This is a genomic window from Streptomyces sp. NPDC088261 (assembly GCF_044740805.1).
In the GTDB taxonomy this organism is placed as follows: Bacteria; Actinomycetota; Actinomycetes; order Streptomycetales; family Streptomycetaceae; genus Streptomyces.
On the sequence record NZ_JBIURL010000024.1, the window covers coordinates 1 to 57,671 of the forward strand.

Annotated in this window: 44 protein-coding genes (1 of these 44 running past the window's edge); 22 read left to right on the forward strand and 22 right to left on the reverse strand. The window is 73.0% G+C overall.

Annotated features, from left to right (window positions below; all coding sequences use genetic code 11):
* Window positions 1–588: 588 nt before the first annotated feature.
* Window positions 589–939 carry a helix-turn-helix domain-containing protein gene (locus tag ACIODU_RS31075; RefSeq protein ID WP_356431997.1) on the reverse strand — a complete coding sequence of 117 codons (351 nt, stop codon included), beginning with the start codon at window positions 937–939 and terminating at the stop codon, window positions 589–591.
* Between the two features lie 125 nt (window positions 940–1,064).
* Between ACIODU_RS31075 and ACIODU_RS31080 the strand changes: the two genes are divergently transcribed.
* Window positions 1,065–2,144 (forward strand): NADH:flavin oxidoreductase/NADH oxidase, encoded by a 1,080-nt coding sequence (locus ACIODU_RS31080; protein ID WP_401771951.1) that lies wholly within the window; start codon window positions 1,065–1,067, stop codon window positions 2,142–2,144.
* 25 nt (window positions 2,145–2,169) lie between these two features.
* Here the strand turns inward: ACIODU_RS31080 and ACIODU_RS31085 are convergent, their stop codons facing one another.
* Window positions 2,170–2,847, reverse strand: coding sequence for a uracil-DNA glycosylase (locus ACIODU_RS31085; RefSeq protein WP_356431993.1), 678 nt, complete (start codon window positions 2,845–2,847; stop codon window positions 2,170–2,172).
* A 260-nt stretch (window positions 2,848–3,107) separates the two neighbouring features.
* On the opposite strand from ACIODU_RS31085, the gene ACIODU_RS31090 reads away from it, so the two are divergent.
* Both ACIODU_RS31090 and ACIODU_RS31095 read left to right on the forward strand, forming a co-directional pair.
* Window positions 3,108–4,079, forward strand: a complete 972-nt coding sequence (locus ACIODU_RS31090) for an N-acetylglucosamine kinase (RefSeq protein ID WP_401771953.1) — start codon at window positions 3,108–3,110, stop codon at window positions 4,077–4,079.
* A gap of 95 nt (window positions 4,080–4,174) precedes the next feature.
* Window positions 4,175–5,110, forward strand: a complete 936-nt coding sequence (locus ACIODU_RS31095; RefSeq protein WP_356431989.1) for a hypothetical protein — start codon at window positions 4,175–4,177, stop codon at window positions 5,108–5,110.
* 213 nt (window positions 5,111–5,323) lie between these two features.
* On the opposite strand, the gene ACIODU_RS31100 is transcribed toward ACIODU_RS31095, so the two are convergent.
* Entirely contained in the window at window positions 5,324–6,370 is a 1,047-nt protein-coding gene (locus tag ACIODU_RS31100) for a lactonase family protein (protein WP_401771956.1), read from the reverse strand.
* Window positions 6,371–6,523: 153 nt separating this feature from the next.
* On the opposite strand from ACIODU_RS31100, the gene ACIODU_RS31105 reads away from it, so the two are divergent.
* On the forward strand, window positions 6,524–7,228 hold the full coding sequence (locus ACIODU_RS31105; protein WP_401771959.1) for an HAD family hydrolase: 705 nt from the start codon (window positions 6,524–6,526) through the stop codon (window positions 7,226–7,228).
* 127 nt (window positions 7,229–7,355) lie between these two features.
* Here ACIODU_RS31105 and ACIODU_RS31110 read toward each other — a convergent pair whose 3' ends face one another.
* Window positions 7,356–9,056, reverse strand: a complete 1,701-nt coding sequence (locus ACIODU_RS31110; RefSeq protein WP_401771961.1) for a SpoIIE family protein phosphatase — start codon at window positions 9,054–9,056, stop codon at window positions 7,356–7,358.
* Window positions 9,057–9,349: 293 nt separating this feature from the next.
* Between ACIODU_RS31110 and ACIODU_RS31115 the strand changes: the two genes are divergently transcribed.
* Window positions 9,350–11,569 (forward strand): NADP-dependent isocitrate dehydrogenase, encoded by a 2,220-nt coding sequence (locus tag ACIODU_RS31115; protein ID WP_356431981.1) that lies wholly within the window; start codon window positions 9,350–9,352, stop codon window positions 11,567–11,569.
* Window positions 11,570–11,653: 84 nt separating this feature from the next.
* Here ACIODU_RS31115 and ACIODU_RS31120 read toward each other — a convergent pair whose 3' ends face one another.
* Window positions 11,654–12,715: a chitinase gene (locus tag ACIODU_RS31120; RefSeq protein ID WP_401771963.1), complete on the reverse strand. Its 1,062-nt coding sequence runs from the start codon at window positions 12,713–12,715 to the stop codon at window positions 11,654–11,656.
* 362 nt (window positions 12,716–13,077) lie between these two features.
* The gene (locus tag ACIODU_RS31125; protein WP_401771965.1) at window positions 13,078–13,677 is read right to left on the reverse strand and encodes a hypothetical protein; all 600 of its coding nucleotides are present in this window, start codon (window positions 13,675–13,677) and stop codon (window positions 13,078–13,080) included.
* A 181-nt stretch (window positions 13,678–13,858) separates the two neighbouring features.
* Between ACIODU_RS31125 and ACIODU_RS31130 the strand changes: the two genes are divergently transcribed.
* Window positions 13,859–15,295, forward strand: coding sequence for a helix-turn-helix domain-containing protein (locus ACIODU_RS31130; RefSeq protein ID WP_401771968.1), 1,437 nt, complete (start codon window positions 13,859–13,861; stop codon window positions 15,293–15,295).
* Window positions 15,296–15,326: 31 nt separating this feature from the next.
* Here the strand turns inward: ACIODU_RS31130 and ACIODU_RS31135 are convergent, their stop codons facing one another.
* Window positions 15,327–18,425 (reverse strand): discoidin domain-containing protein, encoded by a 3,099-nt coding sequence (locus ACIODU_RS31135; RefSeq protein ID WP_401771971.1) that lies wholly within the window; start codon window positions 18,423–18,425, stop codon window positions 15,327–15,329.
* A gap of 212 nt (window positions 18,426–18,637) precedes the next feature.
* A complete protein-coding gene (locus tag ACIODU_RS31140; RefSeq protein ID WP_401771973.1) occupies window positions 18,638–19,111 on the reverse strand; it encodes a VOC family protein in 474 nt (157 codons plus the stop codon).
* A gap of 141 nt (window positions 19,112–19,252) precedes the next feature.
* Between ACIODU_RS31140 and ACIODU_RS31145 the strand changes: the two genes are divergently transcribed.
* The gene (locus ACIODU_RS31145; RefSeq protein WP_401771975.1) at window positions 19,253–20,875 is read left to right on the forward strand and encodes a Na+/H+ antiporter; all 1,623 of its coding nucleotides are present in this window, start codon (window positions 19,253–19,255) and stop codon (window positions 20,873–20,875) included.
* On the opposite strand, the gene ACIODU_RS31150 is transcribed toward ACIODU_RS31145, so the two are convergent.
* A complete protein-coding gene (locus tag ACIODU_RS31150) occupies window positions 20,872–23,025 on the reverse strand; it encodes a SpoIIE family protein phosphatase (RefSeq protein WP_401771978.1) in 2,154 nt (717 codons plus the stop codon). The two genes, ACIODU_RS31145 and ACIODU_RS31150, sit on opposite strands and share 4 nt — an antisense overlap.
* A gap of 289 nt (window positions 23,026–23,314) precedes the next feature.
* On the opposite strand from ACIODU_RS31150, the gene ACIODU_RS31155 reads away from it, so the two are divergent.
* Entirely contained in the window at window positions 23,315–23,479 is a 165-nt protein-coding gene (locus ACIODU_RS31155; RefSeq protein ID WP_401771980.1) for a hypothetical protein, read from the forward strand.
* 313 nt (window positions 23,480–23,792) lie between these two features.
* A complete protein-coding gene (locus ACIODU_RS31160) occupies window positions 23,793–27,635 on the forward strand; it encodes an Ig-like domain-containing protein (RefSeq protein WP_401771982.1) in 3,843 nt (1,280 codons plus the stop codon).
* Between the two features lie 93 nt (window positions 27,636–27,728).
* Here ACIODU_RS31160 and kdpC read toward each other — a convergent pair whose 3' ends face one another.
* From kdpC to ACIODU_RS31180, 4 genes are all read right to left on the reverse strand, one after another.
* Window positions 27,729–28,358, reverse strand: coding sequence for a potassium-transporting ATPase subunit KdpC (gene kdpC / locus ACIODU_RS31165; RefSeq protein WP_401771985.1), 630 nt, complete (start codon window positions 28,356–28,358; stop codon window positions 27,729–27,731).
* 20 nt (window positions 28,359–28,378) lie between these two features.
* The gene (gene kdpB, locus ACIODU_RS31170; protein WP_401771987.1) at window positions 28,379–30,511 is read right to left on the reverse strand and encodes a potassium-transporting ATPase subunit KdpB; all 2,133 of its coding nucleotides are present in this window, start codon (window positions 30,509–30,511) and stop codon (window positions 28,379–28,381) included.
* Window positions 30,511–32,175, reverse strand: coding sequence for a potassium-transporting ATPase subunit KdpA (gene kdpA, locus ACIODU_RS31175; protein WP_401771989.1), 1,665 nt, complete (start codon window positions 32,173–32,175; stop codon window positions 30,511–30,513). Before kdpA ends, kdpB begins: the two co-directional genes overlap by 1 nt.
* A 61-nt stretch (window positions 32,176–32,236) precedes the next feature.
* Window positions 32,237–32,326 (reverse strand): potassium-transporting ATPase subunit F, encoded by a 90-nt coding sequence (locus ACIODU_RS31180; RefSeq protein ID WP_356433188.1) that lies wholly within the window; start codon window positions 32,324–32,326, stop codon window positions 32,237–32,239.
* Window positions 32,327–32,719: 393 nt separating this feature from the next.
* Between ACIODU_RS31180 and ACIODU_RS31185 the strand changes: the two genes are divergently transcribed.
* Window positions 32,720–34,099 carry a hypothetical protein gene (locus ACIODU_RS31185; protein ID WP_401772073.1) on the forward strand — a complete coding sequence of 460 codons (1,380 nt, stop codon included), beginning with the start codon at window positions 32,720–32,722 and terminating at the stop codon, window positions 34,097–34,099.
* 251 nt (window positions 34,100–34,350) lie between these two features.
* Window positions 34,351–35,178 carry an alpha/beta fold hydrolase gene (locus ACIODU_RS31190; protein WP_401771992.1) on the forward strand — a complete coding sequence of 276 codons (828 nt, stop codon included), beginning with the start codon at window positions 34,351–34,353 and terminating at the stop codon, window positions 35,176–35,178.
* On the opposite strand, the gene ACIODU_RS31195 is transcribed toward ACIODU_RS31190, so the two are convergent.
* Entirely contained in the window at window positions 35,168–36,679 is a 1,512-nt protein-coding gene (locus tag ACIODU_RS31195; protein WP_401771995.1) for a dihydrolipoyl dehydrogenase family protein, read from the reverse strand. The two genes, ACIODU_RS31190 and ACIODU_RS31195, sit on opposite strands and share 11 nt — an antisense overlap.
* Window positions 36,680–36,849: 170 nt before the next feature.
* Between ACIODU_RS31195 and ACIODU_RS31200 the strand changes: the two genes are divergently transcribed.
* The 6 genes from ACIODU_RS31200 (at window position 36,850) to ACIODU_RS31225 (ending at window position 40,535) form a co-directional block, all read left to right on the forward strand.
* Window positions 36,850–37,164, forward strand: a complete 315-nt coding sequence (locus tag ACIODU_RS31200) for a GNAT family N-acetyltransferase (protein WP_401771997.1) — start codon at window positions 36,850–36,852, stop codon at window positions 37,162–37,164.
* Window positions 37,165–37,298: 134 nt separating this feature from the next.
* Window positions 37,299–38,333, forward strand: coding sequence for an MDR family NADP-dependent oxidoreductase (locus ACIODU_RS31205; RefSeq protein WP_401771999.1), 1,035 nt, complete (start codon window positions 37,299–37,301; stop codon window positions 38,331–38,333).
* Window positions 38,334–38,375: 42 nt separating this feature from the next.
* Complete coding sequence (locus ACIODU_RS31210) at window positions 38,376–38,753, forward strand: MerR family transcriptional regulator (protein WP_401772001.1); 378 nt, start codon at window positions 38,376–38,378, stop codon at window positions 38,751–38,753.
* Between the two features lie 42 nt (window positions 38,754–38,795).
* Entirely contained in the window at window positions 38,796–39,299 is a 504-nt protein-coding gene (locus tag ACIODU_RS31215; RefSeq protein ID WP_356432805.1) for an FBP domain-containing protein, read from the forward strand.
* Between the two features lie 36 nt (window positions 39,300–39,335).
* Complete coding sequence (locus tag ACIODU_RS31220) at window positions 39,336–39,770, forward strand: MarR family winged helix-turn-helix transcriptional regulator (protein WP_401772003.1); 435 nt, start codon at window positions 39,336–39,338, stop codon at window positions 39,768–39,770.
* A gap of 123 nt (window positions 39,771–39,893) precedes the next feature.
* Window positions 39,894–40,535, forward strand: a complete 642-nt coding sequence (locus ACIODU_RS31225; protein WP_401772006.1) for an MBL fold metallo-hydrolase — start codon at window positions 39,894–39,896, stop codon at window positions 40,533–40,535.
* A 21-nt stretch (window positions 40,536–40,556) separates the two neighbouring features.
* Here ACIODU_RS31225 and ACIODU_RS31230 read toward each other — a convergent pair whose 3' ends face one another.
* From ACIODU_RS31230 to ACIODU_RS31250, 5 genes are all read right to left on the reverse strand, one after another.
* On the reverse strand, window positions 40,557–41,057 hold the full coding sequence (locus ACIODU_RS31230; protein WP_401772009.1) for a hypothetical protein: 501 nt from the start codon (window positions 41,055–41,057) through the stop codon (window positions 40,557–40,559).
* A gap of 78 nt (window positions 41,058–41,135) precedes the next feature.
* Window positions 41,136–42,158, reverse strand: coding sequence for a TolB family protein (locus tag ACIODU_RS31235; protein WP_401772012.1), 1,023 nt, complete (start codon window positions 42,156–42,158; stop codon window positions 41,136–41,138).
* Window positions 42,155–43,456 (reverse strand): MFS transporter, encoded by a 1,302-nt coding sequence (locus ACIODU_RS31240; RefSeq protein ID WP_401772014.1) that lies wholly within the window; start codon window positions 43,454–43,456, stop codon window positions 42,155–42,157. Before ACIODU_RS31240 ends, ACIODU_RS31235 begins: the two co-directional genes overlap by 4 nt.
* A 5-nt stretch (window positions 43,457–43,461) precedes the next feature.
* Complete coding sequence (locus tag ACIODU_RS31245; RefSeq protein WP_356432815.1) at window positions 43,462–44,352, reverse strand: alkaline phosphatase family protein; 891 nt, start codon at window positions 44,350–44,352, stop codon at window positions 43,462–43,464.
* A 147-nt stretch (window positions 44,353–44,499) separates the two neighbouring features.
* On the reverse strand, window positions 44,500–45,390 hold the full coding sequence (locus ACIODU_RS31250; protein ID WP_356432817.1) for a universal stress protein: 891 nt from the start codon (window positions 45,388–45,390) through the stop codon (window positions 44,500–44,502).
* A 277-nt stretch (window positions 45,391–45,667) separates the two neighbouring features.
* Between ACIODU_RS31250 and ACIODU_RS31255 the strand changes: the two genes are divergently transcribed.
* Together ACIODU_RS31255 and ACIODU_RS31260 are read left to right on the forward strand one after the other, a co-directional pair.
* Window positions 45,668–46,855 carry an aromatic ring-hydroxylating dioxygenase subunit alpha gene (locus tag ACIODU_RS31255; protein WP_356432818.1) on the forward strand — a complete coding sequence of 396 codons (1,188 nt, stop codon included), beginning with the start codon at window positions 45,668–45,670 and terminating at the stop codon, window positions 46,853–46,855.
* A 217-nt stretch (window positions 46,856–47,072) separates the two neighbouring features.
* The gene (locus ACIODU_RS31260) at window positions 47,073–48,410 is read left to right on the forward strand and encodes an MFS transporter (protein WP_401772019.1); all 1,338 of its coding nucleotides are present in this window, start codon (window positions 47,073–47,075) and stop codon (window positions 48,408–48,410) included.
* Window positions 48,411–48,431: 21 nt separating this feature from the next.
* Here the strand turns inward: ACIODU_RS31260 and ACIODU_RS31265 are convergent, their stop codons facing one another.
* A complete protein-coding gene (locus ACIODU_RS31265) occupies window positions 48,432–49,094 on the reverse strand; it encodes a TetR/AcrR family transcriptional regulator (protein ID WP_356432822.1) in 663 nt (220 codons plus the stop codon).
* Between the two features lie 378 nt (window positions 49,095–49,472).
* Window positions 49,473–49,820 carry a metalloregulator ArsR/SmtB family transcription factor gene (locus ACIODU_RS31270; RefSeq protein ID WP_356432824.1) on the reverse strand — a complete coding sequence of 116 codons (348 nt, stop codon included), beginning with the start codon at window positions 49,818–49,820 and terminating at the stop codon, window positions 49,473–49,475.
* 77 nt (window positions 49,821–49,897) lie between these two features.
* On the opposite strand from ACIODU_RS31270, the gene ACIODU_RS31275 reads away from it, so the two are divergent.
* Complete coding sequence (locus tag ACIODU_RS31275) at window positions 49,898–50,953, forward strand: cation diffusion facilitator family transporter (RefSeq protein ID WP_401772022.1); 1,056 nt, start codon at window positions 49,898–49,900, stop codon at window positions 50,951–50,953.
* A gap of 30 nt (window positions 50,954–50,983) precedes the next feature.
* On the opposite strand, the gene ACIODU_RS31280 is transcribed toward ACIODU_RS31275, so the two are convergent.
* A complete protein-coding gene (locus tag ACIODU_RS31280; RefSeq protein WP_401772024.1) occupies window positions 50,984–52,210 on the reverse strand; it encodes a helix-turn-helix domain-containing protein in 1,227 nt (408 codons plus the stop codon).
* Window positions 52,211–52,528: 318 nt separating this feature from the next.
* Between ACIODU_RS31280 and ACIODU_RS31285 the strand changes: the two genes are divergently transcribed.
* Window positions 52,529–55,909: an FtsX-like permease family protein gene (locus tag ACIODU_RS31285; RefSeq protein ID WP_401772027.1), complete on the forward strand. Its 3,381-nt coding sequence runs from the start codon at window positions 52,529–52,531 to the stop codon at window positions 55,907–55,909.
* Window position 55,910: 1 nt separating this feature from the next.
* Window positions 55,911–57,671, forward strand: partial view of an FtsX-like permease family protein gene (locus ACIODU_RS31290; RefSeq protein WP_401772030.1) — the 5' portion only. It continues 1,089 nt past the right edge of the window; only the first 1,761 of its 2,850 coding nucleotides appear in the window; its start codon is at window positions 55,911–55,913; its stop codon lies off the right edge, out of view.

A 57,671-nucleotide genomic window follows, 5' to 3' on the forward strand; every position in this document is an offset into this window, starting at 1 on the left:
TTCCGGACACGACCCCTGCCCGTCCCCCTTCCAGGCCCGCGTCACTACCCGACCCGCTCCGGGGCGGGGCGGCAGGCAGCCCGGACCCGCACCGGAGCACTTCAAGCCCGTCCGGCGCTTGAGGACATCGGTAACCCGCACCCGGCACCGGCGCGGAGGCCACAATCCACCCCGTCCCGACGCACCCCTCAGCCCACCCGGACGACCCCCCAGCCCGTCCGGCGATTGAGGACATCAGTGAGCCGCGCTCGCGGGGCGGGCGGTAGGGACTCCGGGGCGGGCGGGGTCGTTCACCTTTCCCGGCGGCGTGAGGGGGGTGGGGTCGGAGGAGGTGCGTGTGTCCGGACGTAAAGCGTGTTTTGTGTCGCATGGCGATCGTTAATCAATGCGACCGGTCGCACGCGACGTAAAACATGCAGTCCGGACATACGTGCCTCCGGAGGCCCCGCCCCCCGTCACCACGACAAACCCAGCCCGTCCGGCGTTTGAGGACAAGCAGTAAGCCGCGCCCACCACCGCGCCGCAGAAGCCCGTCCGGCGATTGAGGACAACAAGAAGCGCCACGGACACCCCGGGGGCGCGACCCCGTCACGGCTCGCCGAGTCGCAGCGCCTCCGCAGACGCCGCCGCCAGGACACAGTCCAGCAGGCCAGGAAACAGCGCGTCCAAATCCGACCGCCGCAACCCGTTCATCTTCGCCGTCCCCCGGTAGACCTGCCGGATCACCCCGCTCTCCCGCAACACCCGGAAGTGATACGTCGTCGTCGACCTGGTGATCGGCAGCGGGATCTGCGAACAGGTCAACTCCCCCTCCGCGCACGCCAGGTCCCGGACGATGCTCAGACGCAGCGGGTCCGACAGCGCGTGCAGAACGCCCTCCAGACGGATCTCCGCGCGCAGGGGATGAACGAGTTCGCGCGTACTGCTCGCGGCACTCATCGGTGGGCTCCACTTCGTCGGGAATCCCATTGTACGAGGATTCTCGTAGTTTGACATTCGCCTTACTACGACGCGTATCGTAGTAGCGGCCCCCCGCCCCCCGTCACGTCCCCCTGGAGCCCCCTGTGAGCGCACTGTTCGAGCCGTACACCCTGCGGTCGCTGACCATCCCCAACCGCGTATGGATGGCACCCATGTGCCAGTACTCCGCCGAGGAGACGGGCCCGGAAGCGGGCGTGCCCCGCGACTGGCACTTCGCGCACCTCGCCTCCCGGGCCGTCGGCGGTACGGGGCTGATCCTCGTCGAGGCCACGGCCGTCAGCCCGGAGGGGCGGATCAGCGTCGCCGACGTCGGCATCTGGAACGACACGCAGGTCGAGGCGTTCCGCCGGATCACCCGTTTCCTCGCCTCGCAGGGGACGATTTCGGGCATCCAGCTCGCACACGCCGGGCGCAAGGCCTCCACCGACCGGCCCTGGAAGGGCGGCGGCCCGGTGGGACCCGACGCCCACGGGTGGGAGGTGCTGGCGCCGAGCCCCGTACCGTTCGCGGACGGGCATCCGGTGCCGGCCGAGCTGACGGTGGAGCAGATCCGGGAGATCGTCGGGCAGTTCGGCGCGGCGGCCCGGCGGGCCCGCGAGGCAGGGTTCCAGGTGGTGGAGGTGCACGGCGCGCACGGCTACCTGATCGGCCAGTTCCTCTCCCCGCACAGCAACAGGCGCACGGATTCCTACGGGGGTTCGTACGAGAACCGCACGCGCTTCGCCCTGGAGGTCGTGGACGCGATCCGGGCCGAGTGGCCCGGGGATCTGCCGGTGTTCTTCCGCGTCTCCGCCACCGACTGGCTCGACGAGGGCGGCTGGACCGTGGACGAGACGGTACGGCTGGCGGACGACCTGCTGGCGCACGGCGTGGACCTGCTCGACGTGTCCAGCGGCGGCAACGTGGCGCACGCCCGGATCCCGGTCGGGCCCGGCTACCAGGTGCCGTTCGCGGCGCGGGTCAGGGCGGAGACCCGGATGCCCGTGGCGGCCGTCGGCCTGATCACCGAGCCGGAGCAGGCGGAGAAGATCGTCGCCAACGGCGAGGCGGACGCGGTGCTGCTCGGCAGGGAGCTGCTGCGCGACCCGTACTGGGCCCGCCGCGCGGCCCGCGAGCTGGGCGGCACGGTGCACACGCCGCCGCAGTACGCCCGCGCCCACTGACGGGCCCGGAGAAATCGGGCGGCCGTCAGGGAAGCCGCCACTCCACCGGCTGCGCGCCCTGACGGACCAGCAGGTCGTTGGCCCGGCTGAACGGACGCGAGCCAAAGAAGCCCCGGTCCGCCGACATCGGCGAGGGGTGGGCCGACTCGATCGCCGGGTAGTCACCGAGGAGGGGGCGCGCGTTGCGCGCGTCGCGCCCCCAGAGGATGGACACCAGCGGCTTGCCCCGGGCGGCCAGGGCCCGCATCGCCTGCTCGGTGATCTCCTCCCAGCCCTTGCCGCGGTGCGCGGCGGGCTTGCGGGGCGCGGTGGTCAGCGCGCGGTTGAGCAGCAAAACCCCCTGGCGCGTCCACGGGGTCAGGTCACCGTTGGACGGGAGGGGCAGGCCGAGATCCGACTGGAGCTCGCGGAATATGTTCTGGAGGCTGCCGGGGAGCGGGCGGACGTCGGGCGCCACGGCGAAGCTGAGGCCGATGGCATGTCCCGGCGTCGGGTACGGATCCTGGCCGACGACGAGAACCCGTACCTCGTCGAAGGGCTGCTGGAACGCGCGCAGCACGTTCGCCCCCGCCGGCAGATAGGTCCGGCCCGCGGCGATCTCCGCGCGCAGGAAGTCGCCCATCGCGGTGATGCGCCCGGCGACGGGCGCCAGGGCGTCCGCCCAGCCGGGCTCGACAATTTCGTTCAGAGGTCGTGCTGCCACGAGATCACTCTACTGGTCCCCGGAGCGTGCCCCGGACCCGTCAACCGGCCGCCCGGACGCCTCACTTGCGGGCCGCCGCACCGGCCGGACCGGCCGCGACGCGCGACGGGCGCCCCCTTCCCGGGGCGCCCGGTGTCCCCTCCTTAAGGTGAAGGCCGCGTACGCCCGGCGCTGAGGAGCGTGAGGGCGGCGTGAGCCCGGCGCGGACCCGCGCCGGGCGCGCGACGAGCCGGGGGTGCCGGGATGAGCCGGGTGCGGGCATGAGCTGGGTGCTGGGCGTCGACTCGGGCGGCTCCGGGCTGCGGATCGCGCTGCGTGCCACGGACGACCCCGCCCGCGTCCTGCTCGCTGATCCGGGCGAGCCGCTCCTCACCGGACCCTCGGGCATCGACGCCGGCCAGCTGCTCCGTCAACTCCTCCCCGCCGCGAAGGAGTTGCTGGCGCGGGCCGGGGCGCGGGGACCGGTGGCCGCGGCCGTCGGCGCGGCCGGGATGGCCACGCTCGGCGACGGGCTGCGCGCGGAGCTGCCCGCCGCGCTGGAGCGGTCCCTGGGGGTACGGCGGCTCGCGCTCGCCGCCGACGCCGTCACCGCGTACGCCGGCGCCCTGGGCCAGCGGCCCGGCGTGGTCGTCGCGGCCGGCACGGGCATGATCGCGCTGGGGACGGACCTGGCCGCCTGGCACCGTGCCGACGGCTGGGGGCACTTGCTGGGCGACTGCGGCGGCGGGGCCTGGATCGGCCGCGCGGGGCTGGAGGCGGCCCTGCGGGAGTACGACGGCCGGCGCGGCGGCTCGCCCGCGCTGTTGACCGCCGCAGAGGATTTTTTCGGACCCGCCCCCGAGCTGCCGGGACGTCTCTATCCGCGCGCCGACCGGCCCGCCGTACTCGCCTCGTTCGCCCCCGAAGTGGCCCGCCTCGCGCCGGTCGATCCGGTCGCGCGGTCGATCCTCTCGGCGGCGGCGGAGCGGATCGCGGAGTCGGCCGAGGCGGTCTGCCCGAGGACCGGGGTGTGTGAAGTCGCCCTTACGGGTGGCCTGTTCAAACTGGGCGAGCCGCTGCTCGCGCCGCTGCGGGCCGAACTGGCGGACCGGCTGCCCCGCGCCCGTACGGTCCCCGCGGCCGGCGATCCGCTGGCCGGCGCGCTGAACCTGGCGGCCGCGCTCGCCACGGACACGCTGCGACTGCCGCCCGACGAGCGGCTGTTGTACATCACGACACAACAGGATAGATGAGCAGAAAAATACCTAACGGATAAATAGGGACAGATGCCTCGGTGTTGGCCCCTCCCCGAACAGCCGCACCCACAAAACCAGTAGCATTCGACGCCATGAGCACCCCCACTGGGCCTGCACCCGGCCTGCCTGTACGAATGCCGCGACCCCGTCAGTCGGGGCGCCACCGCCGCCCCGAGCCCGTGGCGGCGCCCGAAGGTGCGCCCGCGCTGGTCCTCGCCGTCCCCGGCGCTCCCTCGGACGCGGCGCGCGGCCTGGCCGAGGAAGTCATCAGCATCGCCCGGTCCGAGCTGCCGGGACTGGACGCCGCGATCGGCTTCCTCGACGGCTCCGACGACGCGGACGAGACGACCGAGCAGCCCACGCTGGAGGCCGTCCTGACCCGCCTCGCCGCCCGGCGCATCGAGCGCTACGAGCTGGCGAAGGCCGCGGGCCGCGAGGTCACCGAGCCCGAGGGTCCCGCCGCGGTGGTCGTCCCCCTGCTGACGGGTCCCGAGAGCGACCTGCTCGACCGGATACGCCGGGCTGTCGCGGACAGCGGCACGGAGGCGCGGACGACGGACGTCCTCGGTCCGCACCCGCTGCTCGCCGAAGGTCTGCACGTACGGCTGTCGGAGGCCGGGCTCGCCCGCGCCGACCGCGCCCGGCTGTTCACGGTGGCGACCGCCGCCGACGGGATCATCCTGGTCACGGTGGGCGGCGAGGAGGCGGTACGGACCGCCGGGATCACGGGCATGCTGCTGGCCGCCCGCCTCGCCGTACCGGTCATGGCCGCCGCGCTCGACGTGGAGGGTTCGGTCGCCGCCGTCGCGGAGGAGCTGCGCGGCTCCGGCGCGACGCAGCTGGCGCTCGCGCCGTACCTGGTCGGTCCCGAGCTGGCCGGCGGGCTGCTCGACACGGCTCTCAAGGAGGCCGACAGCGCCGCGGCCGAGCCGCTCGGGGCGTACCCGGCGATCGGCAAGCTGGTGCTCTCGAAGTACGCGGCGGAGCTGGGCATCGCGGAGCAGCCGCAGGGGGCACCCACCCACTGACGCCGGGCCGCGCAGCGCGGCGGAACACCACCCCGTGACGCGGAAGGGCCGCGCCGGTCAGCCTTCGGCGCAGGCCCTTCCTCGGGTGCTCTCACGGGCGCGGTGGCTCTCACGGGGAGGGTCGCGGGTGCTCGCGCGGGCCGTCCCGTACGGCCCGCGCTCAGGGGTCGTACGGTCGGCGGCACGCTCCCCCTCCCCCGGCCGGCCCGGGGGTCAGCCGAAGATCACACAGGAGGCCGCGGGGGCCGCGAAGGACCCCGCCGGGGCGGGGATCCCCGTCTCCTGGTCGATGTCGAACCAGCTCACGTCGCCGGAGTGCTCATTCGCGGCGTAGAGGCGGCGGCCCGCCGGGTCCAGCGCGAGATCGCGCGGCCAGCGGCCGCCGCACGGCACGGTGGTGACCAGCTCGGCCTTCTCGCGCGACGCGTCGAGCGCGAGGACGCTGATGCTGTCGTGCCCCCGGTTGGCCGTCCAGACGAACCGGCCGTCAAGCGCCACCACCACCTCGGAGGCGAAGCTCTCCGTCTCCACGCCGTCCGGCAGGACGGCCGTCTCGCCGACCGCCTCCAGGACCCCCGCCGCCGCGTCCCAGCGGCAGACGGTCAGGGTCGGTTCGAGTTCGTGCAGGACGTACGCGTGGCTGCCTTCCGGGTGGAAGGCGAGGTGACGCGGCCCCGAGCCCGGCCGCAGCGCTGTCTCCCCGTGCGGGACCAGCTCCCCCGAGGCGGCGTCCACGGACGAGATCTGTACGGAGTCGGTGCCGAGGTCGACGGCGAGGAGCCACCGGCCGCTCGGATCGGCCACCACCTGGTGCGCGTGCGGTCCGCGCTGCCGGTCCGGGTGCGGTCCCGCGCCCTCGTGCTGGAGCACCCCGCTGGCCGGCCGCGGCGCGCCGCCGTCGGCGAGCGGCAGCACGGTGACGCTGCCGGAGCCGTAGTTCGCGGTCACCAGGTGACCGGCGGCGAGCGTGAGGTGGGTGGGTCCCGCGCCGCACACGGGCACGGGCTCCCCGAGCGGCCGGGGCGCCCCGGTGCCGGTCACCGCGAAGGCGGCCGCCGCGCCCTCCTCGGTCTCCGAGACCGCGTAGAGCACGGACCCGCCGGGGGCCAGCGCGAGGAAGGAGGGGTCCGCCACGGCGTCGGTGGCCCCGAGTTCGGTGAGGGCGCCCGTCTCCGGGTCCACCGTCACGGCGATGACGCCGCGGCCGCCCGCCGAGGTGAACGACCCGATGTAGGCCCGCCCGTCGGTGCTGCCGCTCACGTGTGTGTCCCCTCTTCGACTGAAACTCGCCGGGGCGACGGTAGCAGGCGGTCTGGACCAATTTCCGCCGCGCCCGCGCCCGTTCCCGCCGTGTGCGTGGCGGGGCGTGCGTCCCGGCCGTATACCCGGCGTACGGCTTGGCATGCTGGGGGCATGAGCACTTCGCGCCACCCGGCGGTCATCTTCGATCTCGACGGAACCCTGATCGACAGCGAGCCCAACTACTACCAGGCCGGGCGGCTGCTGCTGGCCCGGTACGGCGTCGACGACTTCACCTGGGAGCACCACAGCCGTTTCATCGGGATCAGCACCTGGGAGACGCTGGTGGCGCTGCGCGAGGAGTACGGCATCGACGCGCCCGTCGAACGGCTGCTGGCGGAGAAGAACCGGCTCTACCTGGACCTGGTGCGGGCCTCGACAGAGGTGTTCCCGGAGATGCGGACGTTCGTGGAGCTGCTGCACGCCGAGGGGGTACGGATGGCGGTGGCGTCCGGGTCGTCCGGCGAGGCGATCGCCGTGGCGCTGGGCGTCACGGGTCTGGACGCGTACTTCACCACGACGGTCTCCGCCGAGGAGGTCCCGCACGGCAAGCCGGCCCCGGACGTCTTCCTGGAGGCGGCCCGGCGGCTGGGCGCCGAGCCCGCCGGGTGTGTGGTCGTGGAGGACGCGATCCCGGGGGTGGCCGCCGCGCACGCGGCGGGCATGCGCTGCGTCGCCGTTCCGTACGTCGCGGCCCTGGCCGCCGATCCGGTGTACGCCACCGCCGGGCTGCTGTTCCCCGGCGGGCAGAGCGCCTTCACGGCGGAGGCGGCCCGCGCGTTCGTGCTCGGGCGCGGCCCGCAGGACGAGCGTCCTTAGGAGGGTCCGTACGTCAGGAGGGCCTGCGCGTCAGCAGGGCCCGTACGTCAGGAGGGCCTGCACGTCAGGGGTCCGTACGTCGGCCTCGTACGACAGCTCTTCCTAGGACGCGTACACACCGCCCCTACTACGCCGCGGCGTCCCGCTCCTCCGGAGCCAGCGTGGCCAGCAGCAGCGCCACGTCGTCCTCCTGCCCCTGCCGGGTCTCGATCGTGTCGACGATGTACTCGGCCAGTTCGTCGAGGTCCGCGGGGCCGTCGTACAGCGCGCTCCGGATCCGGCGCTCACCCACGTCGATGTCCTCGCCCCGGAATTCGAGCAGCCCGTCGGTGCACAGCAGGAGGGTGTCGTCGGGTCCGAGGACCAGCTCGGTCGTGGGGTAGGGCGCGTCGCTGTACTGGAGCAGCCCGAACGGCAGCCCGCCCGCCACCGCGGGGCTGCTGCTGCTCCCGTCGGCGTGGCGGACCACGGGTCCGGGGTGCCCGGCCCGTACCAGCAGCGCGCGCCCGGTCGCCGGGTCGAGATCAGCGTAGACGCAGGTGGCGAGGCGGTCGGTGTCCAGGTCCTGGAGGAACTTCGACGCCCGGGCCATGACGGCCGCCGGCGGATGCCCCTCGGCGGCGTACGCGCGCAGGGCCGTGCGCAGCTGGCCCATGACGGCGGACGCCTGGATGTCGTGTCCCTGGACGTCCCCCACCACCAGGCCGACCCGCCCGCCCCGGAGGGGGACGACGTCGTACCAGTCGCCGCCGATCTGGTGCCCGGTGCGCGCGGGCTGGTAGCGGACGGCGACCCGCAGGCCCGGCATGCTCGGGATGGCCGCGGGCAGCATCGACTGCTGGAGGCCGACCGCCATGGCGTGCTCCTCGTCGTACAGCGCGGCCCGCTGCACGGACTGGGCGATGGTGGCGGCGAGGGCGATCAGGAGGGTGCGTTCCTCGGGGGTGAAGGAGGTCTTGCCCTCGTACATGATCGACAGCACGCCGCTCGCCCTGGCCTGCGCGATCAGGGGGAGGACGGCGCCCGCGGTGAGCGGGGTGTCCTTGACGTGCGGCCACAGCTGCGGGTACTCGGCCTCGACGCTCTGCCGGGTGATGAACACGGGCCGGTGGGTGCGGAACGCCTCCGCGACCGGCAGGTCGGCGTCGATCCGGGCGAACTCCATCTCCTCCCGCATGGTCATGGGCAGGCTGGCGACGGCGATACGGCGCAGTCGGTCCTGGTCGAGGACGGTGAGGGAGATCGCCTGGGCGCCCACCGGGTCGAGCACCTCGCGGCTGGTGAGCGCCGCCAGGACGTCCTCCACGGTCAGGGCCCGGGACAGGGCGGCGGTGGTCGCCTGGACCACGTCGCTCTGATGGCGGCGCTGGGGCTCCAGGACGGCCTGCTGGGCGACGTGCTGGAGTTCGGCGCTCGCGTCCCGGACGACGCCGATGGCCCGCACCGGGGTGCCCGAGGCGTCCCGTTCGATGACGCCCTGGGTGTGTGCCCAGCGCAGGGTGCCGTCGGAGCAGCGGATGCGGAAGTACGTGCCGTAGGCGCCGGGCTCGTACCGTACCCGCGACACCATCGCGCGCAGGGCGGCCGCGTCCTCGGGCACCATGAGCGCGAACAGCGTCTCCGGCCGGCCGTCGAACCCGTCGGGCGGGAGGTCGAAGACCGCGAGGGCGCCCGCGTCCAGGAAGATCATGTCGGACCTCAGGTCCCGCAGGAATCCGCCCATCCGGTTCGCCGCCAGGGTCCTCGGGAGCGCTGCCCGGAGGTCCGCGCCCAGCGCCCGGAGCGCGGCGTCACGGTCCTGCGTGGATCGGGCGCTGCGGCGCTCCATATGACCTGCCCTTCCTCAGCGGCGGTGGCGGGACAGCACTCATGACTCATGCGAGGCGCCGGCGGACGGGTATCGGCAAGGCGGCTCGTACGACTACGCGTACGGCTGTTCGTCGGACTGGACGACCATTTGTCCTGGAACCAACTATATGCATGGTTCGGTGTGCCCTTGGGTCGGCCCGGGGAGGCCGGTGCCCTTCCGGTGCACGGAGGGGGCAGGGCCCTGGCCAGAGGTGGGCGTCCACGGGATATCTTGATATCAAGCAATGTCGCAGACGTGGAGCGGAGCACCGGGTGACTGACTCGACCATCATCTATACACACACCGACGAGGCGCCGGCCCAGGCGACGTATTCCTTCCTGCCCGTGGTCGAGGCCTATGCCGCGACGGCCGGGGTCACCGTGGAGAGCCGCGACATCTCCCTCTCCGGGCGCATCATCGCCGGTTTCCCGGAGCGCCTGGAGGAGGGCCAGCGCGTCGAGGACGCGCTCGCGGAGCTCGGCAGGCTCGCGAAGACGCCCGAGGCGAACATCATCAAGCTGCCGAACATCTCGGCGTCCATCCCGCAGCTCAAGGCGGCGATCGCGGAGCTCCAGGGGCAGGGTTACGCGCTGCCGGACTACCCCGACGACCCGAAGACCGACGAGGACCGGGACGTCCGCGCGCGGTACGACAAGGTCAAGGGCAGTGCCGTCAACCCGGTCCTGCGCGAGGGCAACTCCGACCGCCGCGCGCCGGCGTCGGTGAAGAACTACGCGAAGGCCCACCCGCACTCGATGGGCGCCTGGGACCCTCAGTCCAAGACGAACGTCGCCACGATGGACGCCGACGACTTCCGTTCCGGCGAGAAGTCCGCGGTGATCGCCGAGGCGGGCTCGCTGCGGATCGAGCTGGTCGGCGACGACGGTACGACGACGGTCCTGCGGGAGTCGGTGCCCGTGCTGGCCGGGGAGATCGTGGACGCCTCGGTGATGCGCGTGGCGGCGCTGCGTGAGTTCTTCACCGCGCAGGTGGCGCGGGCCAAGGCCGAGGGCGTGCTGTTCTCGGTGCACCTCAAGGCCACGATGATGAAGGTCTCCGACCCGATCATCTTCGGCCATGTCGTACGGGCGTTCTTCCCGAAGACGTTCGCGGAGTACGGCGAGACGCTCGCGGCGGCCGGCCTGAGCCCGAACGACGGGCTCGGCGGCATCCTGGGCGGTCTGGACGCGCTGCCCGACGGCGCGGCGATCAAGGCGTCCTTCGACGCCGAGCTGGCCGACGGCCCCGCGCTGGCGATGGTCGACTCGGACCGCGGCATCACCAACCTGCACGTGCCGAGCGATGTCATCGTGGACGCCTCCATGCCGGCCATGATCCGCACCTCGGGGCACATGTGGGGCCCCGACGGCCAGGAGGCGGACACCCTCGCGGTGATCCCGGACAGCAGCTACTCGGGGATCTACCAGGTCGTCCTGGACGACTGCCGCGCGCACGGCGCCTTCGACCCGGCGACGATGGGCTCCGTGTCCAACGTCGGCCTGATGGCGCAGGCGGCGGAGGAGTACGGCAGCCACGACAAGACGTTCGAGATCCCCGCCACCGGCACGGTACGGGTGGTCGACACGGCGGGCGAGGTCGTCCTCCAGCACGCGGTGAGCGCGGGCGACGTGTGGCGCATGTGCCAGACCAAGGACGTGCCGGTCCGGGACTGGGTCAAGCTCGCCGTCTCGCGCGCCCGCGCGACGGGCGTCCCTGCCGTGTTCTGGCTGGACGAGACCCGCGCGCACGACGCGAACCTCATCGCGAAGGTCGAGGCGTACCTGCCCGAGCACGACACCGAGGGCCTGCGCATCGAGATCATGTCGCCGGTCGACGCGATCGCGTTCTCCCTGGAGCGGATCCGCCGGGGCGAGGACACCATCTCGGTCACCGGCAACGTGCTGCGTGACTACCTGACCGACCTGTTCCCGATCCTGGAGCTGGGCACGAGCGCGAAGATGCTCTCCGTCGTGCCGCTGATCAACGGGGGCGGGCTGTTCGAGACGGGTGCGGGCGGTTCCGCGCCCAAGCACGTCCAGCAGCTCATCAAGGAGAACTACCTGCGGTGGGACAGCCTGGGTGAGTTCCTCGCCCTCGCGGTCAGCTTCGAGCACCTCGCGCAGACCACGGGCAACGCGCGGGCCCAGGTACTCGCGGACACCCTCGACCGGGCGACGGGCACGTTCCTGGACCGGGACAAGTCGCCCAGCCGCCGGGTGGGTGGCATCGACAACCGCGGGAGTCACTTCTACCTGGCGCTGTACTGGGCCCAGGAGCTGGCCCGGCAGACGGACGACGTCCAGCTGGCGGAGGCGTTCGCGGCTCTCGCCAAGACGCTGTCGGAGCAGGAGACGACGATCGTCGAGGAACTGATCGCCGTCCAGGGCAAGCCCGCCGACATCGGCGGCTACTACCGCCCGGACCCGGTCAAGGCGGCGGCGGTCATGCGCCCGTCGGCGACCTTCAACCAGGCACTGGCGACGCTCGGCTGACGGTCCGTCGGCGCTGATCGCAAGAGGGCCGGGAGCCCGCACGACATGTGCGGCCTCCCGGCCCTCCGTTCGTGTCCGGTCGGCTCAACGGCCTTGCAGGGCCTTGACGTTGTCGCCGAAGGTCCAGTTCTTTGAACCGTCCCAGTTGAGGGACCAGGTCATCAGGCCCTTGAGCCCGTTGCCGTACTTGTTCCAGGCCTGCGAGACCAGGTTCGGCGCCATGTAGCCGCCGCCCGCGCCCGTTTGGGCGGGGAGTCCGGGGACCTGCTTGTCGTACGGGACCTTGATCGTGGTGCCCTGCACGACCAGTCCCTTGTTGAGGCAGTCGGTCTGGGCGGTGAAGCCCGCGACGGTGCCCGCGGCGTACGAGTCGCCCGCGCAGCCGTACATGCTGCCGTTGTAGTACTGCATGTTCAGCCACCAGAGGCGGCCGTTGTCCGCGTACTTCTTGATGATGGGCAGGTACGCGCCCCAGATCGAGCCGTACGTGATGGAGCCGCCGGTGACGTACGCCGTCTCGGGGGCCATCGTCAGGCCGAAGTTGGCGGGCATCTGGGCCAGGACGCCGTCGATGATGCGGATCAGGTTGGCCTGCGAGGTGGACGGCTTGGTGATGGTGCCGCTGCCGACCAGTCCGGTCTCGATGTCGATGTCGATGCCGTCGAAGTTGTACTTCTTGAGGATCGGCACGAGCGTCGCGACGAAGCGGTCCGCCACGGCGGTGGAGTTGAGGTCGATGCCGGCGGCGGCCCCGCCGATCGACATCAGGAGCGTCAGGCCGTTCTGCTTGGCCTGGCACATCTCGGACGGGGTCGCGACCTTGACCGTCGCGTCCATGCCGTCCTCCCACAGGACGGTGCCGTCCGAACGGATCACGGGGAAGGCCGCGTTGACGACGTTGTAGCCGTGGGCGGCGATGCGGCTGTCGGTGATCGGGATCCAGCCGAGCGGGGGGTGGACGCCGTTCGCGGCGCCGTCCCAGTTCTCCCAGTACCCCTGGAGAACCTTGCCCGCGGGCTTCGACTTGACCGCGCAGGTCTCGGCCTGCGGGGCGCTCGGCGCGGCGGTGGCGGGCGGCTGGGCGAGGAAGCCGAGCGAGGCGAGCGCCAGTCCGGCGCCGAGGGTGCGTATGGTCCGACCGATCATGCGGTAGTCCCTTCTTGCCCTCACCGGCGGGCGCCTGAGCGGGCCGGCCGGTCACGGCGGTCTGTGGGGGGGGACCCGGCCAACTCCCGGCCTGTGGGGGCCTGGAGACGTCCGTGGGGGTTCCGGTGTTCCGCCGAACGGTAATTTGGTCCAGACCTTCGGTCAATAGGTCTGGACCACACGCCCGCTGGGCCGCCGGGGCGGCCGGTCAGCACGCGGCGCCACGGGCGCGGGGCGCGACGACGGGTAAGCGGACTCCGGGCCGGAGTGGTTCCGGTCCGGAGCCCGCTCGCTCCCCCGATGTGCCCGTCAGGAGTTGTTGGATCCTGACGGACAGTCTGTGACGCGGGTGGTGGGTGGGCTCAGTAGAGCTTGGCCACCGCCACGCGGGTCGTCGTGCGGAAGCCGTTCAGGGGTGCTCCTTCGAGGTCGCCCAGCCGGCTCCAGCCGATCACCGTGACCGCCCTGCCGTCGCGGCCGACCGCGTAGAGCGCGATGTCGGTCGAGCCCACCTCGGGGTCGGCGGTGTCGACGCTGTAGACGTCGGCGCCTTCCTCCACGGCGATGCGGCCGTGGTACAGGGCCTCGCCCTCCAGCCCCGGGTACTCCGCCTGGAGGCGGTCGAGGCAGCCCTCGATCGCGGTGCGCAACTTCGCCGCCAGGGCCTTCGCCTTCTTCTCGTCGGCGGCGACCGTGATCGTCTGCCGGGCGCCGGTGTCCAGCTCGGTCCTGAACTCGCGGTGCTTGGTGTTCGCGTCCGGTGCGACGCCTTCGACACAGAAGTCGTCGGCCGCCCCGGCCCGCACCGGTCCCGCCGTCCACGGCGTGCTCGCGGCCGGCAGCTGGGAGGCCGCGAGGAAGGCGGGTGGGACGGGAGCGGCGGTGGCCGCGGTGAGCGTGGCGATGGTCATCCCCGCGGCCGCCGTGGTCAGGGCGGCGGCGCGGAACATGTTGGTGATCATGGAAGTACTTCCCCCGTGTTCGTCGTCTGCTGAACGATCACCAGCTTTGACGGCTCGTGAGGGGGGCCGCAAGCATCTGAGCCGTCCGTGGAACGCTGGAACCGTTCCACCCCCTTTGACGTGGGTCTCTTCAGTAGGGGTGGAACGCCGTCCTGTGACGGCCGGGGGGAGTGGGCACGCTGTGAGCACGCCGAAGGACGCGGAGACCGACGCGTTCGCGCGACGACTGCGCGAGATCCGGGACGGATCGGGCCGTAGTTACGGTGCGCTGGCGCGCCGGGTGGGGGTGAGCGGCTCGACGCTGCACCGGTACTGCTCGGGGAGCACGGTGCCGGTGGAGTTCGCGCCGGTCGAACGGCTGGCGCGGTTGTGCGGCTGCGAGGCCGACGACCTGATCGCCCTTCACCGCCTGTGGGTACGGGCCGACATCGAGCGCCGGAAGCGTCAGGAGGCCGGGGCGGCGGGAGTCGCCGCCGGGGCCGAAACGGGCGCCGGGGCGGCGGACGGAGCGGCCGACGCCACCGAGCCCCTCACCGTCGGTCCTCCCCCGCCCGACGCGCCCCCGCCCGCCCGGCGCCGGCTCCTGCTCCGCCGTACCGGCTACTCGGCCGCCGTCGCCGCGGCGGTCCTCGCGCTGGTCCTCCTCGTGGCCTTCGACCGCTCGCCCCTGTCCCCGGCCGACCGGCGGCGCGCCTCCGACGTACCGGCCGGCGGCCCCACCACCGGCGCCCCGCCGTCGCCGGGCGACGGCGGCACGTCCGGCGCCTCCCCTTCACCTGGCGCCCGCACCTCGGGTACGGCCACGGCTCCCACCCGAGCCCCCCGTCCGGGCGATCCGAAGCAGACGAAGAACCCCCGCCCGGGGACCACGGCCGGCAAGAAACCGTCCGGTCCGTCGTCGGGCGCCAAGGGGGGCGGCAAGGGTGCAGGCGTCACCGGCGGCATCCCTTTCACCTGGAGCACCAACCGCTATGTCTGGGAAGGCGGTTGCGGCCACGCATTCCTCGTCGACCGCGCCCCCTCCGCCGTGCCCCCGCCCCCCACCGAGGCCGACGCCGAGCCCTGGGCGCGGTCCGTCGGGGCGGTGGACGCCGGGGAGAGCAGCGTGCGGATCACCGTGCAGGGCAAGAGCGACACGGCGGTGGTCCTCCAGGCCCTGCACGTCCGGATCGTCGCGAAGCGGACACCGCTGCCGTACCACACGTACCACATGAGCCCCGGTTGCGGCGGCTCCCTCACCCCCCGCCTCTTCGACATCGACCTCGACGCCTCCCGCCCCCTCGCCCGCTCCCAGGCGGGCAACGACGCGGGCGAGCCGATCCCCGCCGTCTCCTTCCCCTACCGGGTGTCGGCCACGGATCCCGAGATCCTGCTGGCCACCGGCCGTACGGTCGCCTGTGACTGCGAGTGGTACCTGGAGCTGGAGTGGAGCAGCGGGGCGCGCTCCGGGACCGTCCGCGTCGACGACCACGGGGAGCCGTTCCGTACGAGCGGCCTCCGGGGCCGCCCCGCCTACGACTACGACACGGGATCGCGCCGCTGGGTCCCGGCCGAGTCGGACCTGACAGCCGACCCGGCCGGAATCACGGACACACCCCAGGACAGCCCTGACAGCTGAGAACTGAGACCTGTCCGCGAGGAGCGGCGCGCTAGTTCCAGCCCGTCAGCCCCGCCCCGTACTGGTAGAGCGGATTCCCGTACGTGGGCGGCACCGGCTGGCCCGCGTCGATCTTCGCGCGGATGTCCGCCCGTTCGGCGTCGGTCGCGCCGAGGTCGTACGGCAGGTCCCACTTCTCGTTGGCGTCCGCCTGGACGTCACCGCCGCCGGGCTTGAGGACCTGGTCGAGGCTCCTCGGCATCTGCCACGGCAGCTTCCCGCGCGGGGTGTAGTCGCCGAAGAGCAGGGAGGCCGTGGCCGGTCCCACTTCCTCGCCGCCCCGGTAGGTGACCACGATGGCGTCGGCCAGACCGTTCCACTCGCTGATCACGATCGGCCGCGGCAGGGTGAGCACCACGACCACCGGGATGCCCTGGTTCTTGAAGTTCCGGATCAGGGCGAGTTGGTCGGCCGGCAGATAGGGCTGGGTGTTCGGCCACGAGGTGGCGTGAGTGTACGACGGCTCGCCCACGGCCACGACCGCCAGTTTCGGCGCGGGACCGCTGTCCTGGTAGACGTTGACCCCGGCGGTCGCGGCTCTCGCCCTGATCGCCTCCAGCGTCGTCTGCGAACCGTAGTTGGGGTGGAAGTAGCTGGACCAGATGCAGCACGCGGAGCCGTCCGTGGCCCGGGCGCCCGCGACGACGATGTTGTCGCCCCGGTTGAGCCGGACCGGCAGGACACCGTTGTTCTTGAGCAGGGTGTTGGACTCGCGCGCCGCCTTGTTGGCGAGAGCGACGTAGCTCGGCTGGTGGAAGCGGTACGGGCCGTTGACCGGGTCGCCGTACGGCCGGTCGAAGACGCCCAGCTGGAACTTGAGCCGCAGGATCCGGGTCACCGCATCGTTGATCCGCGCGATCGGGACCTGCTGCTGGAAGCCCGCCATGGTGAATCCGGCCGCGCCCGGGTCGGCGCCGCCCATCACGTCGGAGCCGGCGTTGGCCGCGTTCACCCAGGCGCCGGACGGCAGCCAGTCGGTGGTGATGAGGCCCGTGTAGCCGAGGTTCTGGCGCAGGTACGCGAGGATCTTGGCGCTGTCGCCCGCGCCGGGACCGCCCGGGTCGAGGAACGAACTGCCCGCGTAGCCGGGCATGATGTTGACGGCCCCGGCCTCCATCGCCGCCCGGAACGGGATCATGTGGTACTTGATGGTGACCCCGTCGTAGACGATGCCCGCCTCGCCGCCGGCCCCTTCACCGGGCCAGTGCTTGACGGTCGCGAGGACGGAGGCGGGGTTCAGCTCGGGCCCGCCCTGGAGTCCCGCCACCAGCGCGCGCAGCTGCGCGCCGACGGCGTCGGCGTTCTCGCCGCCGCCCTCCTGGATGCGGGGGTAGAGCACCTTGGTGCCGACCTCCGCGAGCGGGGAGAGGGTGCCGCGCGCGCCGACCTCCAGCTGCTCCCTGCGCTGCATGTCGCCGAGTTGGTAGTCGAGCGGGTAGTCCTTGCTCGCGCCCAGCGTGCTCTGGAGCGGGTACGTGGTCTGGTAGCCGGCGGTGGTGTCGCCCGCCGAGACCGGGGGGATGCCGAGCCGCGTCGCGGCCGTCGAGAGCAGGATGTCGTGCAGGTCGCCCGGTTGCGCGGGGCCGAAGTGCCAGCCGGAGCGCGGGAACGACTGGACGTTGTAGAACATCTGGTACGCCTTCTCCTCCGGCGTCATCCTGCCGAGGAGATCGCTGACCCGGGTCTCGACCGGCTGGCGCCAGTCCTCGTACGGTTCCAGGGTCCCGTTCTTGTTGAGGTCCCGCGCGCCGTTGACCAGGCCGACCCCGTCACTGACGGTCTCGACGTCGGGCTTGTAGACGCTGAACGTACGGATGTTGGACGTGGTCTTCGCCCCGGAGCCGCTCACCGCGACGACGTACCACTTGTAGGTCCAGCGGTCGGTGATGTCCCAGGAGGGCGCGTACGTGGTGCCGGTGGGCTCGGCGACCTTGGTGTACAGGTCGAGGAGGTTGCCCGACGCGGTGAAGTCGTAGTCGGTACGGCTGACGTTGAGCCACACCTCGTAGCGGGCGGCGCCGGGGACTGCCGCCCATGAGAACGCGGGCCTGCGGGTGCTCGTGACCATGGCCCGGTCGGCCGGCGCGGAGAGCGCGAACTGGTTGAGGGTGCCGGGGGCCTTGGTGGGCGGGGACAGCAGCGGCGCGGTGGCGGCGGAGCTGTCGACGGACCCGAAGACCTGGAACTCCCAGAGCGAGACGCCGTAGCCGGTGGCGCGCGTCGTGGCGAACAGCCGTACGTAGCGCGCCTTGCCGGTGACGGCCGGCCGCTCGACGCCGCCCTTCCCCGTGGTGGTGGAGTGGACCGTCCTCCAGTTCGTGCCGTCGTCGGACAGCTCGACGCGATAGCTGGAGGCGTACGCGGACTCCCAGTTCAGCTCGACACCGGTGATGGTGGCCGATCCGCCGAGGTCCACCTGCAACCACTGGTTGTCGGCGAACTGGCTCGACCACCGGGTGTCGGTCCGCCCGTCGAGCGCCGCCGCGGGCGCGTTGGCGCCCTCCCAGGTCGACGCGGACACCTGCTTGTAGGCGGAGATGGGCGTGCCGGTGGGGGTGGGGCCACCGCCACCGCCGCCCGCGGTGCCGTACACCTGGAACTCCCAGAGGGAGTAGCCGTAGCCGGTGGCGCGGGCGGTGCCGTACACCCGCACGTACCGCCCGGACCCGTTGACGGCGATCGTCTGGTTGCCGCCTGGGCCGGTGGTCGTGGAGTGGATGTCGGTCCAGTTCTGGTCGTCGCCCGAGACCTGGATCTTGAACGACGTGGCGTACGCCGTCTCCCAGTTGAGGACGACGGAGCTGATGGTGGCGGTGGCGCCGAGGTCGACCCGGAGCCACTGCGGGTCCGCGGCGGCGCTGGACCAGCGGGTCCCCGCGTCCCCGTCGACCGCCGCGGAGGCGGGGGTTCCGGCGTTCTCGGTCGAGGAGGTGGTGACGGCCTTGCCCTGCGACAGCAGGGTGTCGGCCGCCTGGGCGGTACCGGCCGAGGTGGCGGCGGCACCGCCCATCGCGAGGCTCATCGCGACGGCCACCGCGATCAGCGGTCTCCGGCGCCGGACGGTTCGCAGTAACGAGGACAGGAGGCGCATGCGGGTCTCCACGGGTTGTGATGCCTCTCCACCACAACGCCGGGGCACGCTCGGCGACGGCGCGTGCGGGGCGGCTGTCGGTGACTCAGGACTCATCGCTCCGTGGTCGGAAACGACCAAGGAGAGCGCTCTCCCGCGAGAGTGGCTTCATGACTGACCACTGTCAACCCTTGGAACCGTTCCCGGTACGCGATCTCCCGCCGCGCGCCCCCTCAGGCCTCGTCGGCAGCCGCGTACAGGGCGGCGATGTCGAGCTTCTTCATGCCGAACATCGCCTTCATGGCCCGCTGCGCGCGTGCCTGGTCCGGGCCGCTCATCAGCTCCGCCATCGCCGCGGGGACCACCTGCCACGACAGGCCGTACCGGTCCTTGAGCCAGCCGCAGGGGCCTTCCTCGCCGCCGTTCGAGAGCTTGTCCCAGTAGTAGTCGATCTCCGCCTGGTCGGCGCAGTCGATCGCGAAGGAGACCGCCTCGTCGAAGGTGAACTGGGGGCCGCCGTTGATCGCGAGGTACTCCTGGCCGTCGAGCACGAACTCGACGGTCAGGACCGTGCCCGCCTCCCCCGGACCGGCCTCGCCGTAGTAGGAGACGTTCTTGATCTTCGAGTTCGGGAAGACCGAGACGTAGAACCCGGCAGCTTCCTCGGCCTGGGTGTCGAACCAGAGATTGGGAGTGATACGGGGCATGACCGCCTCCTGGTGGCGTCGATGGCGCGCGACTGGTGTCCGCTGTCAGTAGTGACCGTCGCGGCGGCCGGAACTCATCGCGATACGGTATCGGGACAAATCGACTCATGGCGGCTGCGGCGCAGAACGGGAGACCGCTCGATGGCGGGACTGGAGATCGCCCTCGTCCTGGTGACGGCCGTTCTGCTGCTGACGTGGGTGTCCCGCCGTCTGCACGTCAGCGAACCGGTGGCCCTGCTCCTGGGCGGCGTCCTGGTCGGGCTCATCCCCGAGTTCCGTCACGTGCACCTGTCGTCCGACCTCATCCTGCTGATCTTCCTGCCGCCACTGCTGTACGCGGAGTCCCTGAAGATCTCGCTCCACCAGATCCTCGCCAACCTCCGGGTCATCGTCCTGCTCGCGGTGGGACTGGTCCTGATCACCGCGGTGACCGTGGCGGCCACCGCGCACGGCTTCGGCATGGCCTGGCCGCTGGCGTTCGTCCTGGGCGCCGTGCTGGCGCCGACCGACGCGACGGCGGTCGCGAGCGTGGCCCGGGGCATGCCGCGCAGGACGCTCACCACCATGCGGGCCGAGAGCCTGGTCAACGACGGTACGGCGCTGGCCGTCTTCGCGGTCGCCGTGGAGATCGCCACCGGCGAGCACTCCTTCCAGTGGGGCGGGGCCGTCCTGCGGTTCGTCCTGTCGTACGCGGGCGGGGCGGCGATCGGCGCGGCGATCGCGGTGCTCGTGCTGGCCGCGCGGCGCAGAACCCACGACAGCACGATCGAGAGCGGGATCAGTGTCCTCACCCCGTTCGCCGTCTACGTCCCGGCGGAACTGGCCGACGTGTCGGGCGTGCTGGCCGTGGTGGTGTGCGGGCTGATCGTCAGCCGGGCGAGTCCGCTGCTGATGCCGGCCAGCACCCGCGTCCAGAGCTTCGCGTTCTGGCAGGTCACCACCTTCCTCCTCAACGGGTCGCTGTTCGTCCTGATCGGCATGCAACTGCCCGACGTGATCGGGTCGCTCCCCACGCTCGGCCAGGGTGACGTGGTCGCGCTGGCGGCGTCCGTCACGGGAGCGGTGATCCTCACCCGGCTGGTGTACCTGTACACCACGCCGTACCTGATCCGGGCGGTGGACCGGCGCCCGCAGCAGCGGGCCCGCCGCATCGGCGCCCGGCAGCGCATGCCGGTCGCGTGGGGCGGGGTACGGGGCGGGGTCTCCCTGGCGGCCGCGCTCGCCGTACCGACCCTGGCCGCCGACGGTACGAGGCTGGCGGACCGGAACGTGATCGTCTTCGTGACGGCCGTGGTCATCGTGGCGACCCTGCTGCTCCAGGGGCAGACCCTGCCCGCGGTGATCCGGTGGTCGCGGCTGTCCCCGGACCCCACCGAGGCCGGCGAGGAACTGCTGGCGCGCCAAGAGATGACCGCCGGCGCGCTGGCGGCGCTGCGGGAGCGGGCGGAGCGGTGCGGGGCGCCGCCGGAGGTCGAACGGCACCTCGCCGAGGAGCTGGAGTCGTACGCGGAGAGCCTGCGCGGGACCGGACCACCGGCGCACCACACCGAACTGCGCCTGCGTCAGGAGCTGATCGGGGTGAAACGCGCCCGGCTGGTCACGCTGCGGGACGCGGGCCGCATCGACGACACCGTGCTGCGGCGGGTGCAGGAGACGCTGGACAGCGAGGAGACCCGGCTCAACCTGCGGATCGCGGAGGGGCGCGCGACGGCGGGCGGGCTGCGTGCCCAGGGGGAGGGACGGGACGAGGGCGGCACTCCCTAGATCCCCTGGGCCCGCTCCGAATCGGCCACCGAGCGCAGGAGCAGCAGGGCGATGTCGTCGTTGCGGACCGGGCCGCACGGCCCCGGGAGCAGCAGGTCGTCCGCGAGGGCGTCCAGGGACCGGCCCTCGCTGCGGGCCAGGCGCCGGGCGACCTCGTCCACCACCTCGTCCATGTCGACTCCCGGGCACTCGACGAGACCGTCGGTGTACAGCATCAGCAGGCTGCCCGGCGGCAGCGCGACGTCCACGGTCTCGTACCTGGCACCGGACTCCACGCCCAGCAGGACCCCGGCCGGCAGGGGGATCGTCTCGGCGCGCCCGCCGGGCGCGTACAGCAGCGGCGGCGGGTGGCCCGCCGTGACCAGCCGGGCCCGGTGGGCCGCGAGGTCCACCTGGACGTAGAGGCAGCTGGTGGACAGGTCGGGGGCGAGGTCGGTGAGCAGGCGGTTGGTCCTGGCGAGGACCTCACCGGGGGCCGCGCCGGCGGTGGCGTAGGCGTGGACGGCGGTACGGACCTGTCCCATCAGCGCCGCCGCCGTGACGTTGTGGCCCTCGACGTCGCCGATCACCGCCGCGACCGTGGTGTCGTCCAGCCGGATGAGGTCGTAGAAGTCGCCCCCGATGTCCATGCCGTACGTGGCGGGCAGATAGCGCCCCGTCACGTCCAGGCCGGTGACGCCGGGGAGCCTCTGCGGGAGCAGCCCCTCCTGGAGTCCCTGGGCGAGCTCGTGCTTGGCGTCGTACAGCCGGCCCCGGTCGAGCGCCTGGGCGATGAGTCCCGCCAGTGAGGTGAGGGCCGCGCGCTCCTCGTGGGGGAAGGGGTGCGGTTTGTCGTACGCGAGCAGGCAGACGCCCACGGTACGGCCCGACGCGATGAGGGGCAGGAACGCCCAGGCGCCCTTCGTCGTCCGCGAGATCACTTCGGGGAACGCCTCGGCCAGCTCGTCGCGGGTGGCGAAGAAGCCAGCGGTCCCGGTGCGGGCGACGAGCGACGCCGGGCTGACGCCGGAGACGTGCAGCGCGTCGAAGCGCTCCAGGAGGTCGGGGCCGAAGCCGTGCGAGCCGATGATCCGCAGCCGGCCTTCCTGGAGCGTCGCCAGCGCCACCGCCTCGGCGTCGAAGGCGCTCACGATCTGGTCGGCGATCAGCTCGACGACGTCGTCCACCCCGACGGCCTCGGTGAGGGAGGCGGCCAGGTGCATCAGGTGGTAGAGGGTGCCGGGTCTGACCGGCGCGGGGGTCTCGGTGTGCGGCGGCTGCCGGGCGCCCTCGGGTTCGCCGGAGGGGGCCGGGGTGATCACGACGCTGATGCCGGAGGGGTCGGGGTGGAGGCGGAAGGTCAGCCAGGTGTCGGGAGGGCGCAGGGCGGTGAAGGTCATGGGCTGCTGGCTGAGCACCGCCGACCGGTAACGGTCCTCGAACACGGGGTCGTTGAGCCACGGCAGTTTCTCGGCGGGAAGGAAGCCGACCAGGTCCGCCGGGTCCCGGCCGACGAGTTCGCCGGCCCGCGGGCTGATGAAGACGATCCGTCCGTCCAGGTCCAGGGAGCAGGCCCCCTCGGGAAGGCGCGCGGCGAAGTCGACGGCGGCCAGGGCCTGCGCGGGTCCCGGCGGCTCGGAGGGGCGCGGGGACAGGACGCGCGGCTCGGGGCCGATCAGGGTGGAGCGGCCCCGGGCCGCGGCGCGGCGGCACACTGCCGCCAGGTCCGCGCAGGCCGTCTCGGCGGCGGTCCGTTCGGCCTCGCTGAGCTCGGCGGGGTGGGTGCCGGGCCAGAGCAGGACCAGCGCGCCCCAGACCGTACCGCCGCTCGCGATCGGGGCCGCGATCATAGCGAACGAGTACGGCAGGATCAGCCCGGTCCGCGGGTAGTGGCGGGACAGCGCCCCGTCGGGGCTGAGCCACACCAGCCGGCGCTCACGGGTGGCGTCGGCGACCGGCACGGAGGCGGCCACGGAGACCCGCTCCCACGGCCGGGTCACGGTCTGGGGCACCCCGGTGGTGACCACGAGCCGCAGGATCTTCCGGTCGCTCGGGGAGAGGAGCCACACCCCGCCCGCGTACGCGCCCGTGTCCCGGACGGCCCGCTCCAGTACGGAGTCCAGCGCGAGGCCGGGGCCCGTACGGGAGAGGAAGGACATCGGACCGGCCATGCACGCTCACCTCCGCCCCTGGTGGGCGGCCCACCGGCGCCGCCGGAGACCACGCGCGTGCCCGAACGGACACTGTGGGCCTTACAAGAACAATAAGCGATGAGCCGTATATACGAAGAATGTCCGCCCCCAGCGCGAACGGTTCTAAAATGGTGCGTACAGGGCCCCAGGCCGCCGTGGGCGGGCGTGCGTTTCCGCCACTCTTCGCACTCACCCGCCTACCGGATGTATGCGATGTGACACGCGGCCCCGCGGGCGAGGCCGGGCAGTGGCAGGAAAGGGGCTCGCGATGAGCGATCCCATCGACGACTGGACCTCCCGCCTCCAGGACATGGCGGGCGAGAAGGAATCCGGCACCGAGGACGCACGGCGCTTCGTCAAGGATCTCTACACGGCGGCGCAGGTCGAGCAGGACAGGACACGCGCGCAGGCGGAGTTCGAACGGGAGGAGTGACACGGCGCGACATGCGCCACCGGCACATGCCAACCGCCGTACCGGGGGCCGCGCCCCGTTTTGGGTTCATGTAACACGTTTCACGAAACAGCAGGTCAGAGGCGCGGCCTGACATATGCCCAGACCTCACCTTTCCGCCCGCTTTACATGACGTCACCGTCAAAAGCAGGGAACATCTGGGTTTCCTCACCCCACAGAGGTAGTTGAGATGTGAACGTTCGTCCGGCTGCGATCACTCGCGGCAGCCGAGACGTCGGACTCATCCGCGCGGACGCCAGTCGCCCGCGCACACCGAAGTGAGGTCAGGCAACAGGTGGACATATCAAGACCCACGCGGACGTGGCTGCGTCCGCTCGCCGGAGGAACAGCGGGCCTGCTGGTCCTGGGCGTTCTCTCGATGACCGGGGCTCTACCGGCCGCCGCGTCGGACGGCCCCTCGACGGGCCCCGGCGCGTCGGTGGTTCGCTCGGGTGACGGATGGACCGTGACCCGGGCCGCCGGCGGCTATGTCGTGTCGCTGAAGCTGGACACGGAACTCCCCGTCAGGAGCGACCTGCCCGAACTGGTCGCCGACGGTACGGATCTCGGCCCCGCCAAGGAGTCCCGCGACGGGCGCACCCTGACGGTGACGACCTCCGATCCGTCGGTCGCCACGGCCGGGAAGGTCGACTGGCGGTGGTCCACCGGTGGCGACAGCACCGCCACCGGGCCGACCGGCCTCCTCTCCGCGGGCGCCCAGGCCAAGGCCAGGAAGCTGACCGAGTCGACGGCGAAGGCCGACGCCGAGGACAGCCCGGGGACCGGCGTGGTCGCCCAGGGCGTCGGCGGATCGGGGACGACCGCCGACGATCCCACGACCATCGGCCAGGGCTCCTACACGGTCGCCGACTACAACTTCGGTACGCAGTCGATCCCGCTCACCAACATCGGCGGGATCCGGGGCGAGTTCGAGGGCCGGATCTACCTGCCGACCGACGGCAAGGCGCACCCGGTCGCGGTCTTCCTGCACGGCCGGCACAGCTCCTGCTACAACACCACCACCCTGCGGGGCGCCAGCGGCTGGCCCTGTCCGGTGGGTACGGCCCCGATCCTCAGCTACGCCGGGTACGACGCGGCCGCCGAGGCACTGGCGGCGGACGGCGTCACCGTCGTCTCGATCTCGGCCAACGCCATCAACGCCAACGACAACCAGCTCGCCCCCGACAACGGGGCCAACAGCCGGGGCCAGTTGGTCCTCGACACCCTGGCCATGCTGAAGAAGGCCAACGCGGGTGAGCCGGTCGCGTACCACGACGCGGCGACCGACCAGGACGTCACCCTGGCCCAGGCCCTCGACGCGGGCGACGCCACCCACCCCGGCGGCACGGTGACGCCGCAACAGCTCGTCGGCACCATGGACTTCGGCTCGATCGGCCTGATGGGCCACTCGCGGGGCGGCGAGGGCGTCGTGTCCGCCGCCGCGCTCAACGCGGGCCTGCCGCAGCCGTGGCACCTCACGTCCGTACTCCCGCTGGCCCCGGTCGACTTCACCCGGACGACGCTGCCGGACGTGGTCACCACCACGATGCTGCCGTACTGCGACGGTGACGTCTCCGACCAGCAGGGCCAGCACTTCTACGCGGACTCCCGGGACGCGTTCCCGGACGACGACGTCCTGCGGTCCAACGTCTGGGTCATGGGCGCCGACCACAACTTCTTCAACTCCCAGTGGACCCCGCCCACTCCGGGCGGCTCCGACGACTGGTCGAGCACCGCGGACGCCGTCTGCGGGACGAGCGCCGCGGCGCTGGCCTCGGGCAAGAACATCCGGCTCACGGCGGCTCAGCAGTACCAGGTGGGCGCCGCCTACCTCGCCGGGTTCTTCGAGGCGACCCTCGGCGGCCGGACCCAGTTCCGGGGCCTGTTCGACGGTTCCGAGCTGGTGCCGCCGTCGGTGGCCGCCTTCGCCGACGTCCGTACGATCGCGCAGCAACCGGCCTCGGCACGGCGGGACCTCGCCTCGTTCAAGACGACCAGCCCGCTCATCGGCACCACGTCGACGGCCACGGCCACGGTCTGCGCCAACAAGTCGGGGCGTACCGTTCCGCAGCCGTACCCGCTCTGCACCAACCCGGGGAGCACGCTCACCAACCAGCAGCTCCCGCACTGGACCCCGGCGTCGTTCGCCCCGAACGTGCCGCTGAACGTGATGACGCACCTGACGTGGACGGCGGCGACCGGCGCCCTCGGGGTGACGCTCGCGGCCAACGCGCAGAACGCGTCGCGCTACGACGAGCTGAGCGTCGGCATGTCGCCGGACGAGAGTGTCACCACCGGCACGGACATGACCCTGAGCGTGGCCGACGCGTCGGGCCACACGTGGAGCAGCCCGGTGTCGGCCCTCAACCCGTGGGGGGTCACCAGGATGCCGGCGAGCGGCTCGACGACGCTGGGCAAGATCGTGCTCCAGCAGGTACGGGTCCCCACCGCCACCCTGGCCGCCGCCGGGCTCGATCTCACCCACCTCACCAAGGTCACCTTCACCGGGGCCGTCGGCGCGGACGGCGTACCGGGCGGCGGGGTGTACCTCTCCGACCTGGGCTTCAACAACAAGGCGCTGGGGACGCCGAAGGTCCAGGCCAGGCCGACGGTCAACGTCGCGTCGACCAGGGCCGAGGAGGGCAACGGACCGGGCGTGTCCACGGCGGCGGTGTACCTGTCGCGGCCGAGCACGGCCCCGGTCTCCGCGTACCTCACCGTGGTGGGTTCCGCGACCGGCAAGGTCGGGCTCGCCATGCAGAAGGTCACCTTCGCGCCGGGCACGACCTGCCAGGTGACCGACATCCCGGCGACCGGTGACACCGTGCCGGGAACGGCCGCCACCACCGCCTTCAAGCTCGGGGTGTCCAACTCCACCTCCGCGGTCCTGGGTGTCCAGGACTTCGGCACCCTCACGGTGCGCGAGGACGACGGGGTGACCGGCACCGCGACCGCGGCACCGCCGGTCGGCGTCCAGGGCGATCCCTGCGCGGAGTACGAGGCGCTCTCCCGGCCGGGAGCGCTGACGGTCGGCGACCCGAAGCCGGAGCCGGGAGCCGCCGTCACCCTCGGCGGGTCCGGCTACCGCGCCGGGGAGAGCGTGGCGTTCACGCTCGGCCCGGTCGCGCTCGGCAGCGCGCTCGCCGGCGGCGACGGTACGGTCTCGTTCCAGGCGACCGTCCCGGCGGACCAGGCCTACGGCAGCGCGCAGGTCAGCGCGGTCGGGGCGGGGTCCGGCTACACCCGTACGGCGTCCGTCGAGGTCCTCGCGACCACCACGACGGCGCTCACCCTCTCCCCCGCCGCGCCCCGGATCAACGAGGCGGTCACGCTCAGGGCGGCGGTCACCGGGGCGGGCACCGACGGCGCGGTGGTCACCTTCCGCGACGGCGCCACCGTGCTGGGCTCGGCCCCCGTCGACGGCGGGACGGCGTCCCTGCGGATTCCGTCCGGTTTCAAGGCGGGGACGCACTCCTTCACCGCCTCGTTCGCGGGCTCCGCGTCCGCCGATGTGTCGGCGTCCGACCCGGTGGGGCTGGTCCTGACGAAGGGCCAGAGTTCCCTCGCCATGTCGCTGGTGGCGAACTCCACCCGCTACGGCCACGCGGTCTCCGGGGTCTTCGCGGTGGCCGGGGCGAAGGAGGGCACGGTGAGCGTCACGTACGGCACGGGGTCCGGCCTGAAGGCGAAGGTCGGGGCCTCGGGAACGGGTACGTTCACGCTGCCCGCCTCCCTCGCCGTCGGCGCGCACACGGTCTCCGTCTCCTACGACGGAACGGACTTCGTGGCTCCGAGCGGGATCGCCTCGCAGAAGCTCACGGTCCTGAAGGCGAAGACCACCACGGCGCTCAGCCTCTCCAAGACCAAGCTGGCGCGCGGGAAGTCGCAGACCGTCAAGGTCACGGTGGGCGGGCACAGCGCCGCCGCGTACCCGTCCGGCACGATCACGGTGACGGCCAAGGTCGGCGGGAGCACGACCACCAAGAAGGTCAGCCTGTCCACCGCCAAGAAGGGTGTGCTCAGCTTCTCCGTCACCCTGCCGAAGAAGAAGGGCACGGCGACCGTGACCGCCGTCTACGGCGGCAACGGCAGCTTCCTGTCCAGTACGTCAACGCCCAAGAAGGTGACGCTGACCTGAGCCGGAGGGCCTAGCGCAGAAGGGGGGAGGGGGTCCGGTCCCATCCGGGCCCCCTCCACCGCGTGTCAGGGCGGCCCGCCGTCGGATCGGTGCTCAGCTCAGGGCCGCGAGTTCGTGGTTCAGTTCCACGACGTTGACCGCCCGCTGGCCCAGGAAGCCCGCGTTCCGGCTCTTCACGTGGTGCGAGACCGTCTCCCGTACGAGGTCAGGGCTCAGCCCGCGGGCCCTGGCGACCCTGGCCACCTGCTGGTGCGCGTACGCCGTCGAGATGTCCGGGTCGATGCCCGAGCCCGAGGACGTCAGCGCGTCGGCGGGCACGGTCTCCGGCCGTACCCCGTCGAACGCGGCCACCGCGGCCCTGCGCTGCCTGATGGTGGCCACCAGCCCCGCGTCGTTGGGGCCCAGGTTCGAGGCGCCGGTGGCGGTCGGGTCGTACCCGGCGGTGCCGGCGGCCGGCGGGCGCGGCTGGAACCACCGGGGGTCGGGGCGGCCGGTGGTCTCGCCTTCGCGGAGCGGCAGGGTGAAGTTCTGGCCGATCAGGCTGGAGCCGACGGTCCGCCCGCCGTCCTTGATCAGTGAGCCGTTGGCCTGGTGGGCGAAGAGCCCCTGGGCGATCCCGGTCAGGGCCAGCGGGTACGCGACGCCGGTGATCACACTGAACAGCAGCAGCATCCGCAGCGCCGCCAGATGCTGCCGGACGACGGAGGAGAGGGAGGAGGGCATGACGGGGCGTTCTCCTGGGGTCAGCGCAGGCCGGGGATGAACTGGACGATCAGGTCGATGACTTTGATCCCCGCGAAGGGGAGGACCAGGCCGCCCAGCCCGTACAGCAGGATGTTGCGGGTCAGGAGCGCGGACGCGGACGACGGCCGGTAGCGGACGCCGCGCAGGGCCAGCGGGATCATCGCCACAATGATCAGCGCGTTGAAGATGACCGCGGCGGAGATCGCCGAGGTCGGGCTGTGCAGGCGCATGACGTTGAGCTGGTCCAGCCCGGGGATGACGGCGGCGAACATGGCCGGGATGATCGCGAAATACTTCGCGACGTCGTTGGCGATGGAGAAGGTCGTGAGCGCGCCGCGCGTGATGAGCAGCTGCTTGCCGATCTCCACGATCTCGATGAGCTTGGTCGGGTTGGAGTCCAGGTCCACCATGTTCCCGGCCTCCTTGGCGGCCGAGGTGCCGGTGTTCATGGCCACCCCCACGTCCGCCTGCGCCAGCGCCGGAGCGTCGTTCGTCCCGTCGCCCGCCATGGCCACCAGCTTGCCGCCGGACTGCTCGCGGCGGATCAGCGCGATCTTGTCCTCCGGGGTGGCCTCCGCGAGGAAGTCGTCGACACCCGCCTCGTCCGCGATGGCCCGGGCGGTCAGCGGGTTGTCGCCCGTGATCATGACGGTCTTGATCCCCATCAGCCGCAGCTCGGCGAACCGCTCGCGCATGCCCTCCTTGACGACGTCCTTGAGGTGGATCACCCCGAGGACCCGGGCGGTACGGGTGTCTCCCCGGCGGACCGACTCGGCGACGACCAGCGGCGTTCCGCCGCTGGCGGAGATGCCGTCCACAAGGGCGCCGACCCCGCCCATCGCCTCGCCGCCGTTCTCCCGCACCCAGCGCATCACCGCGGCGGCCGCGCCCTTGCGCAACGCGTGCCCGCCGTCCGGGCCTTCGAGGTCGACACCGCTCATCCGGGTCTGCGCGGTGAACGGGACGAAGGAGGCGCCCGCCAACTCCCCCTCGCCCCGGGCGCGCAGCGCGTATTGCCGCTTGGCCAGGACGACGATCGAGCGGCCCTCGGGGGTCTCGTCCACGAGCGACGACAGCTGGGCGGCGTCGGCCAGTTCCTCCGCTCCGACACCTTCGGCGGGCAGGAACTCGGCGGCCTGCCGGTTGCCGAGGGTGATGGTGCCGGTCTTGTCCAGCAGCAGGGTGTTGACGTCCCCGGCCGCCTCCACCGCGCGGCCCGACATGGCCAGCACGTTGCGCTGCACCAGCCGGTCCATGCCCGCGATGCCGATCGCCGAGAGCAGGGCGCCGATGGTCGTCGGGATGAGCGCGACCGTCAGGGCCACCAGGATGACGATGGTCTGCTCGGCGTGCGCGAAGATCGCGAAGGGCTGGAGAGTCGTCACGGCGACGAGGAAGACGACGGTCAGGGACGCCAGCAGGATGTTGAGGGCGATCTCGTTCGGGGTCTTCTGCCGGGCCGCGCCCTCGACCAGGGCGATCATCCGGTCGATGAAGGTCTCGCCCGGCTTCGAGGTGATCCGTACGACCACCCGGTCCGACAGCACCTTCGTCCCGCCGGTGACCCCCGAACGGTCGCCGCCCGACTCACGGATGACCGGCGCCGACTCCCCGGTGATCGCCGACTCGTCCACGCTGGCGACCCCTTCGACCACGTCGCCGTCGCCGGGGATCACCTGCCCGGCCTCGACCACCACGAAGTCGCCCACCCGCAACCGGTCGGCGGCCACCTCCTCCTCGTCCTCGTCCCGGCCGGCGCCGCCCGGCCGCCACCCGTGCGTGAGGCGGCGGGCGGCGGTGTCCGTTCGCGTACGGCGCAGCGTCTCGGCCTGTGCCTTGCCGCGCCCCTCGGCGACCGCCTCGGACAGGTTGGCGAAGACACTGGTCAGCCAGAGCCACACGGTGATCACCCAGGCGAAGACACTGGGGTCCTTGATCGCCGAGTACGTGGTCAGGACCGCGCCCACCTCGACGACGAACATGACGGGGTTGCGGAACATCACCCGCGGATCGAGCTTGCGCAGCGCCTCGGGGAACGACGCCATCAGCTGCCGCGGGTCCAGCAGGCCGCCCGAGACCCGGGAGGCGTCCTGCGCGGGCGGGCCCGGGGGCGGGGCCGGGGTCGTGGCCATCAGTGCAGCCCTTCCGCGAGCGGACCCAGCGCGAGCGCGGGGAAGTAGGTGAGGCCGACGACGATGAGGATGACGGCGATCAGCAGGCCGACGAAGAGCGGCCGGTGCGTGGGCAGCGTGCCCGCCGTGGCGGGGACCGCCTGCTGCTGGGCGAGGGACCCGGCGAGGGCCAGGACGAACACGATCGGCAGATAGCGGCCGACGGCCATCGCCAGGCCGAGCGCGGTGTTGTACCAGACGGTGTTCACCGACAGCCCGGCGAAGGCCGATCCGTTGTTGTTGGCCGCCGAGGTGAAGGCGTACAGCACCTCGGAGAAGCCGTGCGGCCCGGAGTTGAGCATCGCGGCCCGCTCCCCCGGCAGCGACATCGCGACGCCCGCCCCGACCAGGACGACCGCGGGGGTCGTGAGGATGTACAGCGAGGCGAACTTCATCTGCTGTCCGCGCAGCTTCTTGCCCAGGTACTCGGGCGTACGGCCCACCATCAGGCCCGCCACGAACACCCCGACGATCGCCAGGATCAGGATGCCGTAGAGGCCGGAGCCCGTACCGCCGGGGGCGATCTCCCCGAGCATCATGTTGAAGATCGTCATGCCGCCGCCGAGCGGGGTGTACGAGTCGAGGAAGGAGTTCACCGCGCCGGTGGACGTCAGGGTGGTGGACGCGGCGAACAGGGCGGAGGCCCAGACGCCGAACCGCTGCTCCTTGCCCTCCATCATGCCGCCGGCCGCGTGGCCCGCCGTACTGCTCACCCTGTACAGCTCGTTGACGGTCACGATCGCCACGGAGGCGGCCCAGATCACCGCCATGACGGCGACGATCGCGTACCCCTGCCTGCGGTCGCCGACCATCGTGCCGAAGGTGCGGGGCAGGCAGACGGCGATCACCATCAGCAGGTAGATCTGGAGCCAGTTGGTGAATCCGTTGGGGTTCTCGAAGGGGTGGGCGGAGTTGGCGTTGTAGAACCCGCCGCCGCTGGTGCCCAGTTCCTTGATGACCTCCTGGGAGGCGACCGGGCCGCCCGTGATGCGCTGCTCGCCGCCCGCGACGGTGGTGACCGACTGGAGGCCGTGGAGGTTCTGCACCACCCCGGCCGCGACCAGCACGATCGCGAAGACGACACAGACGGGCAGCAGGACGCGCAGCACGATCCTGGTGACGTCCACCCAGAAGTTGCCGACCCGGTCGGTCCGTTGCCGGGTGAAGCCGCGGATGAGGGCGGCCACGACGGCGATGCCGACGGCGGCGGAGACGAAGTTCTGGACGGCGAGACCCGACATCTGCACGAGATGGCCGAGGGCCGACTCGCCCGCGTACGACTGCCAGTTGGTGTTGGTCACGAACGACACGGCGGTGTTGAAGGACTGGTCGGTGTCCATGGCCGGGGTGCCGAGGCCCAGCACGAAGTGGTTCTGGAGCCGCAGGAAGCCGTAGAGGAAGAGCACGGAGACGAGCGCGAAGGCGAGCACACCGCGCAGGAACGCGGACCAGGGCCGGTCGGCGTCGGCGTTGATCCCTCCGAGGCGGTACAGCGCGCGTTCCACCGCCGAGTGGCGGGGCGAGGTGAGGACGTACGCCATGTAGTCGCCCAGCGGCCGGAAGGTCAGCGCGAGCGCCGCCACCAGGGCGAGGATCTGGAGCCACCCCGCGAGGGTGTCGTTCATCGAGGGCTTTCCACCGTTCGAGGCGTTGCGGGAGGGAGGGCGGAGGCGGGTACGGGCGCGGTCAGAAGCGCTCGGGGAACATCAGGCAGAGGACGAGGTACGCGACGAGCAGCGCCGCCGCCGACAGGCCGACGATGTTGTCGGTGCTCACAGCCGGCCGACCCCCTTCGCGATCAGATGGAGCAGGGCGAACACGGCGACTGTGACCACGACGAAGACAAGATCCGCCACGTGCGGTACCCCCAGGGGAGCGGTCGGGAGAGACTCCGACGTTATCGACCGCGGCCCCGGCCGGCCGGTGACACGCCGGTCGCGCGGACCCGGGGCACGGCGGACCCCTGCCGGGCAGATTTTCCTACGAACCTTCCCTTGACCCACCGTTCACCGGCCGGACACCGCGACCCCGCCCGGAATGATCAACGGCTGCTCCATCCTGTTGACCGTGTGCTCGTCCGCGGATCGGACGAGCCGTCAACGAAGGGTCGTCACCGTGGTGTTGTCCCGTACCGCGTCCCGTACCGCGTCCTCCGGCCGGCGCCGCAGCCTGGCGGTCTGTCGCGGTGTCACGCTGGCGCTCGTCGCCGGTCTCTCCGTACCCGCCGCCCTCCCGGCCGCCGCCGCGGCCCCCGCCACCCCCACCATCAGCCTCTCCAACGCCTACGTGTCCGGCGCGGTGGGCGCGACGGGAGACCCGACGGTCACGGTGCGGGTGGCGCAGCAGGCCACCGACGCGGCGGCGCTGACGGTCCGCGCCTCGGCCAGTTCCCGCGCCTCGGTCGCGGGTACGGGAGACGTCACCGTCACCGGCACCGGCGGCAGTCGTGAGATCGCCGTCCAGGCGCGTGCCACCGGCTACACCGACCTGACGATCCAGGTCACCGGCGCGGGCGGCAAGACCGCCACCACGAAGCTGCACTACGCGGCGTCCGCGGCGGTGCGCTCCCCCGCCGACACCCGCTACCTCACCGGCTCCAGCGACGCCTCCGCGGCGGTGGACGCCGGCGGCGGCTACGCGGTGGTCGCCGACGACGAGTCCAACACCCTGCGCCTGTACCGGCGGGACGCGTCGGGCGCCCCGGTGAGGACCTGGGACTTCAGCTCCCAGCTCAAGGTCGACGGCGAGATCGACATCGAGGCGGGGACCCGCGTCGGCGACACGATCTACTGGAACGGCTCCCTGGGCAACAACAAGGACGGCAAGGTGAAGGCGGAGCGTTCGACGCTCTTCACCACGACCGTGTCCGGTTCCGGCGCCGACACCCAGCTGGCCCTGGCCGGCTCGTACCAGGGGCTGCGCGCGGACCTGATCGCCTGGGACAAGGCGGCCCAGAACCGGTACGGCTTCGCGGCGGGCGCCGCGTCCGGCCAGGTCCCCAAGCAGATCGACGGGTTCAACGCGGAGGGCCTGGAGTTCGCCCCCGGCAGCACCACCACCGCCTACGTCGGCTTCCGGGCGCCCCTCGTACCGCCGGCCGACGGCGGGAAGGCGCTGCTGGTGCCGGTGACCAACATGGACAAGCTCGCCACGTCCGTCGGCGGCAAGGTCCACGCCACCTTCGGTACGCCCGTCACGCTCGACCTCGGCGGCCTGAGCGTCCGGGACATCCGGCGCGACCCCTCGGGCGGGCTGCTCCTCCTCGCCGGTTCCTGGGCGGCCGAGGACAACTCCGCGCCGTACGCCCTCTACTCCTGGGACGGTGTCGCGGGACACGCGCCGGTCAAGCGCCTCGACCTGCCGACCACGGACCCGGGCGGCTGGGAGGCCATCGTCGACGTGCCCGGCGCGGGCGCGCAGGACCCGCGCGTCCAGCTGATCACCGACAACGGCTCGGCGGACCTGTACGGGGACGGGACCGAGGCCAAGGACCTCGACCACGCGGAGTGGAAGAAGTCCAGGACGGTGCGGTTCGCCCTCCAGCCCTGACAGCACGGCTCGCATGCCCGCCCGCCCGTACGCGACCACGTACGGGCGTGTGGGCGTGTGGGCGTGTGGGCGTGTGGGCGTGTGGGCGTGTGGGCGTGTGGGCGTGTGGGCGTGTGGGCGTGTGGGCGTGTGGGCGTGTGGGCCGAACGAACCACGGTACGGGGCATATGGCGGCGCGCTGGAGGGTCGGCTTGAGCGGGTGACCGGCGGGTGTCAGCATCCGCAGACCTCTGCCGGAAGGAACGCACGTCATGGGCACCCTCACCACGACCGACGGGACCGACCTCCACTACAAGGACTGGGGGTCGGGACAGCCCGTCGTGTTCAGCCACGGCTGGCCGCTCAACGCCGACGCCTGGGACGACCAGATGCACCTCGTCGCCCGCGAGGGCTTCCGGGCCGTCGCGCACGACCGCCGGGGGCACGGCCGGTCGGAACAGCCGTGGGACGGCAACGACATGGACACGTACGCGGACGACCTCGCCCAGCTGATCGAGGCGCTGGACCTGCGGGACGTGATCCTCGTCGGCCACTCCACCGGCGGCGGTGAGGTCACCCGCTACATCGGCAGGCACGGGACGTCCCGGGTCGCCAAGGCGGTGCTCCTGAGCGCGATCCCGCCGCTGATGCTCCGGACGGACGCCAACCCGGAGGGCACCCCGATCGGGGCCTTCGACGACATCCGGGCCGGTCTGCTGGCCGACCGGTCGCAGTTCTACGCCGACCTCAGCGCGCCGTTCTACGGGGCGAACCGCGAGGGTTCGGAGGTCTCGCGGGGCGTGCGGGACGCGTTCTGGATGTGGTCGATGCAGGTCGGGTTCAAGGGCGCGTACGACTGCGTGAAGGTCTTCTCGGAGACCGACCTGACCGAGGATCTCAAGCGCTTCGACATCCCGACCCTCATCGTCCACGGGGACGACGACCAGATCGTGCCCATCGTGGCGGCGGGCCCGAAGTCGGCGAAGATCGTGAAGGACGCGACGCTCAAGGTCTATGAGGGGGCGCCGCACGGGCTGATGTCGGTCAGCCCGTTCAAGGAGCGCTTCAACGCCGACCTGCTGGCGTTCATCAGGAGCTGACCCTCCCGGCGCGGCGCTGGGTCCGCAGGGTCTCCAGCAGCCGGAGCCAGACCTCCGACGGCGTGGGGTAGCTGGGGACGACGTGCCACAGGACGGGCACCGGGATCCGCGCGACGACGGCCGTGGTCGCCGCGTGGACGAGGTCCGCGACGTCCGGTCCGACGAACGTCGCCCCCACCACGGTGTCCGTGGCCCGGTCGAGGACCAGCCGGGCCCGGCCGGTGTAGTCGTCGCGCATCACGTACGTACCGGCGAGGCCGGCCATGTCGTACTCGACCGTCTCGACGTCGATGCCCGCCGCGCGCGCCTCCCGCTCGGTGAGGCCGGCCGAGCCGACCTCCGGGTCGGTGAAGGTCACCTGCGGGGCGCCGCGGTGTCCGGCGGCGGCGTTCAGCGGGCTGTCCTCCGCGCTGTCCGGCCGCTGCCCCGCGGCGCGCGCGGCGATGACCTCGCCGGCCACCCGCGCCTGGTACTTGCCCATGTGGGTCAGCAGCGCCCGTCCGCAGGCGTCGCCGACGGCGTAGAGCCACTCGCCCGGTACGGCGCACACGGACTGGTGGTGGTCGACCTCCAGATAGCCGCCGTCGGGGCGGCCCACCGACGACAGCCCGATGTCCCCGGTGTTCGGGGTGCGCCCGGCGGCGACCACCAGCTCGTCGGCGACCAGGGTCGTCCCGTCGTCCAGCACGCACGTCACCTCGCCGCCGTGCCGCGTCCCCGTCCCCGTGTCGCGGGAGTCCTCCCGGCGCACCTCCGTGATCGCCCGGCCCGGCAGCAAGCGCACGCCCGCGGCGCTCAGCGCGTCGCCGACCATGCGCCCGGCGAAGGGCTCGGAGCGCGGGAGGAGGCCGTCGTCGCGGTAGACGAGGGTCAGTTCGGCGACGCCCAGCGAGCGGAGCCAGGTCGCCGACTCGCAGGCCACCACCCCTCCGCCGAGGATCACCACGCGGGGCGGCACCTCGTGCAGGTTGGTGACGTCCCGTGAGGTCCACGGGCGGGCGTCGGCCAGGCCGGGGATCGGGGGCACGGTGCTGGTGGATCCCGTGTCGATCACGACCGCGTGACGGGCCGTCAGCGTACGGACGCCGCCGTCCGGCCCGGTCACCCGTACGACGCGCTCCCCCGCCAGCCTTCCGTACCCCCGCACCACGTCGATGCCCGTGTCCAGCGCCCACTGGATCTGCGAGGTGTCGTCGAGGTGGTTGACGACGGCGTCCCGGCGGGCCAGTACGGCGGGGACGTCGAGGGTGGCGCCCGCCACCAGGGCGGCGACGCCGGGCACGTGGCGCGCGGTGTCCAGGACGTCGGCCGGGCGCAGGAGTGCCTTGCTGGGCATGCACGCCCAGTACGAGCACTCGCCGCCGAGCAGTTCCGCCTCGACCAGCACCGCGTCGAGACCGGAGAACTGGGTGGCGTACTGGGCCGCGTTCTCGCCGGCGGCGGCGCCTCCCAGGACGATGACGTCCCATTCCGTACGGTCGGGGTCGACGGAACCCGCCATGGGCGACCTCCCCTTTCCTCTGTCCGCACGTCGCTGCGTGCACCGCCTTCCAGCCTGCGCCGGGGCAGGACCCTCCGCAATCGGGCCCCGCCGGGGCGGGATGATGGGACGAGGTGCGGGCCGCCCGGTGTGGGCCGCCCGCGGGAGTCCCACCAGCGTAGGGAGACAGCGTGTCGGAGACCGGGTCCGTGACCGTGCAGGACGTCGAGGAGCACAACCGCTTCGAAGCCCGGGTGGACGGGAGACCGGCCGGCTTCGCCGACTACATCCGTACGGGAAACCTGGTGGTCTACCCGCACACGGAGGTGGAGCCGGAGTACGAGGGCCGGGGCGTCGGCGGTGCGCTGGCCCGAGCGGTTCTCGACGACGCGCGGGCCCGGGATCTGCCGGTGCTGGCGACGTGCCCGTTCATCTCGTCGTGGATGAGCCGGCACCCGGAGTACCTGGACCTGGCGTACCAGAACCGCAGCCGGGTCACGGACTGAGGAGGCCGTCCGGGGAGGGGCGCCCGGCTTGAGAAACGGCTTGACGTTGACGCGCACGTCAGGGGTTAGCGTCACCGGGCTCTCGTGGTGGGCGCGTCCCGCTCCGCCGCGCCGTACCGTCCAGGAGTCCGCCCATGACCGCAGCCCTCCCCGGCCTCCCCGCCCTCACCCGCGAGGTCCGGCTCGTCGCCACGCCTCCGGGGCTGCCCGCTCCGGAGCACTTCGCCGTCGCCGAAGTGCCTCTTCCTGCGCCGGGGCCGGGGCAGGTGGTCGTCAGGAACAGCCACTTCCTCGTCTTCCCCGGTCTGCGCACCCTCATCGGCGGGGAGGTCGACGGGGTCCCGCTGCCCGCGCTGCACGCGGGTGACGCCCTCTTCGGGCCGGCCGTCGGCCAGGTGGTCGCGGCGGCGGACGACAGCCCCCTGCGCCCCGGAGAGGCGGTCTCGCACCTGCTCGGCTGGCGGGAGCACGCCCTGCTCCCCGTCACCGGGTGCACGCCTCTGGACGGCGTGCTGCCGGACCCGGTCGCCCACCTCGCCCAGGGGTCGGCCCCATACGGCGCGCTGACCCGGCTCGCCCGGGTCGGCCCCGGTGACACCGTCCTCGTCACCGGCGCGGCGGGGGCGGTGGGCTCGCTGGCCGGGCGGATCGCGCGGCTGCTGGGCGCGGACCGGGTCATCGGCAGCACGCGTTCGCCGGAGAAGGCGGCGCGACTGGTGTCCGAGTGCGGTTACGACGCCGTCGTACCAGCGGGAGCCGGGCCCTTCGCGGCGCGGCTCGCCGAGGTGGCGCCCGGCGGCATCGACGTCCTGCTGGACACCGTCGGGGGCGAGCAGCTGACCGCCGCGCTCGGCGCGGCCCGGCAGGGAGCGCGTTTCGCGCTGGTCGGCGCGCTCTCCGGGCAGTTGTCGGCGCAGCGGCGCGGCGGCAGCGCGCCGACCGAGATCGACGCCTTCCGGATCGTCGTCAAGGGGATCTCCGTACGCGGCTACAGCGGCGCGGGCCACCCCGGGGTGGAGGCGGAGTGGACCGAGCGCTTCGGCGGCTGGCTCCGCGCCGGTGAGATCGGCTTTCCGCATGTCCGGATCCCCGGCATGGCCCGGGCCCCGCGGGCGTGGTCGGAACTGATGGAAGGACGGCACTTCGGGGCCGTGGTCGTGGAGTTGTGACGGTGACGAAGCCGTGGTGAAGCGGCGGGGGGCGGGGTCGGGATGCGGATCGGTGACGCGGCAGCGGCGGCGGGGACGACGCCGAGGGCACTGCGGTTCTACGAGGAGCGCGGGCTGCTGCCCCCGCCCGTGCGCACCGCCTCCGGCCAGCGCGACTACGGTCCCGGTGAGGTGGCCCGCGTCCGGGTCGTGCGCGACCTGCTGGCGCTCGGGCTCACGGTGGAGGATCTGCGCGGCTTCGTGGACCGCATCGACCTGCTGACCGAGGACCCGCCGCGGCGGTGCGGCTCCGCCGAGCCCGGGGCCCGTACCCCCGAGATCGTCGACCGCAGGCTCGCCGCGCTCGACGCGGAGATCGACCGCCTGACCCGGCTGCGCGACCGCCTCGCCCGGCTGACCGGCCGGGCGCCGGGCGAATAATGCGATGCGGGCGCGCCGGCGCGGGGCATAGGGTCGGCGCCCGTGGAACCACTCAGTGAGAACCAGATCCGCTCGTCCTTCGTGAACAGCACCAAGGGCGAGGCGGCCCGGCTGCGGCTGCCGCTCGACTTCGCCGAACTGCCCTGGGACGACCTGGACTTCCTGGGGTGGGTGGATCCGGGGGCGCCGCTGCGGGCCCATCTCGTACTGCCCGGGGCGCGGGGGCCGCTGGGGATCTCCCTGCGGGTCCCGTCCGTGAACCGCACCAGCGTGGTGAAGTCCAGCCTGTGCCAGATCTGCCTGACGGGCCACGCCTCCTCCGGGGTCGCCCTGCTCGTCGCCCCGCTGGCGGGCGCACAGGGCCGCCAGGGCAACACGGTCGGCACGTACATCTGCGCGGACCTGGCCTGTCCGCTGTACGTACGGGGCAAGCGGCAGCCGAGGCTGCGGGCCGGGCGGTACGAGGAGTCCCTGAGCCTGGACGAACGGCTCGCGCGCATGACGGGCAACCTGGACGCCTTCGCCGCGAGGGTCGTCGCGGAGTGAGCGGCCAGATATACAGCTAGACTGTATTATTGCTCCATGGAGAACGAGGAGATCCTGGCCGACCGGCTGCGGGAGTCGATCGGCCGTTTCGTACGGGTCACCCGCGCGCACACCGACTCGCTGAGCGGGCCCCACACGTCCACCCTCGGCCTGCTCAGCCGCGAGGGCGACGCCACGATCGCGTCACTGGCCCAGCGGCGGGGCGTACGGCACCAGAGCGCGAGCCGCACGGTGCTGGAGCTGGGAGACCTCGGTTACGTGCGCCGCCGCCCCGACCCGGCGGACGGCAGGGCCGTCCTGGTCACCCTGACGGAGGCCGGGCGCGAGGCCGTCGAGGCGGACCGCCGGGCCCGGCGCGACTGGATGGCGGGCGCGATCGCGGCCACCCTCGACGCGGACGAGCGCCGGCAGCTGGAGGCGCTGCCCGGGCTGCTGGACAAGCTGGCGGCGTACGAGGACGGGCAGGTCTAGGTCAGGTCCAGGGCAGGTCCGGGGCCGGTCCGGCGGGCCCACGGCGCCCCTCCGCCGAGTGTCTTATACAGCCAAGTTGTACACTCGGGTTGTACAGTTCGCCGCCGTCCGTGAGGAGCCACCATGAAGCTGACGAAGTACGCCCACGCCTGCGTCGCCCTGGAGAAGGACGGCGTGACCCTCGTACTCGATCCGGGGAAGTACACCCCCGAGGCGGGGGAAGCGGTGGCGGGTGCGGCGGCGGTGCTGGTGACGCACGAACACGCCGACCACTTCGACGCCGAGCTGATCGGCGCGGCGCTCGACGCGCGGCCCGACCTGGTGGTCTTCGGCCCCGCGGTCGTCACGGAACAGCTCGGGGAGCACGCCGGCCGGGTGACGGCCGTGACCGCCGGGGACACGTTCACCGTCGGCGGCTTCTCCGTGGCGGTCGACGGGGAGCGGCACGCCCCCATCCACCCGGACATCCCGGTCGCGGACAACGTCGGCTACCTGGTCGACGGCACCGTCTTCCACCCCGGCGACTCGTACCACGTACCGAACGCGCTGGTCGGGACACTGCTGCTGCCGACGAGCGGACCGTGGACCAAGCTGAGCGAGGCCGCCGACTACGTACGGGCGGTGAAGCCGCGGCGGGTCGTCCAGATCCACGAACTGCTGCTCAGTGAGCTGGGGCAGAAGTCCACCGCGGCGATCCTGGGTGAGGGCGGCCTGACCGGGACGGCCCTGACGATCCTCGCCCCCGGTGAGTCGCTGACGGTGTGACCGTACCGAAACGGACGGCGGTCAGACCGCGCCCGTCGCGCCCCGGTGCTCCAGCTGCCTGAGCCGGCGGGCGCGTCCCTCCGCCGCGAGCGCGCCCGCGCGGTCGGCGAGCAGGGCGCCGCCGTCCGCGAGGTGCCCGGCCAGGACCCGCAGGGCGGCCGTACGGACGAGGTCGAACACCGGCGTCCCGCGCACGGCCAGCAGGTGCTCGCGCTGCTCGCCGCCGAGCCCGGCGGCGGCCGGTGCCGCCTCGACGGCATGGACGGCGTGGGCGTCGAGGACCTGGTAGGCGGCGGGCAGCTCCACCCGGTCGAGGTCGGTGCCTGACAGGTCCGCGGCAAGGGCCCGGTCGTGAAGGGCCGCCGCGACCAGCACCACCACGGGTCCGTGATGCTCCTGGATCTCCTCCGCCCGGTCCTGCCGGGCCGCGGCGGTCCCGAGGTGCCAGAGCACCAGTTCGTCGGCCGCGGCGAGCGCGTACTCCCAGAGCCCGGGGGCCGGTTCCACTGTGCGATCGTCCATTCCGGCACGCTATCCCGCCGCCGATCACGCCGCCCCGGCGGGCCGGACGACCGGGGGGCGGCCGCCGGCCGACCGCCGTCAGCCCAGGTAGGCCGGGGCGACGGCGGACCGCATCAGGCGCCGGGGTGCCCCGGTGCCGTCGGCGGGAACCGTCCACAGGTCGGAGCCGTAGTCGCCCGGCAGCGCGTACACGAGGGTGGAGCCGTCCGCCCACAGCGCCTGGTCGTCCACGTCGCGGTGCTCGGCGGTGGCGGTCTCCGTCAGGTCGCGGAGATTCAGCACGTACAGCCGCCAGGGCGCGTCCGCCGGGGCGCCGGGGACGCGTTTCTTGTAGGCGATCCGGCTGCCGTCGGGCGAGAGCGACGGGCATTCGACGTTGCGGTGCAGGGTCGTCAGCGTCCGTGCGGTCAGGTCCCCTCGGACCAGGTACGTCTGCCCGCCGGTGGCGAGCGTCGCGTAGAAGCGGGAGTCGTCGGCGAAGGTGACACCCCAGATGTTGACGTCGGAGGCATGGTAGGGGCGGCCGTCCTTGACGACGGCGAACGTCTCCAGGTTGTCGTCGATCGCCCCCGTACGGACGTCGGCGATCGAGGTGCGGGTGGAGAAGGCGGTGCCCGCGTACGAGTCGCCGCTGACGAAGACCGTCCAGGCGACCAGGTGCCCGGAGGGCGAGACCCGGGCCCGGGTGGGGATGCCCGCCACGGGATAGTGGCGCACTTCGCGCAGGTCCGCGTCGAGCACGACAGCGCGGTACGTGTCCTCCAGCGCGCCGCGCCGGGCCTGGAGGCAGATGCCGGTCCCGGCGGCGGCGTGGAAGCGCAGGCACTTGACGCCGGAGACGGTGCGCGGTCCTTCGGGGCGGGAGGCGGGGACGGTGGCGATCTCGTCGCGGTGCGGCCCCCAGGCCAGGTTGCGGACGAGGAGGCGCCGGCCGGTGTCCGGCCGGAGCGAGACCGTACCGGTCCTGACGGGCGCGCCGCCCGCCTGTTCCTGGTTCCGCTCGCCGGACCGGTGCGCGGCGTGCAGCACCGCGCCGGCGCCGGCCGCCCCGAGCAGCAGGACGGCGGCGAACAGGATCACCAGGCGGGTGGTGCGGGTCATGCGGGCACCTCATCGGCGGTACGGAGGACGAGGGAGGCCGCGACGGCGGCGGCGACGAGCGCGGCGGCGGTGACCGCGAGGGCGGTCCTGCCGCCCCACAGGGTCCAGGCCGCGCCGAAGGCGAGCGAGCAGACGAACCGGGCCAGCGCCTGGCCGGTGCCCACCAGGGCCTGCCCGGCGCCCTGGTGCTCCGCCGGGACCACACGGGCGGTGGCCGCCGCCAGCACGCCGTCGGTGGCCGCGTAGAACGCGCCGTGCAGGACGAGGACGGCCACCACCACGGACGCGTCGGCCTTCCCGGAGGCGAGGAGGACCAACCCGTACCCCAGCAGCAGGAATCCGTGTCCCGCCAGGAAGAGGCGGCGCCGTCCCACGCGGTCGGCGACCGCGCCCATCGGTACCGCCAGCAGCAGGAAGGTGGCGGCCGTGCCCAGCGGCAGCAGCGGGAACAGGTGGACGGGCAGGCGCAGTTCGCGCTGGAGCAGCAGGTAGAGGAAGGAGTCGCTGACGGTGGTGAGGCCGAGGAGCACGGCGCACAGGGTGAGCCGCCGGAGCGCGGGCCGGCGCAGCAGGGCGAGCGAGTCGCGCAGCGTGGCCCGCGGCCCGGGGGCCTCGGGTCCGCCCGCGTCGGGACGGGGGGTGCGGTGACGTGGCGCGACCTGCCGGGGTACGAAGAGCACCAGCACCAGGACGCCCAGCGCCGCGACGCACCCGCTGACCGCGAAGACCGCGTCGTACCCGTCCACGGTGACCCGGAGCACGGCGAAGGCGGCGAGCGGACCGAGGAGCGCGCCGGTGGTGTCCATGGCGCGGTGCACCCCGAAGGCCCTGCCGAGGCGCTCGGGCGGGGTCGAGAGCGAGATCATCGCGTCCCGGGGTGCCGTACGGAGCCCCTTGCCGGTGCGGTCCAGGGCGAGCACGGCGCTGATCACGGGGAGCGTGTGCGCGAGGAGCAGGAGGGGCTTGCAGAGCGCGGACAGGCCGTAGCCGACCCCCGCGACCACCTTGTGCCGCCGTCCGCCGCGGTCGGCGAGGTGGCCGCCGGCCAGCCGGACCAGGGCGCCGACGCCGTTGTTGATGCCGTCGAGCAGGCCGAAGCCGAGGGGGGAGAGTCCGAGGGCGGCGACCACGTAGAGCGGGAGGACCGCGGTGACCATCTCGGAGGAGATGTCGGTGATGAGGCTGACCGCGCCGAGGGCCAGGACGGTGCCCGGCACGGCGGGCCCCCGCCGCCCCGGACGGATGCCGGTGTCCGGGGCGGCGGGGGCCTTGCCCGCGCGGGAGTCCGCGAGGTACACGGGGGTCAGTTCCAGATGCCCGTGACGGCGGAGGCCGAGGCGGCGTTGCCGGCGTGGGTGGTCAGGCCGGCCAGGTCCTCCAGGGTGCGGAGGACGTTGTAGTGGTTGTAGGTGGTGGCCACGGAGCTGCCGGGGGTGACGTGCTGCCCGTAGAAGAGGGTGGGGATGCGGTTGCCCGACAGCTTGTTGTCCTCGTCGAAGGTCACCACGAGCATGCTGTTGTGGGTCTTCGCCCAGGAGGCGTACGCGCCGAGCTTGTTCTTGATCCAGGTGTCCCCGGTGGAGACCGAGCAGTCGTGCATGTCGTTGCACAGGTTCGGCACGACGAAGGAGACCTTCGGCAGGGTGGTGTAGTCGGTGGGGAACTGCGTCATCGTCTTCGCCGTGCTGGTGGGCACGTTGGAGAAGCCGAACCACGGGTTGTGCTTCTGCGCGTAGTCGCCGCTGCTGCACGTGGTGGAGCCCTGGCTGGGCAGCGACTCGTTGTAACTCGCCCACGTCTTGCCCGCCTTGATCAGCTCGGAGGCGAGGTTGGGGGCGGAGAGGGAGCCGACCTTGACACAACCGTCGTCGGTACGGCCCTGGTTGGAGCCCGAGAAGAGCATGTAGTAGTTGGGCTCGCTCGGGTGGGTGAGGCCGAAGGACTGGGTGAGGGTGGCGCCCCCGGCCTTCAGTGTGTTGTTGAGGTACGGCGCGCCGGAGGCGCCGATGACCTGGCTGTAGGCGTGGTTCTCCATGACGACGACCACGACGTGGTCGGGGGCCGGGAGCGCCGCCGCCTGGGCGGTGGATCCGGTCGCCGCCCAGAGGCCGAGCGAGGCGGCGGCGAGGCCGGCGGCCCCGGCCAGCGCGGTGAGGGAAAGTCGTCGGCTCCTGCGGGCCTTGGATGCGCTCATGGCTCTCCTCGGGGAAGTGGCGTGCCCCTGTGGGGTGTTGGGGCGCCGCAAACCCTAGGAGCGGTCCGACCCCGCGTCCGCCGTACCTGAGTGAAAATCAGAAGAACAAATGGCCGCTACATCCATCGCCGCCGAACCCGGGTGGTGTCAGGACGGCTGGGGGACGATCGCCACCGGGCAGGGGGCGTGGTGCAGGGCTCCGTGGCTGATCGGGCCCAGCTGGAGGCCGAACGCGCGCTGGAGGCGCCGCGAGCCGACCACGAGCAGGTCGGCGGAGGCCGCCGCCCGCAGGAGACCGTCCCGCGCGGAGCCGCAGTACGCCTCCTGGCTGATGACCTTCACCCCGGGGTGGCGCGCGGCGGGTCCCTTGAGGGTCTCCTCCAGGTGTTCCTTCGCCGCGAACATCATCGGACCGCAGGGGATGCCGTCCTTCATCGCCTCGTCCTGGCCGGACTGGAGGTGCCAGGCGTGCACGGCGTGCAGTTCGCAGTTCCGCGCCTCGGCCTCCCGGAACGCGAACTCCGCCGCCGCGGGCGCGTCGTCCGTCTCGCGTACGCCGAGGACGACCCTGCCGAACTCGCCGGCGATGTTCGACTTCTCCCCCCGGATGATGACCACGGGGCACTCGGCCCGTCCGGCCACTTCGAGGCCCACCGAGCCCAGCAGCAGCCCGGTGAGCGCGCCGCGGCCCCGGTGCCCGAGGACCAGGGCGAGCGCGCGCCCGCTCTCGCCCAGCAGGGCGGTCACCGCCTCGCCGGGCAACACCTCGGCGGTCACCTTCACACCGGGTGCCCGCCGCCTCACTCGTTCGGCCGCCGCCCCGACGACCTCGTCGCCCTCTTCCACCGCCTGTTCGCGGGTCTGGGGCGGGGCGAAGGGCAGCGCCTCGTCCTCCTGCGGCTCCGGGCGGTTGGCCTGCACCACGCCGTGGACGATACGCAGCGGCACATCCTGCCTGGCCGCTTCGTCCGCGGCCCAGTCCACCGCTTCGAGGCTGGACGGGGATCCGTCGACAGCGACCACCAGGGGAGACACCATGGCCCCCACCGCCTTTCACACCGGTCGGTTTGCTCTCTTCCCAGCTTCACACTTCGCACCCGCACATGGACACCGCCGGGCCGCCGACACGGCCGGACTCGCCGGACGGGGGGCCGCAGGGCGGCGGATCAGAGGCGTGCCGGCCCGTGCCCCCGCCCGGGTGACGGAGGCGTTTTCGACGGCCGGGACAGCCCTTTTCGCCGGGCTCGCCCGCCCTGGGGAGCCGTGGTAAGCGTTGACCGACGAATCGGACGATCCGCGTGCAAGGGAGAAGCGCATGACCGAGGCGCAGCCCGCGAAGGACGGGGCATTCACGGCCGGGCCGGTGAGCGACCCGTACCAGGTGCCCGCATTCCGTTCCGAGGCCGTGACCGACCTCCGGCGTACGGGGATCGACCCGAATTTCTGGTATCCCGTCGCCGTGGCCCGGAGTGTCCGGAAGAACAAGGCGTTCGCCGCCACGTTCGCCGGGGAGCGGATCGCGCTGTACCGGGGCGCGAGCGGCACGGTCTACGCGCTGGAGGACCGGTGCGCCCACCGCCAGGTGCCGCTGAGCATGGGCGTGGTGGAGGGGGAGGCGCTGCGCTGCTGCTATCACGCCTGGGCGTATCGCGGGAACGGTCACCTCTCGCAGATCCCCTATCTGCCCAAGGGGGTCGCGCGGCCGCCGCGCGGGGTGCGCGCCTATCCGGTCCGCGAGGCGTACGGATTCGTCTTCGTCTTTCCCGGCGACCCGGAGAAGGCGGCCACGACGCCGATGCCCGAGCTGCCGGAATTCCATTCGGCGCGGCACCGGACGATGACGTTCTCGCGCACCGTGAAATGCCACTACTCGTTCATGCACGAGAATCTGCTCGACATGAACCACCAATTCCTCCACCGGGGTGTTCTCGGGCGGATCCAGCCCAAGCTCCTCGGGTCCGAGTCCGGTCCGCGCTTTGTCGAGGCGCGGTACCTGTTCACGCCGTCGGGCGGGAAGAAGGACCCCGGCGCCGGCCTGCTCTCCGCCGAGGGGATCGGCGGGTCCAGCTCCCCCGACGTCGTCACGGTCCGTACCGACTATCCGTACCAGACCCTCCAGGTGGTCCCCGAGAAGGCCGACCTCCCCGCGTTCTCGCTGTGGGTGGCGTACGTACCGGAGGACGCCGAGCAGCGCACCAACCACGTCTACGGCCTGCTGATGATCGAGAAGCCGCCGGTCCCGGGGGCGCTGCGGCTGGCCTGGCCGTTCATCCGGCGCTTCACCGAGCGGGTGTTCGCCGAGGACAGGATGGCGGTCGAGGCCGAGCAGCGGGCCTGGGACGAGCAGGGGGAGGACTGGAACCAGGAGGTCTTCCCGCTGATCCTGGAGGTCCGTGACGTGCTGCGCGCGAACGGCGTGCCCATCCGCCCGGAGTCCGCCCTGTGCGGAGCCGCGGCGCTCTGCGCCGGCGCCGTGCCGGCCGAGACGAACCAGCCCGGCTGAATCGCCCTCCTCGTCCGCGCCGCCCTTCTCGTCCGCACCGCCCTCGTCGTCCGCACCACCCTCCTCGTCCGCACCGCCGTCCCCGCTCCCCCCGCCGTCGGCCCGTCACCCCTGGCCCGGGATTTATAGTGAACGCGACGTCCAGAAATGAGGCGTGCGATTCCCGGGGGACGTGACCCGTGGGAGCGGGCGCGGGACGCGTGGAGGAGAGGGCCCGATGGATCCGAGGGATCACAGCCGGACATGCCCGGCGGGACCCGGCGCGGGCGGGCCGTCCCCGGAGGCGCCGCGCCGGTCGCGCGTCCCCCGGCCGTCCGGCGGGCGGGAGCCGTCGCAGGCCCCGACGCCCGCGCCACCGGCACCCGAGGGCACGCTGTCCCCCGCCCGGTTGCGGCGTGTGGTGCTGCTCCTCGCCGTCGCGTGCGGCGTGACCGTGGCGAACATCTACTACGCGCAGCCGCTCCTGTCCCCCATCGCCTCGACCTTCGGCGTCAGCGCGGGCAGCACCGCGCTGGTGGTCACCCTCACCCAGCTCGGGTACGCCCTCGGGCTGGTGCTCCTGCTGCCCCTCGGGGACCTGCTGGAGAACCGGGCGCTGGCCTCGCGCACCCTGCTGGTGACGGCGGCGGCCCTGGTGGCCGCCGGCCTGTCGCCGTACTTCGGCGTGTTCCTGGCGGCGTCGGTGCTGGTCGGGACCACCTCGGTGGTCGCCCAGATCCTCGTCGCGTTCGGGGTGCACCTGGCGCCGGAACGGGAGCGGGGGAAGTTCGTCGGGACGGTGATGGGCGGTCTGCTGCTGGGCATCCTCCTGGCGCGTACGGTCTCCAGCCTGGTCGCCGCCGCCTGGGGCTGGCGGGCCATCTACCTGATCTCCGCCGTCCTCATGGTCGCCCTGTCGGTCCTGCTGGTCCGCGTGCTCCCCGAGCGGCGGCCGGTCCACAACGGCGGCTATCCGAGGCTGCTGCTCTCGCTCGGCCGCCTCGTCCGGGAGGAACCGGCGCTGCGCCGCCGCGCGCTGGTCCAGGCGCTGATGTTCGGCGCGTTCAGCTGCTTCTGGACGTCGGTGGCGTTCGAACTGATCACCCGCCACCACCTCGGCCAGGTCGGGATCGGCGCGTTCGCGCTGGTGGGCGCGGCGGGCGCGGCGGCGGCGCCGCTGGCGGGCCGGCTCAGCGACCGCGGCCATGCCCGTATCGGCAGCGGCCTGGCACTGGTGCTGGCCGCGGGCTCCCTGGTGCTGGCCCGCCTCGGTGCGGGCAGCCTGGTCCTGCTGGCGCTGGCCGGGGTGCTGCTGGACTTCGCCGTCCAGAGCCACCAGGTGTTCAGCCAGCGGGAGATATTCGGGCTGCGGGCCGACGCCCGGGCCCGCGTCAACACGGTCTTCATGGGCTCGGTCTTCCTCGGCGGGGCGGCGGGTTCCGGAGTCGCGGGCGTCCTGCACGACGGGTACGGCTGGACGGGCGTCACCCTCTTCGGCGCCGCGCTGCCCGTGGCCGGACTGGCCGTCTGGACCGTCGCCACCCTCCGGCAGCGGCGGACGGAGGCCGCGTCGTGACCGTCGGGCCGGTCCGCGAGGTCACCCGCCCCTCACGCCGTCCCTGTCCCCGTCCCCGTCCCCGCCGTCGCCGGAGGTCGGGGGGCGTGCACTCCGTACCCCGTCCAGCAGTTGCCTGACGAGCGTCGCCGCCAGCGCTCCGTCCAGGGGTTCGTGCCCCATCAGCAGCCGGTGGTAGACGGGCGCGAAGAGCTGATCGACCGCGGCCGCCACGTCGATCCGGGGGTCCAGTTCCCCTCGCTCGACGGCCTCCCGCAGCAGCCGCGCCCCCACCTGGCGGCGCGGGCGCAGCCACTCGTCGTCGAGCGCCGCGCGGATCTCCGGGTCGGCCTGCGCCGCCGCCACCAGGTCACCCATCAACGGCCCCGCCGCCGTGTCGCGGAACAGGTCCGACAGCGACGCCAGCTGGAAGGTCAGCACGTCCTGGAGCGAGGCGCCCTCGTCGACCACGATGGTGCTCTTCGTCAGGCTGAAGAAACTCTCCAGCATCACGTGCGCGCGCGACGGCCACCACTTGTAGAGGGTCCCCTTGCTGACCTTGGCCCGGGCGGCGATGGCCTCCATCGTCACCGCGTCGATCCCGCCGGTCACCAACAGGTCGGAAGCGGCGTCCAGAACGGCGGCCCGCGCCCGCTCACTGCGCGGCCGGCCCCTGACGGCGCGTCCCGGACCTTCGTTCTCCACCACTCACTCCACTCCCACCGGATACGGGCCCATAGTAGAAGGGCGCGGCCGACCCGGTCGGGCCGTCCGGTGGCGCAGCTCACAGGCCGTGGGGAAGGCCCGGGGAACATCCCGTATTGGTTGTCCGTTCATGTCTACGTGGGTACGGAGGGGACAGTGTCCCCGGGCCTCACCTCCAGCCCATGGGGACGATCGTTCGGCTGAAGCCCCATGGAGCCTTTCGCCGCGTAGGCGACCGCCTCTCCGGACCCACACCTCATGACCACCCTGGCCGGCATCCCCCGTACCGGCCGGGGTTCCCGCCCCGGCCCGGGTCCCCCGCCTCGGCCGGGGCTCCCCTTTGCCCCGGGGACGAAGCCCCGGGGAGGCGCCCTTCCGTCAGTCGTGCGGGGCGGCGCCGCTCAGCCGGTGGTCCGCCAGGCTCAGCGCCTCCTCGATGACCCGCCGCAGATGCCCGTCGGAGAGTCCGTACACCATGCGGCGCCCCTCCCGCCGTACGGACACCAGCCCCGCCAGGCGCAGCTTGGCCAGGTGCTGGCTGACCGCCGGGCGCGCCACGTCGCACACCGCCGTGAGGCTGCCGACGTCCGCCTCGCCCGAGGTCAGGGCGTGGAGCAGCGTGAGGCGGGTCCGGTCGGCGAGCAGCCCCAGGACCTCGGCCGCGAGCGCGAACTGTTCGGCGCCCGGGTCTCGCGGGTGCGCATCCTGCGCAGGTGATAGGTGCATGCGTGCGCTCATACGCACATAATGGGACCGGGCGCGTTCGCGTGTCCACCTCTGTCCCGCGTCGGAAGGCCGGTTTCGTGAGCGACCAGCACGGACACACCCACCCGCACGAGCACCCCCACCCCCACTCTCACCCCCACGACCGGGGCCACCAGCACGGCCACCCGGCCGGACACGTCCTCAGGCCCCACTCGCACCACAGCGGCGACAAGGTCGATTCCGCCCTGGAGTCCTCCGCGCGGGGCATGCGGGCGCTGTGGATCTCGCTCGCGGTCCTCGGCGTCACGGCGGCGGCGCAGGCGGTCGTCGTCGTCCTCTCCGGCTCGGTCGCGCTGCTCGGCGACACGGTCCACAACGCCGCGGACGCCCTGACCGCGCTGCCGCTCGGGATCGCGTTCGTCCTGGGACGGCGTGCCGCCGACCGCCGCTTCACGTACGGCTACGGCCGCGCCGAGGATCTGGCCGGCATCGTCATCGTGCTCACCATCGCCGCCTCCGCCGTCCTCGCCGCCTGGACCGCCGTCGACCGCCTGGTGAACCCCCGGGAGCTCAGCCACCTGCCCGCCGTCGCGGCGGCGGCCGTGGTCGGTTTCCTCGGCAACGAGTGGGTGGCGCGCTACCGCGTCCGCGTGGGCCGCGAGATCGGCTCGGCCGCGCTCGTCGCCGACGGGCTGCACGCCCGTACCGACGGATTCACCTCGCTCGCCGTGCTGCTCGGCGCGGGCGGCGCCGCCCTCGGCTGGCGGCTCGCCGACCCCGTCGTGGGCCTGGCCATCACCGCCGCCCTCCTCCTCGTGCTGCGCGACGCAGGCCGGGAGGTCTTCCGGCGTGTGATGGACGCCGTGGACCCCGCGCTCGTCGACACCGCGGAACAGGCCCTCGTCCGGGTGCCCGGGGTGCGGTCCGTCGGGGAACTGCGCATGCGCTGGATCGGCCACCGGCTGCGCGCCGAGGTCGCGATCGTCGTGGACCCGGACCTCACCGTGCGCGCCGCCCACCAGGTGGCCGTCGAGGCGGAACACGCGCTGCTGCACGCCGTACCGAAACTCGCCGCGGCCCTCGTGCACGCCGACCCGGCCCCCGCGCCGGGCACTCCGGACCCGCATCTGGCCCTGGCCCATCACACCGGGTGAGCCGGCCGGTGCCCCGGGTCCGCCGGGCCGTCAGGTGCCGGCGTTCCCGGCGGCACCCGGCACCCGGCGGGTCTGCTCGCCGGCGGAAAGGTCGACGCCGTACGCGCGGCGCGCCTCCTCGCCCAGTGCTTCGAGGTGCCGGCGGCCTTCCTTCTCGTACCCCTCGACGATCAGCAGCCGGCCGTCGAGCACGCCCGCCCGGAGCCGGTCCCGGTGGGTCAGCCACATCTCGCCCCGGCGCAGTTCGTCCAGGTGCGCGCGTGCGTCCGCGAACCGCGCCTCCTCGAAGGCGAGATGGGCCGTCAGCGTCAGCAACTCCTGGTTGAGCAGCGGCGTCCCCACATAACCCAGCGCGGACGCCGCCTCCTTCAGGCGCGCGGCGGCCGGCCCGGTCAGCGGCGGGCGGCTCTGGAGGTAGAGCGAGGCGGCGGCCAGCCGCAGGCGTGCCCACAGGGTCACGTCGGCGCGGCTGTCGAGCCCCTGGATCGCCCGCTCGATGTGGTCCCTGGCCGCTTCCTGGTGGCCCTGACGGAACCGTACGGTCGCCGCCGACCAGAGCGCTTCCGCCCTGAGGGTGGTGCCGCCGCATCCGCCGACCAGCCCGACCAACTCGTCCACGTGCGCGCGGGCTTCGGGCAGCCGCCCCTCCTCGGCCTCCGCGGACACGAGCGCCATCAGGGCGGCGGCGGTGTCCGGCAGGGCCAGTCCGGCCTCCCGCGCCAGCCGGACGGCCCTGCCCGCCACGTCGATCGCCCGGCCCGTCTCGCCCGTGGAGCGCAGACATCGTGCGAGGGAGGACCGGGCCCGGCACCGCAGCTCGGGTAACCCCAACGAGTCGGCGAGTCGGTCCAGTTCCTCCAGGCAGGCCAGTTCCTCGGCGGTGTTGCCCAGCTTCCGCCATCTGCGGGCGACCAGCCACAGCGCCCGCCAGCGCAGCAGCGGGTCCCCGCCGTCGGGCGTGCCGAGGGCGGACAGCAGGCCCTCCACCGCCTCGTCACCGTCCGTGGAGGACGCGATGCTCAGCGCCCGGGCCAGTGCCGTACCGCTCGACGGCGCCTCGAAGACACGCCGGTCGACTCCCAACCGCTCTGCCACGTAGGCGATGACGCGCTCGGTGGGTTGCCGCGCCCCTGATTCCAGGCGGGACAGGTACCCGGTGGAGAGTTCGTCGCCCGCGAGAGCGGCTTGAGAGAGTCCGCGCGCGCGTCTCAGCTCTTTCACGCGGCGGCCGAAGAGCGGTTGTTCCATCATCTGCATCCCAATACTCAGGGTGCGCGACGGCGTTGACCCCATCAGATGAGAATTCCCGCGGCACCAAGGGGCACGATCCCGCCGGGAGCATAGCCAAGGTCTCGCATTCTGGGCAACCACTTGCCCAGGCCACGACCTGGTATGGAGTCCGCCTCCACCCAGTCTTGAGTGATTCCGGTTGCCAACATCAGGCAAACCGTTGCCATCGATGGCCGACGTCGCGCGCCCCGCACGGCACGGCTCCGCCCGGCCGAAACGTACGTATGTTGTATTGTCCCTCAATCGTGTGTCCCCTCCTGGGGACTTAGGAGTGGGTGGGGGCGGGTGACGGGGTTCGTTCTGTTCCGGATCAGGGCGCACCGACTGCTGCTCGCCGCGGCGTTTCTGGCCGTCCTGCTGACCACGTGCGTGCTGACCGCCCTCGTGGCGCTGTCCGGTTCCGTCGGTGACGCCTCGCTGCGGCATGCCCTGGCCCGGGACGAGGGGGCGTCGACCGCGCTGGTCGTCACCGCCCATCTGCCCGAGGAGCGGCTGGACGCGGCGCAGGCGGCCGTGGTGCGCGGGGCGCGGCAGACCTTCGGCGGGCTGCCGACGACGGTGCGCCGGCTGGAGCGTTCGGGTGCGTACGCGCTGCCCCGCGCCCTCCAGGACCCGGCCGGCGACGCCACGTACCCCGATCTGACCCACTTCGCGGCGCTGGACCCGTCCAAGGTCGAGCTGACGGCCGGGACGATGCCCGGTCCCACCCCAGGGACCGCCGCCGCGGCGCGCGCCGGCGCACCCCTGCCCGTCGCCCTCCCCCAGGTCGCCGCCCAGCAGTTGGGGCTGCGGCCCGGCGCGCTGCTCACGCTCACCGACCGGGTGTCCGACAAGACGCTGACCGTACGGCTGACCGGCCTGTACCGGCCCAGGGACCCGAGCGATCCGTACTGGACCCTGGACAGTCTCGATGGCCGCGGTGTGAGCCATCTCGTCTTCACCACGTACGGACCGCTCCTCGCCGATCCGTCCGTGCTGTCGTCGGGCCGCACCAGCCGCGGCGACACGGGCTGGCTCGTGACCGCCGACTTCGCGGGGACGAGCACCGGGGAGATCGGCGCGCTGCGGACGGCGGCCACCGAAGGGGTCGCGGCGCTGGGCAAGGATCCCGCGCTCGTCGGTTCGGTGGACGTACGCGGCGACTTGGCCACGGTCCTCACGCGCGCCGAGCGCGCGCTGCTGGTCTCCCGCTCCACCCTGATGATCGTCGCGCTCCAGCTCGTCCTGCTGGCCGCGTACGCCCTGCTCCTGGTGGCGCGGCTGCTGACCACCGAGCGGACGGCCGAGACCCAACTCCTGCGGGCCCGGGGGGCGTCGAGGGCGCGGCTGGCGGGGCTCGCGTCGCTGGAGGCGCTGCTGCTCTCCCTCCCCGCGGCGGTGGGCGCGCCGCTGCTGGCGGGGCCGCTGGTGCGGCTGATGACCCGGGGGTCCGTCCTCGGCCGGCTGGACCTGACGCTCGACACCGTCCCGCGACCGGACGTCTGGTTCACGGCGTGCCTGGTCGCCGCGTGCTGCGCGGTGGCGGTGCTGGTGCCCGCGCTCGCCGGTTCCGCCGGGGCGCTGGGCCGGGGCCGGGCCGCCTCGCTGCCCGCGCCGGTGCGCGCGGGGGCCGACGTGGGGCTGCTGCTGGTGGCGGCCGTGGCGCTCTGGCAGCTGGCCCGGCGGACGGGCGGCGCCCTCACCGGCGGCCGGGACGGCGACCTCGGCATCGATCCGCTGCTGGTGGCGGCCCCGGCGCTGGCGCTGCTGGCCGGAACCGTCCTCACGCTGCGGCTGCTGCCCCCGGCCGCGCGCCTGGCGGAGCGGCTCGCGGCACGCGGGCGCGGGCTGTCGGCGGCGCTGGCGGGCTGGCAGTTCAGCCGCCGGCTGCTGGGCAGCGCGGGCTCGGTGCTGCTGCTGGTCCTGGCGGTGGCGACGGGGATGCTGGCGATCGGCCAGAACGCCTCCTGGGAATGGTCGCAGCACGACCAGGCGGACTTCGGCACGGGCACGTCGGTCCGGGTCCTGTCCCACCAGACCGTCACGCCCGGGGAGGCCGGACGCTACGCCGGGCTGCCGGGGGTACGGGCGGCGGCGCCCGCCCACCGTACGACCACGGCCCTCTCCGACGGCCGCACCGCCACCGTCCTGGCCCTGGACACCGGCGACGCGCGCGACCGGTTGCTCCTGCGGGAGGACGTGGCGCGGGAGGGGGCCGGGCCTCCGCTCGCACCGCTCCGCCCCCGGGACACACCGCGCCCCGGCATTCCCCTGCCCGCGGACACCCGGCGGCTCACCCTCGAGGTCAGGATCGGCCAGGACGGTACGGGCCGGGCCGGTGCCCGGGCCCGCTTCGCGCCCAGGGTCACGGCCCTCGTCGAGGACGGGTACGGCCTCCACTACCGCCTGCCCGCCGGGGAGGTGTCCGCCGACGGCCGCGTCCGTTCGCTGTCCCTCGACCTGGATCTGGGCCCGGACGCGGGCAGCGGCCCCGAACACGGCTCCTTCCACGGCGCGTTGACCCTGACCGGTCTTCACGTGGACGGACCGGTGCCTCCCGGCGCGCGGAGCGGTCAGCGGCTGGAGGTCGTACGGGTCGGCGTCACGGACCGGGCGGGCGCGGCCCGGACCGTCCCCGTACCGGAGGGACTTCGCTGGAAGGGTTCCGGTACGACGACGCGGGACGCGGTCGCGGGGAAGCCGGTGGCCCTGCGGCCCGCCGCAACCGGTACGACGCCCCTGTCCGTGCCGTACCCGCTGCGTTCGAGCGTGGGCGCGGACACTCCGTACCCGCCGGCCGAGAGCCTGGAGCTGCGCGTCGACGCCGTACGGTCACCCGTCCCCCAGCTGGTCCCGGCCATCGCCACCGACGGGTTCCTGCGGGCGACCGGGGCCGGCGAGGGGCAGCGCGTCGACGTGACCCTGGCGGGCGAGCGGATCCAGGTCAGCCTTCTCCGCGCGGTGCGGCAGCTTCCCACCACCGCTCCGGACGAGGCGGGAGCGTCCTCCGGCGCGAAGGAGCCGTCGGAGGGCGGGAAGAGCGCGGACGGTGGGGCGCTGCTGCTCGATCTCCGTACCGTCAACGAGGTGCTCACGCAGCGGGACGGCGGCTCGCTCGTGCCCAACGAGTGGTGGCTGAGCACGGACCCGGGCGCCGCCGGGCAGGTGGCGAAGGCGCTCCGCGCCGGTCCTGACGTCGACCCGGCGGACGTGCTGGTACGGGACGAGGTCGCCGGCGACCTGTTCGACGACCCGCTGGGCGCCGGGCCCTACGCGGCGCTGCTGGCCGTCGCCGTGGCCGCCGCCGCGCTCGCCGCGGTGGGATTCGCCGTCACGGTGGTGGGCACGCTGCGGGAGCGTTCCGCGGAGCTGGCCGTCCTGCACGCCCTGGGCGCGCCGCGGCGCAAGCTGGTGGTGGCGGTCGCCGCCGAGCACGGTGTATTGGTCGGCATCGCCCTGCTGGTGGGGCTGGTCCTGGGCGCCGCGCTGACCAGGACGGTGGTCCCGCTCATCGTCCTGACGAGCCGTGCCACCGCTCCCCTGCCGCCCGTCCTGGTCGAACTGCCGCTCCCGCAGGTGGCCCTGCTGGTCGCGGGGGTCGCCGCCCTGCCTCTGCTGACCGTCGCGGTCGTCGCCGCCCGCGCGGCCGACCCCGCCGTGACACCGCGCCTCCGGGGGGCGAACTGAGATGACCGGCCGTGCTCGTGACCAGAGGCGGGAGAAGCACCGGGAGGGACACACCGGCGGCCGCCGTGAGCGGCCCGTCGCCCCCTGGGTGCGGACCCGGCTGCGCACCGCGCCGGGAACGGCACTCGTCCTCGGCCTGCTTGTCGTCCTGACCGCGTTCCTCGCCGCCGCCTTCCCCCGCACCGTGGACACGTACGAGACACGCGGCCTGCGGGACGCCGTCGCCGAGGCGTCGCCCGAGCGCCGGGTGCTGGACTTCCGCTCGCCCGAGCGTTCCTTCGAACTCCCCCTGTCCGCACGGGAGGAGAAACTGCGGCCGGGCGGGGTGGACGCCGTACAGCGAGAGGTGTCCGGCCTGCTCGCCGATCCGCTCCGCGCGGACACAAGCCAGTCCGCCCGTGGGGTACGGACCGGCAGGAGCCTGATCGGGAGTGACGCCTGGCTGCCGCGCCACGACGGACTGCCCCCGCAGTTCGCCCTGGCCGCACAGGCCGGACTGGCGGCCCACTCCACCGTGCGCCATGGCCAACTGCCCACCGCTGACGGGCGGGTGACCGCGACGACCAGAACCGTGGAGGCGGCGGTGTCGTCGGCCACGGCGACCACACTGCGCCTCTCCGTCGGTTCGATGGTGCACGTCGGCAGGGCGGGCAGCCCGACCCTCACCGTCCGGATCAGCGGCATCGTCGACCCGGTCCGGCCGTCGGGGAGTTACTGGACGTCGGACAGTCTCCTGCGGACGCCGCACCTCAGCACCACGGGCGCCAAACCGCCGCAGTTCTACTGGGAGGCGGCGCTGTTGCTCGCCCCCGAGGCGGCCCCGGCCCTGCTGGGGACGGCGGGTGAGCCCGAGCGCTACTGGCGGGTGGCGCCGGACACGAGCCGCCTCACCGGACCGCAGGTGGGCGCGCTGTCGGAGCGCATCGCCTCGCTCCAGGACGGACCGGCGCTGTCGCGCCTGAGGTCGGCCGCGGGGACCAACGCGTCCCTGGACACCGACCTGGACGACATCCTCCACGGGTACGCGTCGCTGCGCTCGGCGATCACCCCCGTGGTCGCTGTCGCGGCCGTCGGGATCGGTACGGTCGCCGTGGTGGTCCTGGCGCTGGCCGGCGGCCTGTCCGCACGCCGCCGGCACACCGAACTGGTGCTGGTACGGGCCCGTGGCGGCTCGCTGAGGGGCATCGGCGGCCGGCTGCTGGCCGAGACGGCCGTGGTCACCCTGCCCGCCGCCGCGCTCGGGCTCCTGGTGGCCGTCCTCCTCGTGCCCGGGGGCCGCACGGGCCCCGCCGTGCTCGCCGCGACGGCGGTCGCCGTGGTGGCCTGCGCCGCGCTCCCGCTCCGCGCGGTGCTGGCCCACCGCACCCCGCAGGTGTACGGGGAGCGCGACGACCTCGTGCGCGGCCGGCCGAGCCGTCGCCGTACCGTCGCCGAACTGACCCTGCTGGTCCTGGCCGTCGGCGCGGTCACGGCACTGCGGCAGCGCGGCACGACCGACTCCGGCGACCACCTCGTCAGCGCCGCGCCCGTGCTGATCGGGCTGATCACGGCGACGCTGCTCGTCCGGCTGTACCCGCTGCCGCTGCGCCTGGCCGCCCGCCCGGCGAAGCGCCTGCGCGGCGCGGTCGGGTTCCTGTCCCTGGCGCGGGCCGGCCGCGCTCCGGCGACGGGGACGCTCACCCTGCTCGTGCTCGTCGTCGCGCTGAGCACCGCCGCCTTCGGACAGGCGGTCCTCGCGGGCACGGCGGACGCCCGGGACCGG

Coding starts and splice junctions, on each gene's coding strand:
- ACIODU_RS31075 (WP_356431997.1), bottom strand. CDS start 939: ATGAGTGCCGCGAGCAGTACGCGCGAACTCGTTCATCCCCTGCGCGCG.
- ACIODU_RS31090 (WP_401771953.1), top strand. CDS start 3,108: ATGAGCTGGGTGCTGGGCGTCGACTCGGGCGGCTCCGGGCTGCGGATC.
- ACIODU_RS31095 (WP_356431989.1), top strand. CDS start 4,175: ATGAGCACCCCCACTGGGCCTGCACCCGGCCTGCCTGTACGAATGCCG.
- ACIODU_RS31105 (WP_401771959.1), top strand. CDS start 6,524: ATGAGCACTTCGCGCCACCCGGCGGTCATCTTCGATCTCGACGGAACC.
- ACIODU_RS31110 (WP_401771961.1), bottom strand. CDS start 9,056: ATGGAGCGCCGCAGCGCCCGATCCACGCAGGACCGTGACGCCGCGCTC.
- ACIODU_RS31120 (WP_401771963.1), bottom strand. CDS start 12,715: ATGATCGGTCGGACCATACGCACCCTCGGCGCCGGACTGGCGCTCGCC.
- ACIODU_RS31125 (WP_401771965.1), bottom strand. CDS start 13,677: ATGATCACCAACATGTTCCGCGCCGCCGCCCTGACCACGGCGGCCGCG.
- ACIODU_RS31135 (WP_401771971.1), bottom strand. CDS start 18,425: ATGCGCCTCCTGTCCTCGTTACTGCGAACCGTCCGGCGCCGGAGACCG.
- ACIODU_RS31140 (WP_401771973.1), bottom strand. CDS start 19,111: ATGCCCCGTATCACTCCCAATCTCTGGTTCGACACCCAGGCCGAGGAA.
- ACIODU_RS31145 (WP_401771975.1), top strand. CDS start 19,253: ATGGCGGGACTGGAGATCGCCCTCGTCCTGGTGACGGCCGTTCTGCTG.
- ACIODU_RS31150 (WP_401771978.1), bottom strand. CDS start 23,025: ATGGCCGGTCCGATGTCCTTCCTCTCCCGTACGGGCCCCGGCCTCGCG.
- ACIODU_RS31155 (WP_401771980.1), top strand. CDS start 23,315: ATGAGCGATCCCATCGACGACTGGACCTCCCGCCTCCAGGACATGGCG.
- kdpC (WP_401771985.1), bottom strand. CDS start 28,358: ATGCCCTCCTCCCTCTCCTCCGTCGTCCGGCAGCATCTGGCGGCGCTG.
- kdpB (WP_401771987.1), bottom strand. CDS start 30,511: ATGGCCACGACCCCGGCCCCGCCCCCGGGCCCGCCCGCGCAGGACGCC.
- kdpA (WP_401771989.1), bottom strand. CDS start 32,175: ATGAACGACACCCTCGCGGGGTGGCTCCAGATCCTCGCCCTGGTGGCG.
- ACIODU_RS31190 (WP_401771992.1), top strand. CDS start 34,351: ATGGGCACCCTCACCACGACCGACGGGACCGACCTCCACTACAAGGAC.
- ACIODU_RS31195 (WP_401771995.1), bottom strand. CDS start 36,679: ATGGCGGGTTCCGTCGACCCCGACCGTACGGAATGGGACGTCATCGTC.
- ACIODU_RS31205 (WP_401771999.1), top strand. CDS start 37,299: ATGACCGCAGCCCTCCCCGGCCTCCCCGCCCTCACCCGCGAGGTCCGG.
- ACIODU_RS31210 (WP_401772001.1), top strand. CDS start 38,376: ATGCGGATCGGTGACGCGGCAGCGGCGGCGGGGACGACGCCGAGGGCA.
- ACIODU_RS31220 (WP_401772003.1), top strand. CDS start 39,336: ATGGAGAACGAGGAGATCCTGGCCGACCGGCTGCGGGAGTCGATCGGC.
- ACIODU_RS31225 (WP_401772006.1), top strand. CDS start 39,894: ATGAAGCTGACGAAGTACGCCCACGCCTGCGTCGCCCTGGAGAAGGAC.
- ACIODU_RS31230 (WP_401772009.1), bottom strand. CDS start 41,057: ATGGACGATCGCACAGTGGAACCGGCCCCCGGGCTCTGGGAGTACGCG.
- ACIODU_RS31235 (WP_401772012.1), bottom strand. CDS start 42,158: ATGACCCGCACCACCCGCCTGGTGATCCTGTTCGCCGCCGTCCTGCTG.
- ACIODU_RS31245 (WP_356432815.1), bottom strand. CDS start 44,352: ATGAGCGCATCCAAGGCCCGCAGGAGCCGACGACTTTCCCTCACCGCG.
- ACIODU_RS31250 (WP_356432817.1), bottom strand. CDS start 45,390: ATGGTGTCTCCCCTGGTGGTCGCTGTCGACGGATCCCCGTCCAGCCTC.
- ACIODU_RS31255 (WP_356432818.1), top strand. CDS start 45,668: ATGACCGAGGCGCAGCCCGCGAAGGACGGGGCATTCACGGCCGGGCCG.
- ACIODU_RS31260 (WP_401772019.1), top strand. CDS start 47,073: ATGGATCCGAGGGATCACAGCCGGACATGCCCGGCGGGACCCGGCGCG.
- ACIODU_RS31270 (WP_356432824.1), bottom strand. CDS start 49,820: ATGCACCTATCACCTGCGCAGGATGCGCACCCGCGAGACCCGGGCGCC.
- ACIODU_RS31280 (WP_401772024.1), bottom strand. CDS start 52,210: ATGCAGATGATGGAACAACCGCTCTTCGGCCGCCGCGTGAAAGAGCTG.